This window comes from Haloferax sp. S2CR25 (assembly GCF_031624535.1).
GTDB lineage: Archaea > Halobacteriota > Halobacteria > Halobacteriales > Haloferacaceae > Haloferax > Haloferax massiliensis.
Window position 1 is genome coordinate 166728 of the sequence record NZ_JAMQOO010000002.1, and the last position, 54523, is coordinate 221250.

At 68.3% G+C, this 54523-nt stretch carries 60 protein-coding genes and 3 tRNA genes (2 of these 63 only partly in view); 34 read left to right on the forward strand and 29 right to left on the reverse strand.

Annotated features, from left to right (window positions below; translation table 11 throughout):
* Positions 1-837, reverse strand: partial view of an anthranilate phosphoribosyltransferase gene (trpD, locus tag NDI65_RS06110; protein ID WP_089781476.1) — the 5' portion only. It extends 159 nt beyond the left edge of the window; only the first 837 of its 996 coding nucleotides appear in the window; it begins with the start codon at positions 835-837; its stop codon lies beyond the left edge, outside the window.
* Positions 838-1077: 240 nt separating this feature from the next.
* Here trpD and NDI65_RS06115 point away from each other — a divergent pair.
* The 3 genes from NDI65_RS06115 to NDI65_RS06125 all read left to right on the forward strand — a co-directional run bounded on the left by NDI65_RS06115 (position 1078) and on the right by NDI65_RS06125 (position 1666).
* Positions 1078-1152: transfer RNA gene (locus NDI65_RS06115), tRNA-Val, on the forward strand.
* Positions 1153-1197: 45 nt separating this feature from the next.
* Positions 1198-1272, forward strand: a tRNA-Val gene (locus NDI65_RS06120).
* A 244-nt stretch (positions 1273-1516) separates the two neighbouring features.
* The gene (locus tag NDI65_RS06125) at positions 1517-1666 is read left to right on the forward strand and encodes a hypothetical protein (protein ID WP_167344172.1); all 150 of its coding nucleotides are present in this window, start codon (positions 1517-1519) and stop codon (positions 1664-1666) included.
* Here the strand turns inward: NDI65_RS06125 and NDI65_RS06130 are convergent, their stop codons facing one another.
* The 3 genes from NDI65_RS06130 to NDI65_RS06140 all read right to left on the reverse strand — a co-directional run bounded on the left by NDI65_RS06130 (position 1667) and on the right by NDI65_RS06140 (position 5004).
* On the reverse strand, positions 1667-2176 hold the full coding sequence (locus NDI65_RS06130; protein ID WP_089781475.1) for a DUF2062 domain-containing protein: 510 nt from the start codon (positions 2174-2176) through the stop codon (positions 1667-1669).
* A gap of 91 nt (positions 2177-2267) precedes the next feature.
* Positions 2268-2705, reverse strand: coding sequence for a CBS domain-containing protein (locus NDI65_RS06135; RefSeq protein ID WP_310893484.1), 438 nt, complete (start codon positions 2703-2705; stop codon positions 2268-2270).
* Between the two features lies 1 nt (position 2706).
* Positions 2707-5004 (reverse strand): methyl-accepting chemotaxis protein, encoded by a 2298-nt coding sequence (locus NDI65_RS06140; RefSeq protein WP_089781471.1) that lies wholly within the window; start codon positions 5002-5004, stop codon positions 2707-2709.
* 161 nt (positions 5005-5165) lie between these two features.
* On the opposite strand from NDI65_RS06140, the gene NDI65_RS06145 reads away from it, so the two are divergent.
* On the forward strand, positions 5166-5459 hold the full coding sequence (locus NDI65_RS06145) for a hypothetical protein (protein WP_089781469.1): 294 nt from the start codon (positions 5166-5168) through the stop codon (positions 5457-5459).
* A 53-nt stretch (positions 5460-5512) separates the two neighbouring features.
* Here the strand turns inward: NDI65_RS06145 and sucD are convergent, their stop codons facing one another.
* The 3 genes from sucD to NDI65_RS06160 all read right to left on the reverse strand — a co-directional run bounded on the left by sucD (position 5513) and on the right by NDI65_RS06160 (position 8689).
* On the reverse strand, positions 5513-6382 hold the full coding sequence (gene sucD, locus NDI65_RS06150; protein ID WP_089781467.1) for a succinate--CoA ligase subunit alpha: 870 nt from the start codon (positions 6380-6382) through the stop codon (positions 5513-5515).
* Positions 6379-7524 carry an ADP-forming succinate--CoA ligase subunit beta gene (gene sucC, locus NDI65_RS06155; protein WP_089781465.1) on the reverse strand — a complete coding sequence of 382 codons (1146 nt, stop codon included), beginning with the start codon at positions 7522-7524 and terminating at the stop codon, positions 6379-6381. Before sucC ends, sucD begins: the two co-directional genes overlap by 4 nt.
* A gap of 310 nt (positions 7525-7834) precedes the next feature.
* Positions 7835-8689 (reverse strand): hypothetical protein, encoded by an 855-nt coding sequence (locus NDI65_RS06160; protein WP_226908795.1) that lies wholly within the window; start codon positions 8687-8689, stop codon positions 7835-7837.
* 44 nt (positions 8690-8733) lie between these two features.
* Here NDI65_RS06160 and NDI65_RS06165 point away from each other — a divergent pair, with 44 nt between their 5' ends.
* The 7 genes from NDI65_RS06165 to NDI65_RS06195 all read left to right on the forward strand — a co-directional run bounded on the left by NDI65_RS06165 (position 8734) and on the right by NDI65_RS06195 (position 16121).
* Positions 8734-9699 carry an NADPH:quinone reductase gene (locus NDI65_RS06165; protein WP_089781463.1) on the forward strand — a complete coding sequence of 322 codons (966 nt, stop codon included), beginning with the start codon at positions 8734-8736 and terminating at the stop codon, positions 9697-9699.
* Between the two features lie 132 nt (positions 9700-9831).
* On the forward strand, positions 9832-10539 hold the full coding sequence (locus NDI65_RS06170; RefSeq protein ID WP_089781460.1) for an SDR family oxidoreductase: 708 nt from the start codon (positions 9832-9834) through the stop codon (positions 10537-10539).
* Positions 10540-10790: 251 nt separating this feature from the next.
* Entirely contained in the window at positions 10791-12128 is a 1338-nt protein-coding gene (locus NDI65_RS06175) for a sodium-dependent transporter (protein ID WP_089781458.1), read from the forward strand.
* A gap of 172 nt (positions 12129-12300) precedes the next feature.
* Positions 12301-13719, forward strand: coding sequence for a sodium-dependent transporter (locus tag NDI65_RS06180; RefSeq protein ID WP_007274608.1), 1419 nt, complete (start codon positions 12301-12303; stop codon positions 13717-13719).
* Between the two features lie 225 nt (positions 13720-13944).
* Positions 13945-15489 (forward strand): acyl-CoA carboxylase subunit beta, encoded by a 1545-nt coding sequence (locus NDI65_RS06185; RefSeq protein WP_089781738.1) that lies wholly within the window; start codon positions 13945-13947, stop codon positions 15487-15489.
* The gene (locus NDI65_RS06190) at positions 15486-15755 is read left to right on the forward strand and encodes an acc operon protein (protein WP_089781455.1); all 270 of its coding nucleotides are present in this window, start codon (positions 15486-15488) and stop codon (positions 15753-15755) included. Before NDI65_RS06185 ends, NDI65_RS06190 begins: the two co-directional genes overlap by 4 nt.
* A gap of 63 nt (positions 15756-15818) precedes the next feature.
* Positions 15819-16121, forward strand: coding sequence for a hypothetical protein (locus NDI65_RS06195; protein WP_089781453.1), 303 nt, complete (start codon positions 15819-15821; stop codon positions 16119-16121).
* A 36-nt stretch (positions 16122-16157) separates the two neighbouring features.
* On the opposite strand, the gene NDI65_RS06200 is transcribed toward NDI65_RS06195, so the two are convergent.
* The 7 genes from NDI65_RS06200 to NDI65_RS06230 all read right to left on the reverse strand — a co-directional run bounded on the left by NDI65_RS06200 (position 16158) and on the right by NDI65_RS06230 (position 20933).
* Positions 16158-16814 carry a glycerophosphodiester phosphodiesterase family protein gene (locus NDI65_RS06200; protein ID WP_089781451.1) on the reverse strand — a complete coding sequence of 219 codons (657 nt, stop codon included), beginning with the start codon at positions 16812-16814 and terminating at the stop codon, positions 16158-16160.
* Positions 16815-17022: 208 nt separating this feature from the next.
* Positions 17023-17211, reverse strand: a complete 189-nt coding sequence (locus NDI65_RS06205) for a 30S ribosomal protein S17e (protein ID WP_004042417.1) — start codon at positions 17209-17211, stop codon at positions 17023-17025.
* 24 nt (positions 17212-17235) lie between these two features.
* Positions 17236-17916, reverse strand: a complete 681-nt coding sequence (locus tag NDI65_RS06210; protein ID WP_089781449.1) for a DUF447 domain-containing protein — start codon at positions 17914-17916, stop codon at positions 17236-17238.
* Positions 17913-18773, reverse strand: coding sequence for a triphosphoribosyl-dephospho-CoA synthase (locus tag NDI65_RS06215; RefSeq protein WP_310893485.1), 861 nt, complete (start codon positions 18771-18773; stop codon positions 17913-17915). The genes NDI65_RS06210 and NDI65_RS06215 overlap by 4 nt, the downstream gene beginning before the upstream one ends.
* Complete coding sequence (locus NDI65_RS06220; protein WP_089781445.1) at positions 18773-19564, reverse strand: tRNA-dihydrouridine synthase; 792 nt, start codon at positions 19562-19564, stop codon at positions 18773-18775. The genes NDI65_RS06215 and NDI65_RS06220 overlap by 1 nt, the downstream gene beginning before the upstream one ends.
* Positions 19564-20556, reverse strand: a complete 993-nt coding sequence (gene cofD / locus NDI65_RS06225; RefSeq protein WP_089781443.1) for a 2-phospho-L-lactate transferase — start codon at positions 20554-20556, stop codon at positions 19564-19566. The genes NDI65_RS06220 and cofD overlap by 1 nt, the downstream gene beginning before the upstream one ends.
* Before the next feature lie 116 nt (positions 20557-20672).
* Positions 20673-20933, reverse strand: coding sequence for a hypothetical protein (locus NDI65_RS06230; protein WP_089781441.1), 261 nt, complete (start codon positions 20931-20933; stop codon positions 20673-20675).
* A gap of 126 nt (positions 20934-21059) precedes the next feature.
* Between NDI65_RS06230 and NDI65_RS06235 the strand changes: the two genes are divergently transcribed.
* The 4 genes from NDI65_RS06235 (at position 21060) to NDI65_RS06250 (ending at position 25279) form a co-directional block, all read left to right on the forward strand.
* A complete protein-coding gene (locus NDI65_RS06235; protein ID WP_089781439.1) occupies positions 21060-22232 on the forward strand; it encodes an HD domain-containing protein in 1173 nt (390 codons plus the stop codon).
* Positions 22233-22301: 69 nt separating this feature from the next.
* Positions 22302-23525, forward strand: a complete 1224-nt coding sequence (locus NDI65_RS06240) for an HD domain-containing protein (RefSeq protein WP_089781438.1) — start codon at positions 22302-22304, stop codon at positions 23523-23525.
* A 52-nt stretch (positions 23526-23577) separates the two neighbouring features.
* The gene (locus NDI65_RS06245) at positions 23578-24591 is read left to right on the forward strand and encodes an amidohydrolase family protein (RefSeq protein ID WP_089781436.1); all 1014 of its coding nucleotides are present in this window, start codon (positions 23578-23580) and stop codon (positions 24589-24591) included.
* Between the two features lie 133 nt (positions 24592-24724).
* Entirely contained in the window at positions 24725-25279 is a 555-nt protein-coding gene (locus NDI65_RS06250; RefSeq protein ID WP_089781434.1) for a universal stress protein, read from the forward strand.
* A 46-nt stretch (positions 25280-25325) separates the two neighbouring features.
* Here NDI65_RS06250 and NDI65_RS06255 read toward each other — a convergent pair whose 3' ends face one another.
* Together NDI65_RS06255 and pccA are read right to left on the reverse strand one after the other, a co-directional pair.
* A complete protein-coding gene (locus NDI65_RS06255) occupies positions 25326-26432 on the reverse strand; it encodes a biotin--[acetyl-CoA-carboxylase] ligase (RefSeq protein ID WP_089781432.1) in 1107 nt (368 codons plus the stop codon).
* A gap of 66 nt (positions 26433-26498) precedes the next feature.
* Positions 26499-28307, reverse strand: a complete 1809-nt coding sequence (pccA, locus tag NDI65_RS06260) for a propionyl-CoA carboxylase biotin carboxylase/biotin-carboxyl carrier subunit (protein WP_089781430.1) — start codon at positions 28305-28307, stop codon at positions 26499-26501.
* A 197-nt stretch (positions 28308-28504) separates the two neighbouring features.
* Between pccA and asd the strand changes: the two genes are divergently transcribed.
* The 5 genes from asd (at position 28505) to NDI65_RS06285 (ending at position 31997) form a co-directional block, all read left to right on the forward strand.
* A complete protein-coding gene (gene asd / locus NDI65_RS06265; RefSeq protein WP_089781429.1) occupies positions 28505-29539 on the forward strand; it encodes an aspartate-semialdehyde dehydrogenase in 1035 nt (344 codons plus the stop codon).
* A 112-nt stretch (positions 29540-29651) separates the two neighbouring features.
* Positions 29652-30173 carry an HPP family protein gene (locus NDI65_RS06270; protein ID WP_089781427.1) on the forward strand — a complete coding sequence of 174 codons (522 nt, stop codon included), beginning with the start codon at positions 29652-29654 and terminating at the stop codon, positions 30171-30173.
* Positions 30174-30495: 322 nt separating this feature from the next.
* Positions 30496-30765 (forward strand): hypothetical protein, encoded by a 270-nt coding sequence (locus NDI65_RS06275; protein ID WP_004969854.1) that lies wholly within the window; start codon positions 30496-30498, stop codon positions 30763-30765.
* Positions 30766-30878: 113 nt separating this feature from the next.
* Positions 30879-31079 (forward strand): hypothetical protein, encoded by a 201-nt coding sequence (locus tag NDI65_RS06280; protein ID WP_089781425.1) that lies wholly within the window; start codon positions 30879-30881, stop codon positions 31077-31079.
* Positions 31080-31265: 186 nt separating this feature from the next.
* The gene (locus tag NDI65_RS06285) at positions 31266-31997 is read left to right on the forward strand and encodes a hypothetical protein (RefSeq protein WP_089781423.1); all 732 of its coding nucleotides are present in this window, start codon (positions 31266-31268) and stop codon (positions 31995-31997) included.
* Between the two features lie 370 nt (positions 31998-32367).
* Here NDI65_RS06285 and NDI65_RS06290 read toward each other — a convergent pair.
* Positions 32368-32438 (reverse strand) — tRNA-Pro (locus NDI65_RS06290).
* Positions 32439-32611: 173 nt separating this feature from the next.
* On the opposite strand from NDI65_RS06290, the gene NDI65_RS06295 reads away from it, so the two are divergent.
* Positions 32612-32896, forward strand: a complete 285-nt coding sequence (locus tag NDI65_RS06295) for a hypothetical protein (protein ID WP_089781421.1) — start codon at positions 32612-32614, stop codon at positions 32894-32896.
* Positions 32897-32905: 9 nt separating this feature from the next.
* Here the strand turns inward: NDI65_RS06295 and NDI65_RS06300 are convergent, their stop codons facing one another.
* The 4 genes from NDI65_RS06300 to NDI65_RS06315 form a co-directional block, all read right to left on the reverse strand.
* The gene (locus tag NDI65_RS06300; protein ID WP_089781419.1) at positions 32906-33769 is read right to left on the reverse strand and encodes an RNA-guided pseudouridylation complex pseudouridine synthase subunit Cbf5; all 864 of its coding nucleotides are present in this window, start codon (positions 33767-33769) and stop codon (positions 32906-32908) included.
* A gap of 2 nt (positions 33770-33771) precedes the next feature.
* Positions 33772-34350, reverse strand: a complete 579-nt coding sequence (gene cmk / locus NDI65_RS06305; protein ID WP_089781416.1) for a (d)CMP kinase — start codon at positions 34348-34350, stop codon at positions 33772-33774.
* A 208-nt stretch (positions 34351-34558) separates the two neighbouring features.
* A complete protein-coding gene (locus tag NDI65_RS06310; protein ID WP_089781414.1) occupies positions 34559-35479 on the reverse strand; it encodes a DUF106 domain-containing protein in 921 nt (306 codons plus the stop codon).
* Between the two features lie 151 nt (positions 35480-35630).
* On the reverse strand, positions 35631-36257 hold the full coding sequence (locus NDI65_RS06315; RefSeq protein ID WP_089781412.1) for an adenylate kinase: 627 nt from the start codon (positions 36255-36257) through the stop codon (positions 35631-35633).
* Positions 36258-36465: 208 nt separating this feature from the next.
* On the opposite strand from NDI65_RS06315, the gene NDI65_RS06320 reads away from it, so the two are divergent.
* The 8 genes from NDI65_RS06320 to kynU all read left to right on the forward strand — a co-directional run bounded on the left by NDI65_RS06320 (position 36466) and on the right by kynU (position 44791).
* Entirely contained in the window at positions 36466-36612 is a 147-nt protein-coding gene (locus NDI65_RS06320) for a hypothetical protein (protein ID WP_167344170.1), read from the forward strand.
* Positions 36609-37637, forward strand: a complete 1029-nt coding sequence (locus NDI65_RS06325) for a putative sulfate exporter family transporter (RefSeq protein ID WP_089781410.1) — start codon at positions 36609-36611, stop codon at positions 37635-37637. Before NDI65_RS06320 ends, NDI65_RS06325 begins: the two co-directional genes overlap by 4 nt.
* 39 nt (positions 37638-37676) lie before the next feature.
* Entirely contained in the window at positions 37677-38072 is a 396-nt protein-coding gene (locus NDI65_RS06330) for a hypothetical protein (RefSeq protein WP_089781408.1), read from the forward strand.
* Positions 38073-38265: 193 nt separating this feature from the next.
* Complete coding sequence (locus tag NDI65_RS06335; protein ID WP_089781405.1) at positions 38266-38754, forward strand: universal stress protein; 489 nt, start codon at positions 38266-38268, stop codon at positions 38752-38754.
* On the forward strand, positions 38751-40970 hold the full coding sequence (locus tag NDI65_RS06340; protein WP_089781403.1) for an amino acid permease: 2220 nt from the start codon (positions 38751-38753) through the stop codon (positions 40968-40970). The genes NDI65_RS06335 and NDI65_RS06340 overlap by 4 nt, the downstream gene beginning before the upstream one ends.
* Positions 40971-41063: 93 nt before the next feature.
* Entirely contained in the window at positions 41064-42014 is a 951-nt protein-coding gene (locus NDI65_RS06345) for an alpha/beta fold hydrolase (protein WP_089781401.1), read from the forward strand.
* A 359-nt stretch (positions 42015-42373) separates the two neighbouring features.
* Positions 42374-43417: an AIR synthase family protein gene (locus tag NDI65_RS06350; protein ID WP_089781400.1), complete on the forward strand. Its 1044-nt coding sequence runs from the start codon at positions 42374-42376 to the stop codon at positions 43415-43417.
* 69 nt (positions 43418-43486) lie between these two features.
* Positions 43487-44791, forward strand: coding sequence for a kynureninase (gene kynU, locus NDI65_RS06355; protein WP_310893486.1), 1305 nt, complete (start codon positions 43487-43489; stop codon positions 44789-44791).
* A 24-nt stretch (positions 44792-44815) separates the two neighbouring features.
* On the opposite strand, the gene NDI65_RS06360 is transcribed toward kynU, so the two are convergent.
* The 4 genes from NDI65_RS06360 to NDI65_RS06375 form a co-directional block, all read right to left on the reverse strand.
* The gene (locus NDI65_RS06360) at positions 44816-45514 is read right to left on the reverse strand and encodes an SDR family NAD(P)-dependent oxidoreductase (RefSeq protein WP_310893487.1); all 699 of its coding nucleotides are present in this window, start codon (positions 45512-45514) and stop codon (positions 44816-44818) included.
* Between the two features lie 88 nt (positions 45515-45602).
* A complete protein-coding gene (locus NDI65_RS06365; protein ID WP_089781396.1) occupies positions 45603-46022 on the reverse strand; it encodes a desampylase in 420 nt (139 codons plus the stop codon).
* Positions 46009-46578, reverse strand: a complete 570-nt coding sequence (locus NDI65_RS06370; RefSeq protein WP_089781394.1) for an NUDIX domain-containing protein — start codon at positions 46576-46578, stop codon at positions 46009-46011. Before NDI65_RS06370 ends, NDI65_RS06365 begins: the two co-directional genes overlap by 14 nt.
* Positions 46579-46655: 77 nt before the next feature.
* On the reverse strand, positions 46656-47069 hold the full coding sequence (locus NDI65_RS06375) for an Lrp/AsnC family transcriptional regulator (RefSeq protein WP_148416751.1): 414 nt from the start codon (positions 47067-47069) through the stop codon (positions 46656-46658).
* Between the two features lie 97 nt (positions 47070-47166).
* Here NDI65_RS06375 and carA point away from each other — a divergent pair, with 97 nt between their 5' ends.
* A complete protein-coding gene (gene carA / locus NDI65_RS06380; protein WP_089781390.1) occupies positions 47167-48249 on the forward strand; it encodes a glutamine-hydrolyzing carbamoyl-phosphate synthase small subunit in 1083 nt (360 codons plus the stop codon).
* A 171-nt stretch (positions 48250-48420) separates the two neighbouring features.
* Positions 48421-49458, forward strand: a complete 1038-nt coding sequence (locus NDI65_RS06385) for a PAS domain-containing protein (protein ID WP_310893488.1) — start codon at positions 48421-48423, stop codon at positions 49456-49458.
* Positions 49459-49491: 33 nt separating this feature from the next.
* Here NDI65_RS06385 and NDI65_RS06390 read toward each other — a convergent pair whose 3' ends face one another.
* Together NDI65_RS06390 and gatD are read right to left on the reverse strand one after the other, a co-directional pair.
* Positions 49492-50400 carry a GNAT family N-acetyltransferase gene (locus tag NDI65_RS06390; protein WP_089781386.1) on the reverse strand — a complete coding sequence of 303 codons (909 nt, stop codon included), beginning with the start codon at positions 50398-50400 and terminating at the stop codon, positions 49492-49494.
* Positions 50401-50404: 4 nt separating this feature from the next.
* A complete protein-coding gene (gatD, locus tag NDI65_RS06395) occupies positions 50405-51652 on the reverse strand; it encodes a Glu-tRNA(Gln) amidotransferase subunit GatD (RefSeq protein ID WP_089781384.1) in 1248 nt (415 codons plus the stop codon).
* 241 nt (positions 51653-51893) lie between these two features.
* Here gatD and NDI65_RS06400 point away from each other — a divergent pair, with 241 nt between their 5' ends.
* Together NDI65_RS06400 and NDI65_RS06405 are read left to right on the forward strand one after the other, a co-directional pair.
* On the forward strand, positions 51894-52103 hold the full coding sequence (locus tag NDI65_RS06400) for a PLDc N-terminal domain-containing protein (protein ID WP_089781383.1): 210 nt from the start codon (positions 51894-51896) through the stop codon (positions 52101-52103).
* Positions 52104-52184: 81 nt separating this feature from the next.
* A complete protein-coding gene (locus NDI65_RS06405) occupies positions 52185-52679 on the forward strand; it encodes a hypothetical protein (RefSeq protein ID WP_089781381.1) in 495 nt (164 codons plus the stop codon).
* Positions 52680-52682: 3 nt separating this feature from the next.
* Here the strand turns inward: NDI65_RS06405 and NDI65_RS06410 are convergent, their stop codons facing one another.
* Positions 52683-53336: a metalloregulator ArsR/SmtB family transcription factor gene (locus NDI65_RS06410; protein ID WP_089781379.1), complete on the reverse strand. Its 654-nt coding sequence runs from the start codon at positions 53334-53336 to the stop codon at positions 52683-52685.
* A 112-nt stretch (positions 53337-53448) separates the two neighbouring features.
* The gene (locus tag NDI65_RS06415; protein ID WP_089781377.1) at positions 53449-54126 is read right to left on the reverse strand and encodes a DUF1405 domain-containing protein; all 678 of its coding nucleotides are present in this window, start codon (positions 54124-54126) and stop codon (positions 53449-53451) included.
* 162 nt (positions 54127-54288) lie between these two features.
* On the opposite strand from NDI65_RS06415, the gene gpmI reads away from it, so the two are divergent.
* On the forward strand, positions 54289-54523 hold the 5' end (the start) of the coding sequence (gene gpmI, locus NDI65_RS06420; protein ID WP_089781375.1) for a 2,3-bisphosphoglycerate-independent phosphoglycerate mutase. Its footprint extends 1340 nt past the window's final position; only the first 235 of its 1575 coding nucleotides appear in the window; its start codon is at positions 54289-54291; its stop codon lies beyond the right edge, outside the window.

Consider the following 54523-nt stretch of genomic DNA (forward strand, 5'->3'; position numbering starts at 1 on the left):
GTCGCCGGTGAGGATGCCTTCGAGGTCGGCGGCGTTCTCCTGCGGGGTGCCGCCGGCGACGTCCTCGATGGGGGCCCGTTCGAGGCCGAGGTCGGCGGGCGTGAGGGTGTACTCGGTGATTTCGTCGCCGTCGATTTCGGCGACCGTGGTCGCGTCGTGGAGCGCGATTTCGTCCATGCCGGAGCCGTGGACGACGAGCGCGCGCTCGACGGGCATGTGCGACAGCGACTCGGCGATGACGGGGACGAGGTCGGCGTCGTAGACGCCGAGAACCTGCGCGTCGGCCCCGGCGGGGTTCGTCAGCGGCCCGAGGACGTTGAAGACGGTCCGCATGCCGAGTTCCTTCCGCGGGCCGATGACGGCCTTCATCGCGGGGTGGAACACGGGCGCGAGCATGAAGCCGACGCCGTTGTCATCGATGCACGCCTCGACGGACTCGGGGTCGGCCTCGACGTTCACGCCGGCGACCTCCAGCACGTCGGCGCTCCCAGAAGACGAAGAGACGGAGTAGTTGCCGTGCTTGGCCACCGCCGCGCCCGCGCCGGCCGCGACGAGCGCGCTCGTGGTCGAGACGTTGATGGTGTTGTAGTCGTCGCCGCCGGTGCCGCAGGTGTCGACGAGCGGCCCGCGGTCGGGCTCGATGGTCAGGGCGGCGTCGCGCATCCCCTGCGCGAACCCCGCGATTTCGGCCTCGGTCTCGCCCTTCGCCCGGAGCGCGGCGAGGAGCGCGCCGATTTGCGCCTCGGTCGCGCCCTCGAAGACCGCCCGCGCGGCGTCGCGCGCCTCCTCGACAGTCAGGTCCGCACCGCCGGTCACACGTTCGATATAATCCTGCATTGGTAATCACCGATGTACTTCTTCGGGTTACGATGTACAAATTCGTACATCGGCTTAAGCGTGTCGGGCTGGCGAAAATCGCCGGCACCGAACGGTCGCCGCTCGGGGCGAATCGACCGCGACGGACGGCGGGACCGCGCTGTGACCCGAATCGCCGCACGTAGTCCGATTCGAAAGCTTAAATTGTAACCCCGGACAACGGAGAGATACGTCCGAACGGACGCGGGAAGCACCGTAACCGGGTTGGTGGTCTAGTCTGGTTATGACACCTCCTTGACATGGAGGAGGCCGGCAGTTCAAATCTGCCCCAACCCACTCCTCTTCCCGCGTTTCGGCGTTCGGCGATGTTCGCAACACACCGGGTTGGTGGTCTAGTCTGGTTATGACACCTCCTTGACATGGAGGAGGCCGGCAGTTCAAATCTGCCCCAACCCACTTCTCTCCGACGCCACGACCGCGAGAGACCTCTGTGTCTCTCGCGTCGACGTCGTGTACGTGGTTCCGGGCAGATTTGAACCAGCGAGCGACGTGCGACACGCAGTGTCGCAGTAAAACGAACGGCGGAGCCGTGAGTCGCGGAGCGTTGCGAGTGAGGTTCACGCGAGCGGAGCGAGCGTGTCACCCGACACAACACCACGTCCCACCCAACTACTATCCTCACGGCCCGCGAATTCCGCCCATGACCCTCCTGCAGATTCCCGGCGGTCCCGAACTCGTCATCCTCGGCCTGTTGCTCCTCATCCCGCTCGCGGTCGTCTATCTGGGCTACAAGCTCATCCAGTCGCTCCGGGCGTTCGAGGAGGGCAGAAACGAGCGGACACAGCGGTAGTCACGACGGCACGTCGGGTCGGGCGTCGTCGCTTCGACTCTCGGCGGTTCCCGCCGGCGACGCAGACGGCTGTCGCCGGTGGTGCAGACGCGCCAGTTGGAGCGTCACCGCGTAGCCGACGACGGCGAGGACGGCCGCGAGAATCGTGTTGCCGACGAGCTGTCGGAACAGGATGTCGACGCCGGAACTGAGCGACACGTCGGCGACGGACGTTCCCGGAACCGGGCCGAGCAGGTGCGAGCCGAGCCAGAAGCTCGCGCCGTAGACCGCCCACTTGACGGGCGGGTTGAACACGACGAGCGTGGCGACGAGCGCGAGTCGGCTCGCCCGCTCGACGAAGTAGCCGATGAGGGCGAACAGCGCGAGGGCGGTCCCCGCGGTGGGCATGGCCACGAAGAAGACGCCGAACGCGAAGCTGGCGGCCACCTCGTGAGGTGTGTGGTCCGCCGCGAACGCTCGTTCGAGGCCGGACCGGACGCGGGGACGAATCGACGCGAGACGGTCGTACACTCGTCGCGACTAGACGCGAGACGGCGTAATCAACGCTTCGCCGGTGACTGTTCGATGCTACCAGTCACCGCGGGACAGCGGCCAGCGACGGTCAGCGGAACCGCCGGTCCGACTCCCACTTGTCCTTGAGTTCTATCATCTGGCCGACGCCGCGGGCCACGTCAGAGAGGTGGAAGGCGATGTCCATGGCGGTCACGATGCCGACCATCTCCGAGCCGTCGACGACGACGAGCTTTTTCACCTTCGTTTCGCGCATTTTCTCGGCGGCCACGCGCGTCGTGGAGTCCGGTCGAATCCACTTGATGGGACTCGACATGACCGCGCGGGCCGGGACCGCCGAAAGCGGCTTCCCGCTCGCCACGCCGGCGCGGAGCGCGTCCGACTCGGTGACGATGCCCGCGGGACCGCCGTCGGCCATCACGACGACGCTCCCCGCGCCCTCGCGGAGCATGGTTCGCGCGCAGTCGGCGACGCTCGACCCCAGTTCGACGGTCGCAACCTCCTCGGTCATGATGTCGTCGACGCGCATCTCAGTCGTCCGCGGGCGAGGGTTCTCGGTCGGGGCGCGACTCGGATGCGGCGGGGGTCTGGTCCGGGTCGGGACCGCCCGTCGCGTCCTCGCCGAGCACGTCGTCGACGGTCGCGGCCACGTCGTCGCCGTCGTCGACCTCGAACGCGTCCAAGAGGTCGTCGAGGTGGCTCACGTGCGACGAGAGCTCGCGCACGTCACCGTTGACGTCGACGAGCGCGGCGCTCTGTTCTTCCGCGGTCGCGGAGACGTTCTCGGCCTCGGCGGCGGTCTCCTCGGAGATGCCCGCGATTTCGTCGGTCATCGAGAGCACCTCTTGGGAGGAGTCGGCCTGACTGCCCGTGGCGTCCGAAATCTCGTGGACGCTCGCGGTCGTCTCCTCGACGCGCTCGACGATGCCGTCGAAGGAGGACAGCGCCTCGTCGACCGAGGTGGCGCTCTCTTCGACCTGCGCCTGCATGCGTTCGATGCGGGAGACGACGGCGTCGCGCTGGGTCTCGATTTCGGCGACGAGCGACTCGATGTCGCCCGCCGAGGACTTCGTCTCCTGTGCGAGCTGTTTGACCTCGTTGGAGACGACGGCGAACCCCTCGCCGGCCTCGCCCGCGCGGGCGGCCTCGATGTTCGCGTTGAGCGCGAGGATGTCGGTCTGTTCGGCGATGTCGGTGATGACCTCGACGATTTCCTCGATTCGGGCGAGGCGGTCGTCGAGTTCGCGGACCTCGCCCACGGTCGCCTCCGTCTCGGCGCGCACGGCGTCGATGTCGTCGAGGGCGTCGGTGGCGGCGGTCTGACCGTCGAGCGAGCGCGCCTCGGCCTCCTCGGTGAGCCGGACGAGTTCGTCGGCCGACGAGGCAATCTGCTGGATGGACGCAGAAAGGTCGTTTATCTCGTCGGCGGCGGCGACGAGGCTGTCGGTCTGCTCGCTCGCGCCCTCGGAAATCTGCTGGACCGACGCCGACACCTCCTCGCTCGCGGCGGACACGTCGTCGGCGCGGTCGGCCACGCGGTCGGCGAGCGTCGCCACGTCCTCGCCGAACGTCTTGACCGTGCCGACGGTCTGTTCGATGTCGTCCATCATCTCGTTGTACGCGGCGGCGACGGTCGCCATGTCGCGGCTCTCGGAGTCGGTCGGGAGGCGCACGCGGAGGTCGCCGTCGGCCGCGCGGGTCATCGCCTCGCTGTAGGTCCGGGCGTCGGTCCGCTGGTCGCGGAGGTCGTCCCGGAGGTTGCCGATGCCGCGGACGACCTGTCCGAACTCGTCTTTCCGGTCGGTTTCGAGGTCGACGCCGAGGTCGCCGTCGCGGAGCGCGGCGACGGTCGACGCGAGGTCGACGAGCGGGCGCGCGGTGTTCCCGCGGACGATGAGCGCGAAGACGACGAAGCCGAGTATCGAGAGCGCCAGCAGCGTCGCAATCTGGAGGCCGACGCTGCGGGAGAGGGCAAAGACGCTGCTCGCGGGGGCGTGCAGGAGGAGCACGCCGCCGGAGACGGGAACGTGCGCGACGACGTGCGGCGAGGAGACGAAGCCCTCGACCGGGGCGAGGCGGGTGACGCCCGTCTCGCCGGCGAAGGCGTCGTCGAGTTCGGACGCCTCGGCCGCGGGATAGGCGACGTTCGACCGGCCGCCGCCGCCGTCGTAGAGGACGTTCCCGTCGGTCGTCACGAGCTGGGTGAAGCCGCCGTCGATGCGGTTGCCGTCGAGCGCGGCCCCGAGCGAGGACGCCTCGGCGACGAGGACGATTGCGCGCGGCTCGATGGACGGGAGCGGCGCGACGAAGCCCATGTAGGCGACGCCGTCTTCGACGTAGACCGTGGTTCGCTCGACGCCGTCGTCCGAGAGGTCGGCGCTCGCGGGGAGCGGGAGCGATCCGCCTTCGAACAGCGTCGTCCCGACCGCGCCCTCCTCGGACGACCCGATGACGGTCGTCGTCTCGGTGTCGACGAAGTGGAGCGCGGCCACGTCCGCGGGCATCTCCGCTTTCGCGGCCGTCAGGGTCGCCGAGGACCGCCCGTCGAGCGTGCTCCCGGCGGCGGGGTCGTCGGCGACGATGGTCGCGAGGCGTTCGCGCTCGTCGAACCACGTGTCCACCTGCAGGGCCTCGCGTTCGGCCTCGGTGAGCAGGTCGGCGCGGGCGTTCTCGTCTATCGTGGATGCCGTCTGTTGATACTGGACGGCTCCGACGCCGGCGACGAGGACTGAAACGAGCAGCATCGCGGCGACGAGCCGCCGCGTGTAGCTCTCCGTAATCGCATCAGGAAGCCGTGATTCGGCCTCCAAAACGAGATTTTCGGCCATTACCGTACCGAACCGAATGCGAGGCATAAATCCGCGCGTCCGAATATCAAACGAGATAATATAGCGTCGCGGCGACGGCCGAACAGGCTCCGGCGGCCGCGGACCACGAGCCGGTCCGACCCGAGCGTCAACCATACGTCTGTCGGAAGCTAGCAAGCCACATGGAAACCGAGTTCCGCCTGCTCGTGGCGGGCTTTTGCATCGTCGCGCCGTCGCTCCTGTTCGTCGGGTTCGTCAGGTTGCTCGACGCCATGCGCGAGGACGCCCTCGTCGAGCGCGTCCTCGACAGAGTCGACGAGGGCGGCGGGACGACCGGGACGTCGCTCGACCCGACGACGTTCCTGCGGTCCGCGCGGGAGAAGTCGCGGCGGCGGACGACTGTCTGCCGAGAGTGCGGCGTACCGAACGCGGCCGACGGCGGGCGCTGTGGACTGTGCGGGGCGGCGTTGCGATGAGGAAAAAGAACCGAGAAGAATCGACGCGGGAGAACCCCGCGCTCGAAGCGGGCTTAGAGGAAGTCTTCGATGTGGTCGGCGACCTCGTTAGGGGTGTCGCCGACGGGGACGCCCGCGTCGTTGAGGGCGGAAATCTTGGACTCGGCGGTGCCCGTTCCCGACCCGGAGACGATAGCGCCGGCGTGACCCATGCGCTTGCCCGGCGGGGCCGTGCGGCCGGCGATGAAGCCGGCGACGGGCGTGTCCATGTTCTCCGCGATGAACTTCGCGGCCTGCTCTTCGTCCTCGCCGCCGATTTCGCCGCACATGACGACGGCGTGCGTGTCGGGGTCGTTCTCGAACGCTTCGAGGGCGTCGACGAACGACGTGCCGATGATGGGGTCGCCGCCGATGCCGATGGCGGTGGTCTGGCCGATGCCGCGCTCGGTCAGGTTCGAGACGACCTGATAGGTGAGCGTGCCGGAGCGGGAGACGAGGCCGACGTTCCCCTCCTCGAAGATGTTGCCGGGGAGGATGCCGAGCTTGGCCTCGCCGGGCGTGATGATGCCCGGACAGTTGGGGCCGATGAGGCGCGTGTCGGTCTCAGACAGGCGCTTGTTCACCTTGGCCATGTCCTGCGTCGGGACGCCCTCGGTGATGGCGACGACGAGGTCGAGGTCCGTGTCGAGCGCCTCGAAGATGGCGTCGCCGGCGAACGCCGGCGGGACGAACACGACGGAGGCGTTGGCGTCTTCCTCGTCGACCGCCTCTTCGACGGTGTCGTAGACGGGGATGCCGTCGACGTCCTGACCGCCCTTTCCGGGGGAGGTCCCGGCGACGACGTTCGTGCCGTACTCCACCATCTGGCGGGTGTGGAACTTGCCTTCGCCGCCCGTGATACCCTGTACAACTACTCGCGTGTCGTCGTCGACGAAAATGCTCATTGGGACACCTCCTGTGCGTTCCCGACGGCACGCTGGACGGCGTCCTCCAGCGTCCCCTCGACCTGTACGAGGTCCGTGTTCAGAATCTCCATTCCCTCCTCGGCGTTCGTGCCCGCGAGGCGGACGACGACCGGCTTGGGAATCTCGTCGAAGCTCTCCAGCGCCTCGTTGATACCCTTGGCGACCTCGTCGCCGCGGGTGATGCCGCCGAAGATGTTGAACACGACGGAGTCGACGTTCTCGTCGGAGAAGACCATGTCCAGCGCGTTCGCCACGCGCTCGGCCTTCGCGCCGCCGCCGATGTCGAGGAAGTTGGCGGGTTCGCCGCCGAAGTAGTCCACGAGGTCGAGCGTCGTCATGACGAGACCGGCACCGTTGCCGATGATGCCGACGTTACCCGAGAGACGGACGTAGTCGAAGCCGTACTCGCCGGCCTTGGCTTCGAGTTCGTCCTCGTAGGAGTCCTCTTCCATCGCCGCGAGGTCGTCGTGACGGAACAGGGCGTCGTCGTCGATGTTCATGACGGCGTCCGCGGCGACGATGTCGCGGTCCGAGGTGATCATGACGGGGTTGATTTCGATGTCCGACGCGTCGTTCGACTCGTAGAGGTCGTACAGCGTCGTGAGGAACGAGGCGACGTCGAAGGCGACGTCGCGGGGGATACCCGCCTCGAAGACGACCTTGCGGGCCTGATAGGGGTGCAGGCCGAACGCGGGGTCGATGTGCTCGCGGGCGATTGCCTCGGGGGTCTCTTCCGCGACTTCCTCGATGTTGACGCCGCCCTCCGTCGAGACCATCGCGACGGGCTTGCCCTCGCTGCGGTCCATCGTGATGCCGACGTACAGTTCGTTCTCGAAGTCGACGCCCGCCTCGACGAGCACCCGCTCGACGGTGTAGCCCTTGAGGTCCATCCCGAGGATGTCCTCTGCGGCCTGCCGAGCCTCGTCTTCGTTCATAGCGATTTTGATGCCACCGGCCTTGCCACGCCCACCGACGTGTACCTGCGCCTTGATGGCGGCGGGGTATCCGATCTCCTCGACCGCCTCCATGACTTCCTCTACCGACGACGCGAGACGGGACTCTGGCACCGGAATCCCAGCCTCTGCGAAGATATCCTTCGCCTGGTATTCGTGAAGCTTCATTACCATGCGTGGGAGGGAAAGGCACGCGCTTAAATCCCATTCATCTACGTTCAGGGTTGACCGTATCAGATTCTCTTGATAAAGAACTCTCTTTTCAGATATGCTTTCTATGAGGTCTGTGCGGTACGCCTACGGGCAGATGACTCCCGAAGCTCTGGATAGGAAAACACTTTTGCGTACATGCAATCTAAATCGCATACAGAGATGAACCCAGATACGCTGGATCTAATCAGCAAGAACATCGAGAAGAACCACGATAAGTACGTGGCGATGGGTTCTCCCGGCGAGGTCGCCGAGGACCGAGTCTAAGCTAAAATCCGTTTTCCCGGCCGTGATTGATTACGCTTCGTAACTGTTCGAGCGTCGGCTTCATCGGCAGGCGGTTCTCGCAGTCCAAGAGGAAATTTCGGAAGTAGCGATGCCAGCTAACGTATAGTTCGTCTTTCAGCCACAGGGAATTGTATTTCACATCCGAGTGGAGGCCGCGGATTATTTTCGAATGGAGTACGGCACGCTCGATGTGGTCGCCCGGCCACTCTTCGTCGGGAAACTCGACGTCGTTCTGCTTCAGTAAACCGTACAAGGAGGCCATGCCTGTTCGGTGGTTCGCATCCGGAAACGTGTGAATCCCAGCGAACGCACGCATCCAATGCGCGCACTGCTGTGAGAGTGATTCTGTCCGTGGGAACTCGCGGAGCAAGCGGTTTAGTTTCCAATCGGTAGCTCCGAGAATCTTTTGTTGGGTATATGTTGGCGACTCGTCGAGGATTCGATAGTCGTTCTCCGGATCTTCGAAGAATTGGAGGTTAATCTGCTTGATGTCTGTCGGGTCCAACTTAGAGAAGTCGGTGAGACGCCAGTCAGAGACACAGAGTTCCTCACCGATGACGAGATCCTCCCCAGAGAACCAGGGAGAGCAACCCTCCTCGGAGAAAATGGCCTCACCAGATGCGGTCGCTTCGAACGTATCTTCAGCGACTTCCACGACTGCCCCTACGCGGGCGAGCAAGCGGCATTGAAGCCGAATTACGTTCTCTCGAAACCGGTCCTCCGCGAGGTCCTCGGGCGTGGAAACCCCATGCTCTACTAGCCGGTTCAAGAGTTGTTTCTCGGAGAGATACATTGGACCGTCTCGTTTCTGCCACGGCGCGAGGTTTCGGTCCATAGTGTAGGGAAAATACGTAATAGGATAAGAACTCCTGTGTAACTATGCGCGCTGTCAGATTCCACGACCACGGCGGACGCGACGTGCTTCAGGTAGACGACATCGACACGCCCGAACCGGCGGCGGGCGAGGTCCTCGTCGAAGTCGCGGCCGCGGGCGTCAATCCGGTGGATACGTACTTCCGAGAAGGCTCGTACCAACCCTTCGCGATGCCGATGATTCCCGGCGTTGACGTGGCCGGAACGGTCGCGGCGGTCGGGGCCAACGTGACGGGATTCGCGGAGGGCGACCGCGTCGTCGGCACCGGCATCGGCAAGGACCACTACGGCGGCTACGCCGAGTTCGCGGCCGTCCCGACCGACCGGCTGGCCGTCCTCTCGGACGACGTGGACCTCGTTGCGGCCGGCGGCGCGGGCGTCGCCGGCGTCACCGCGTGGCGCGCCCTCGTCGACCACGGTCGGATGCAACTGGGCGACACGGTCCTGATTCACGGCGGCTCTGGCGGCGTCGGCCACGCCGCGGTCCAACTCGCCGCCGCGTCCGGTGCCCGCGTCATCGTCACCGCCGCGCCCGACTACCACGACCGGGTATCCGAACTCGGCGCGGACGTGGTCCTCGACTACGCCCGCGACGACCTCGCCGAGGCCGTCGTGGACGCCGCGACGGGCGACGGCGTGGACCTGACGCTCGACCACCGGATGGACGACTACCTCCAGTTCGACGCCGACGTGGCCGCCGTCGGCGGTCGCATCGTCGGCATCGGCGAGAACGACCCCGAAGTCGGCTTCGACCTGTCGTCGTCGGCCCGCGGCAAGGACCTCTCGCTGACGATGATGAGCATGTTCAACACGCCCGACCTCTCTGCGCCCCTGCGCGAACTCGCCGGCCAGATGGGCGCGGGCGAGTTCGAAATCGACGTGGCGCGGACCTACGACCTCGACGAGGCCGCCGAGGCCCACCGCGCCGTCATGGAAGACAGCTTCCTCGGCAAGTTGGTCATCACGCCCTGACGGGACCGCCTCGTCGTGCCCGCCGCAATCCGAGCCGGTGGTCACCGACGCGGGAGGGTGACGGCGCGGCCGGTCGCCGACGGGCGCACAGCCGCGACCGAATTATGTTCCGTGCGCACGTATTGCACGGACATGGACGTGGTATTCGATTTCGACGGAACCGTGGCTCTCGTGACCGGTGCGAGCGGCGCGCTCGGCGGCGCAGTCGCCCGCGCGTTCTACGAGGCGGGCGCGTCGGTCGCGGCCGCGGACGTGGTCGAACCCGACGACGAGGACGGCTTCTTCGAGTCCGAGGAGGTTCGGTTCTACGAGGGCGACTTCACCGACGAGGGCGACGTGGCGCGTATCGTCGACGCGGTCGTCTCCGACTTCGGCCGCCTCGACCACCTCGCCAACATCGCCGGGACGTGGCGCGGCGGGACGCCCGTCGACGAGACGGACGCGGACACCTTCGACTTCCTGTTCGACGTGAACCTCAAGACGATGTTCCTCGCGTCGAAACACGCGGTACCGCACCTCCGCGAGACCGAGGGCTCCGTCGTGAGCGTCTCGGCCCGCTCGTCGCTGGAGGGCGGCGAGGGCGACGGCGTCTACCGGGCGTCGAAGGCCGGCGTCCGCCTGCTCACCGAGACCATCGCCGAGGAGAACCGCGGCGTCGTGCGCGCGAACGCGGTCATGCCGAGCGTCATCGACACGCCGATGAACCGCGAGATGATGTCGGACGCCGACTTCGAGAAGTGGGTGAAACCCGAGGAAATCGCCCGGACCGTCCTCGCGCTCTGTTCGGACGCGACCCCCGTGACGAGCGGCGCGGCAGTGCCGGTGTACGGCGAGGCCTGAGCCGCCCGTCTCGTGGCAACATCCGCCACGAGATGGTATGACATTCGTTTCGGTGCGCACGAATTTTTACGCGGTACGCAAGGGATTCACGAACACGACACTCGTTAGAAAAATGAGGAGATACGGGGCCTGAATTCGGACGAACGTTCCACGAGGTATAGTTGCTTGGAGAATTATGTTGATTTTCGCTCCGATATGCGACGGCATACCGCGTCATTTATCACACCCACATCGGCAACAGGGTGATAGACATGACCGAACGTGAAACGTGGGCAACCAGGGCAGGGTTCATCCTCGCGGCCGTCGGCAGCGCGGTCGGCCTCGGGAACATCTGGCAGTTCCCGTTCAAGACCGCCGAATTCGGCGGTGCCTCCTTCCTGATCGTCTACCTCGTCGCGGCGCTCGGCATCGGCCTCCCGGCCATCCTCGCCGAGTTCGTCATCGGACGCAAAGCCAACCTCAACACCATCAGCGCCTTCGAGAAACTCGGGTACAAGGAGTGGCGCGTCGTCGGCGCTATCGGCCTGTTCACCGGCTTCTGGATTCTGTCGTACTACAGCGTCGTCGGCGGCTGGGTCCTCCGGTACATCGGCGGCAGCCTGACCGGCGCGTACTTCGCCGCCCCCGCGGAGTACTTCGGTCAGGTGTCCGCCGGGATGGACGCGCTCGCGCTCCACGCCGTGTTCATGGCGCTCGTCGTCGGCATCGTCGCCGCCGGCATCGAAGACGGCATCGAGAAGGCGACGAAGCTGATGGTGCCGAGCATCGTCGTCATCCTCGGCGCGCTCGCCGTCTTCGCCTTCACGCTCCCCGGCGCGTCGGCGGGCTACGCGTACTTCCTCTCGCCCGACTTCAACGCGCTCTCGGAGAACCTCGCCGAAATCGTCCCCTTCGCGGTCGGGCAGGCGTTCTTCTCGCTGTCGCTCGGCATGGGCGCGATGATCACCTACGCCTCCTACATCGACGGCGACCAGAGCCTGTTCGGCGACGGCATCACCATCGTCTTCCTGAACAGCTTCGTCGGCATCCTCGCCGGGCTCGTCGTCCTCCCGCTGCTGTTCGCGCAGGGCATCGACCCCAACACGAGCGGCGCGGGCGCGGTGTTCATCAGCGTCGCCGGCGCGTTCGGCGACATCCCCGGCGGTCAGATAATCGGCCTCGTCTTCTTCGCGGTCGTGCTCATCGCGGCGCTCTCGTCGGCGATTAGCCTGCTCGAAGTCGTCGTCTCGTGGGCCATCGACAACTACGACGTGTCCCGCCCGCAGATGGCCGTCGGCCTCGGCGGCGCCATCTTCCTGCTCGGCGTCCCCTCGGCCATCGACACCGCGTGGCTCGGCTGGTTCGACACGCTGGCCTACCAGCTTCTCCTCCCGCTTTCGGTGCTCGGCATCCTCGTCTTCGCGGCGTGGGTCTACGGCGCGCCCGCCATCGACGAGCTGATGAAAGGGAGCGGGCTCGGCGAGGGCGTCGGTCTGACGTGGCTCTGGCTCGCCCGCACCCTCGTCATCGTCGCCGTCGTGGCGACGCTCGCCCTCGGCCTCCAGACGCTGTTCCTCGCCGAGAGCCCGGCCATCGTCCCGCCGCTCTGAGGCGGCGACCGGTCCCGGGTTCCGGCCGGCTAGGAATCGTCGGTAGCGACGCGTTCTTCCCGACTATCTGACGGCGAATTTCACGCGTAGACCACTCAAAGCCGTTAAATTTCTCCGATGACGTATCGTCGGTTCGAAAGCCCTTTTACCGGTGGACTGGCAATGGGTGGCAATGACACGAGAAACATGGGCAACACGGCTCGGGTTCATCCTCGCGGCCGTCGGCAGCGCGGTCGGTCTCGGGAACATCTGGCGGTTCCCGTGGCAGACCGCCGAAAACGGCGGCAGCGCGTTCCTCGTCGTGTACCTCGGCATCGTTCTCCTGGTCGGCGTCCCCGGACTGCTCGGCGAGTTCGTCATCGGCCGCCGCGCGAAGAAGTCGCCGGTCGGCGCGCTCCGGGACCTCTCGGGGTCGAACAAGTGGGGTATCGTCGGCGCGTTCTCGGTCGTCACCGGCATCTCGTTGCTCTCGTTCTACAGCGTCGTCGGCGGGTGGATTCTCCGCTATCTCCTCGAAAGCGGGGCCGCGGTCGTCGGCGGGAGTCCCGCGTACTTCACGAATCCGGGCCAGTACTTCGGCGGCGTCTCCGCCGGCGTCGACGCGGCGCTCTACCATCTCCTGTTTCTCGGCCTGACCGCGCTCATCGTCTTCGCGGGCGTCCGCAAGGGCATCGAACTCGGCACGAAGGTCATGATGCCCGCCGTGCTCGTGCTCCTCGTCGGGCTCGCCGGCTGGGCCGCGACCCAGCCCAACGCGGCCGCGGGCTACGCCTTCTTCCTCCGGTTCGACCCCTCGGTCATCTCCGAGAACTTCTTCGCCATCCTCGGTCCCGCCGCCGGGCAGGCGCTTTTCACCCTCTCGCTCGGCGCGGGCACGATGATAACGTACTCCTCGTACCTCGGCGAGGACCGCTCGCTTCCCTTCGACGGGAGCGCCATCGCCATCCTCAACACGGCGGTCGGGGTCATCACCGGCCTCGTCGTCTTCCCGCTTCTGTTCTCGCAGGGCATCAACCCGACCGAGACCGGCACCGGGCCGGGCGCGCTGTTCGTCGGCCTCGCCGGAGCGTTCTCGCAACTCCCCGCGGGGACGCTCATCGCCACCGCGTTCTTCGCCGTCGTGACGCTCGCGGCGCTGTCGAGTTCCATCAGCATGCTCGAAATCCCCGTCGCGTTCCTCGTCGACGAGTACGGCGTCTCCCGCGGACGCGCCGTGTCCGGGATGACCGCGTTCGTCGCCGTCACCGGGACCGTCTGCGCGTTCAACCCGGCCGTCTTCGGCTTCGTCGCCGGGCCGCTCGTGAACGTCCTCCTGACCGCCGGCCTCGCCGCGTTCCTCCTGTTCGTCGGCTGGGTCATGGGCCGCGAGGCGCTCGAAGAGTTCGCCGCGGGCGCGGGCGACTTCGGGAAGTCCCTCGGCACGCCGTGGCTCTTCGCCGTCGGCGTCGTCCTCCCGCTGTTCCTCGTGTTCACGCTCCTCACGCACTTCGGCGTGGACACGACCATCGGCTTCTGGCCGACCGTCGCCGTCGCCGTCGTCGCGTCCGCCGCCGCCTTCTTCGGGCTTCGACAGCCCGACTCGGTCGTCTGAGCGGCGACCCCCCGCGTTCGGGCGGTGACTCGACGCCGTTTCCGCTGTTTCCTCCGTTTTCGACTGACGCGACCGCGAGGAGTGACCCGCACCGCGGCGTAACTGTGATGATTGTTCCATCTATTATTCGACAACTGTCGAAGTAAGGGTTGTCGGATTGCGGAACTCCTTTGACCGAGGACTGCGGACCGTTGCTCCAATGAGCGAAGGTGGTCTGGCATGACGATGGAAGACCGGATCGACGAACTCCGCGAGAAGCGCGAGGAAGCCCTGAAGGGCGGCGGCGAGGACCGAATCGCCTCCCAGCACGACAAGGGCAAGATGACCGCCCGCGAGCGCATCGACTACTTCCTCGACGACGGCACCTTCCGCGAGTTCGACCAGTTCCGGACCCACCGCAACCACAAGTTCGGCATGGAGGAGACGAAGCTCCCGGGCGACGGCGTCATCACCGGCTACGGCGAGGTCGACGGCCGAACCGTCTTCGTCTTCGCCCACGACTTCACCGTCTTCGGCGGCTCGCTCGGCGAGGTGTTCGCCGAGAAGGTCTGTAAGGTGATGGACAAGGCGATGGAGGTCGGCGCGCCCGTCGTCGGCCTCAACGACTCCGCCGGCGCGCGGATTCAGGAGGGCGTCCAGTCGCTCGGCGGCTTCGGAGAGATCTTCCGCCGCAACACCGAGGCCTCGGGCGTCATCCCGCAGATTTCGGCCATCATGGGCCCCTGCGCGGGCGGCGCGGTGTACTCCCCCGCGCTGACGGACTTCACGTTCATGGTCCGCGACACGAGCCACATGTTCATCACCGGCCCGGACGTCATCAAGACGGTCACGGGCGAGGAGGTCACCTTCGACGAACTCGGCGGCGCGACGACCCACACCTCGACCAGCGGGGTCGCCCACTTCGCCACCGACACCGAAGAGCAGGCGCTCGACGACATCCGCCACCTGCTTTCGTACCTCCCGCAGAACAACGTCGAGGACCCGCCCCGGGTCGAACCGTGGGACGACCCCGAGCGCGTCGACGACGACCTCGCCGAGGTCGTTCCCGATCAGCCCCGCAAGCCCTACGACATCCACGACGTGCTCGACGGCGTCCTCGACGAGGGCTCGTTCTTCGGCGTCCAAGAGGACTTCGCGAAGAACATCGTCGTCGGCTTCGGCCGCCTCGACGGCCGCTCGGTCGGCATCGTCGCCAACCAGCCCCGCGTGAACGCCGGCACCCTCAACATCGAGGCCTCCGAGAAGGGCGCGCGCTTCATCCGCTTTTGCGACTCCTTCAACATCCCCATCCTCTCGTTCGTGGACGTGCCCGGCTTCCTCCCCGGTACGGACCAAGAGCACAACGGCATCATCCGCCACGGCGCGAAGCTCCTCTATGCCTACTCCGAGGCGACGGTCCCCCTCATGACCGTCATCACGCGCAAGGCCTACGGCGGCGCGTACGACGTCATGGCCTCAAAGCATCTCGGCGCGGACGTGAACTACGCGTGGCCGACCGCCGAAATCGCCGTGATGGGCCCGCAGGGCGCGGTCAACATCCTCTACCGCGACGAACTCGACGCCGCGGACGACCCCGACGCCCGCCGCGACGAACTCATCGAGGAGTACCGCGAGGAGTTCGCCAACCCCTACACCGCCGCGGACCGCGGCTTCATCGACGACGTCATCGAACCCGGTGAGACCCGCGAGCGACTCATCTCGGACCTCCAGATGCTGAACTCCAAGCGCAAGTCCCAGCCCGACAAGAAACACGGCAACATCCCGCTATGAGCGGCGAACTGCTGTCTGGGCTGTTGATTCCGGACGACGCCGACGCCGAGGAGGCCGCGGCCATCGCCGCCGCCGTCGGCGCGCACCTCCACGACCAGTCGGTCGCCGCGGCCGCCGCGGCCGCAGACGACGGCGAGGAGACGTGGAACGAAAAGCGCTGGCGCTACGCCGGCCGCCTCGAATCGGTCACGGGCTGTGGCCGCCGCGTCCCCGCCGGCGCGCCGACCGACGCGTGGGCCGCCTCGGGCCGCGTCGACCGGTTCTAAATCGGAGGTCTGCGGTTTCACGACAGAACGCTTACATTCTCGCCCGGCGTCAGTCGGTCCAATATGGTCCAATCCGCGCTCGTCTGGCTGTTTCTCAACGCCGTCCTCGCCGGGTTCGCCGCCGTCGCGGTCGCAGTACACTACGCCGACGAGCGCGAACCCGACTTCGTCTCCGCGGCGCTCGCCGCCGTCTTCGTCGGGTCCTGCGTCGAACTCGGGATGGCAAACGGCTACCTCCCCGACGGCGTCCTCCCGACCGCCGTCGTCGGAGTCTGCATCGTCGTCGGCCTCGTCTCGCTCGCGCTCGGTGTGAAACGGGACCAATCGGCGTTTCAAGCGTTTCGCGGGGGCGCTCGGTCTCGGTAGTTGGCAGTCAGTAGCCGGCAGTCGGTGGCCCGTCGTTCACCCCGCGACTCCCGGGTCGTCGACGACGACGCCGTCCACGCCGTACTCCCGGAGTCGCCGCGCGACTTCGCGGTCGGGGACCGTCCACGCGTTGACCTCGAAGCCGCGGTCGTGCGCCTCCTCGACCCGCGCCGACGAGAGCAGGTCGTAGTGCGGGTGGACGGCCGCGCAGTTGAGAGCGGTGGCGACCGAGAGCGCGCTTTCCCAGTCGGCGGCGAAGAGGAACGCGACCGGGAGCGCGCTCGCCTCGCGCACCTCGCGGAGCGCCTCGGCGTCGAACGACGAGACGAGTATCTCGTTTCCCGCGTCGGCGACGACGGCCGCGAGGTCGGCGGCGAGGCCGCTTTCTTTCAGTTCGACGTTGACCGCGACGCGGTCCGGGAGGACGTCGAACACCGCGGCGAGCGTCGGAACCGACTCGTCGGAATCGCCGACGGTGAGTGCCTGCAACTCCGCGAGACTCGTGTCGGCGACGCGACCGCGCGCGTCGGTCAGGCGGTCAAGCGTCTCGTCGTGGAAGACGACGAGTTCGCCGGAGCCGCAGCGTCGGACGTCGAGTTCGACCCAGTCGAGTCGCGTTGCGGCCGCCTCGAAGGCGGCGAGCGTGTTTTCGGGGGCGAGGGCGGGACAGCCGCGGTGACCGATGACGCGCATGTCGGTGCATCTCGGGAGGGCGGACTAAACGCTTCCTCCGGTCGGCTCACGAGCGATGGAGGGCGATGGAGAGCGATGGGGATGGCTCGGGAGCGGTACGTACGGGAATCGTTTACTGGGGACGGCGCGACGACGCGCGCGGACCGGCGCGGCCGCTCCGCGCGGGCCGGAGAAGATGTGTTCGCAGAGAGAATCGACTGACTCGAACTTACGCGCCCTGTCCGCCCTTCTTGCGCGTGATGTAGCCGGCGATGCGGTTGCGGACGCCCTTCGACTCGACCGTGGTCAGTTCCTCGACGCTGTCCTTGTTCGTCTCGAAGTCCGTGTTGAACGCCTGCGGGTATCGCTCCAGCAGGATGTTACCAAGCTGCTTGACGTACTTGGGCTTGATTGCCATGTCGGAAGATTCCCCGGACGAACACTAAAACGATTCGTTCCGTCTCGCGGCCGCCCGCTCGCGCCAGCCCGTCAACTCGTCGATTCGCGCGAACGCTTCTCGCTCTCTGTCGCCGCCGCATTTCTCGACCGTCTCGGCGAAGTAGTCGAGCCGGTCAAGCAGGTCGCCGGTGTCGAACGCCGGCACGTCGAGGCGCGAGGCCGCGACCGTCGCGTCGACGACCGCGCCGAAGCCGCGGTTGATGGTGAACGGCCGGGTCCGCTCGACCGCGGCATCGACGGGTCGGAGCTCCCACGTCTCCCACTCGGTCCCGCCGTCCGCGCCGGAATCGACCGGCGTCGCCTCGACTTCGGCCCACGCGTCGGCCGAGTCGAGGACCGGCGACTCCCGCTCGTAAATGGTCATCGCGGCCTCGACGAACGCCCGCGGGTCGGAAACGAACTGGACGACGCCGCCCCCCCGTCGATGGAAGTTCCGGCGCGTTCGGGTGTTGCCCCACGTCGTCGCGGTCGCGGGCGGGTTCGCGGGCCTGCCGGCGGAGGCGTCGCCGTCGCCGCGGTCGGTCTCGGGCGCGTGGACGCCGAGCGCCGCGAAATTCCACCGGTCGTTCGGCCCGAGCGTGGCGACGACCGTCTCGGTGACGCCGCGGAGTTCCACGGGCCAGTCGGCCGCGGGTTCGGTTCCCGAGTCGCCCTCGTCGCTCACAGCGGGACCCCCCGCTCCAGCGCGACGAACGTCGCCGCGCAGGCGATGTCGGCGGTCGTCCCGGGGTTGATACCCTCGGCGACGAACGCCTCGGCCAGTTCCTCGGCCTCGTCGAGGACCGAAACGTCGGCCGCGCGGGCCATCACGTCGCGGGCGACGGCCTCGCCGTGGTTCGTCGCCACGAGCGTATCCGGTTCCTCGGTGAGCAGGTCCAGAAACGCGCGAGCGACGCGGTCGGTGACGGGGCCGTCGTCGGCGAGGATGGCCTCGGCCGCGCGGAAGGTCCGGGCGAAGCCGCCGGTCCACTCGCGGGCGTTGGCGTCGCGGTCGGCGCTCAGGTCCATCACGTCGGAGAGCGTGACTCCGCGCTCTCGGAGCGCCTCGGCGGCGTCGCCGCCGCGCCGAACGTCGAGGTCCGGGGCGTCCTCGGGAACCTCGCCGACGGCCACGTCGACGTGTTCGAACGCGCGGTAGAACCCGACCGCGTCGGCGACGGTGGTCGATTCGGCCACGTCGGTCGCGCCCGCGGGAGTGAGGTCGCGGTCGTCGTCCGCGGCGGCCCGGACGAGCGGCACGAGAAGCAGGAGACAGCCGAACTGGGTGTTGCCGCCGCCCTGTCGGCTCATCCCGGCGACCGCCGCCTCGAACGCCTCGCCGACCGACGCGCCCGATTCGGCCAGTTCGAGACCGGCCGCGGAGCCGACCGCCCCGGTCAGGAAGTGTTCGAAATGTAGGTCCGAGAGGTCGCGTCGGCGGTCGACGTTGCCCGGTTTGGGCGTGCCGGCGACTTCGAGCAGGAGCGCGAGTTCGGCGTGTCGCGCGGGGCCGAATCCGCGGTCTGAGACTGGTGCGACCATCAGGCCGACACCCCGCTGTCGTCGCCCGACTCGGCGGCGTTCTCGCGTTCGGCGAACCAGTCGTCCACGGCGGTTCGGACCCGGCGGAGGACCGTCGGGTTGTCGCTCGGCCGCCCGACGCTCACCGCGTCGGCCCCGTAGTCGAGGTACTCGGTCGCCGTCGCGCGGTCGCGGACGCCGTTGTTGGCGACGAGAAAGAGGTCGGGCGCGGCGGCGGCCACGTCGGCAATCACGGCCTCGGAGTCCATCGCGTCGACGTGGAGCCAGTCGGCCCCCGCGTCGGCGAGCGCGGCCGCGAGGCTCGGGAGGTCGACGCCGTCGATTTCGGCGCGGACTTTCGCGCCGACCGGCGCGTTCGACTCGGCGGCCGCGGCGACGTAGTCGGCCAGTCGGTCGCCGTCGCGCAGGAGCGTCTCGCCGCAACCGACGGCGCGGAGTTCGTCCTGTCGGCAGTGGGCGTTTATCTCCACGCCCGCGCCGCGGTCGGCGCAGACGGCCGCGACCGCCCGAACCGGGACGGGCGAGGTCGCTCTGACGTTGACGGCGACGAAGCGGTCTTCGCCGTCGAACCCGGCGAGCGAATCGAGCTGGTCGGCGACGAAGGCGACCGGGTCGTCGGCGAGGAACTCCGAGCGCCCGCGGGCGACGAGGTCGCGGGCCGCCGCCTGCGAGGGCTCATCGAGGGCGACGCCGCCGAGGAACGCCGCGCCGACGTGCGGTGCCGCGGCGTCCGCCCACGCGGCGTCGGACTCGCCGCTGAGGCTCGCGACGGCGACCCGCGGGTCGAACATCACGACACCTCCGCGAGCGCCTCGGAAACGGCCCGGGCGACGCGCTCGGCGTCTTCCGGGCCGTCGATTCGGGTGTCGGTTCGAACGACCGGGCGGTCGAGGTCGGTGCCGTCGTCCGCGTCGAGGACGAACGCGTCGGCGAAGGGGTAGGCCTCGGCGACGCCAGCGGTCGAGGGGTCGTAGCCGACGCCTTCCATGAGGTCGGCGGCGGGGCCGGAGAACACGGTGTCTTCGACGAACGGCGAGACGGCGACGACCGGCGTGTCGGCGAGGGCGTCCGCGAAGCCGTCGATGGCGAGCATCGGGCCGATGCTCGTGACGGGGTTCGAGGGACCGACGACGACGGGCTCTTCGAGGGCGTCGGCGACTTCGCCGGTGATGGCGGCGTCGTCAGCACCGCGGAACTCCACGTCGCGGACGGCGGGGTCGGCGCGGCGGTGGACCCAGTACTCCTGGAAGTGCATCGTCCCCTCGTCGGTGTGAATCAGCGTCGCCACGGGGTCGTCGCTCATCGGGCGGAGCGACACGTCGAGGTCGAAGGCGTCGGCGAGCGTCCGGGTGACCTCGGTGAGCGTGTTCCCCTCGTCGAGAAGCGAGGTGCGGGTGATGTGGACCGCGCGGTCGCGGTCGCCGATTTCCATGAACTCCGCGACGCCCGAAAAGCGCCGCCAGCGGACGATGTCGCGGCCGGCGGTCTGGGCCGACTCGGGGAGGTAGCGCGGGCCGGATTCGAGGCCGGCCGCGTCGGCGAGGCGGTGGAGCTCGTCGTCGGTCGCGGTGGTGTCGTCGGCGACGCCCCACCAGCGGTCGGTGTCGAGGACGCCGCCGCCGGCGAAGAGGACGGTGTCCACGTCGGGACAGACGAGGTGGCCGCCGAGTTCCACGTCGTCGCCGGTGTTGGCGACGACGGTCGTCTCGGCGGGGTCGAACACCCCGGCGGCCCCGTCGAGGAGTTTGGGGGTGCCCGTACCCCCGGCGAGGAAGGTGACCATGGTGCGCCGTACGGCGAGTGTCCGTTTGAAAGTTCCTTCACCGGAGACGCCGGCCGGTCGCAGTCAGGGTGTTGTGGGCGCGTTAGGGGCGGGGCAGGGGGCCCGTGGGGCGCTCGTCAGCGACCGCCGCGATAGGCCACCGACACGTCGAACTCCGACGGCATCACCTGTCCGGCGACCGCCTTCCTGACGAAGTAGCCCGAAAAGCCGGTCGTCACGGCCGCCCCGAGGCCGGACATGACGAACATCGCACGACCGGCTGTCACGCCGGTCAGGGCGCTCATCGCGGCCCAGTAGCCCGCGAAGACCACGGAGAGACACGCGAAGCCGAGGAGGGCGTAGCCGACGGCGTTTCCGAAGGCCGACCGGAGAGTCATATCGGCGTCTCGTCGCCCCCGCGTGAAACGGTTTGTGGGCGCAGCGGCTTCCGAGTCGTCCCCGCCTTTCGACCCTCCGCCGACCCGAATGCTCGGCTATTTGATGCCTCTCGCACAACACCCGCTATGACCGCCGTCAAGGACAGCGTCCACGACTACATCTCGCTCGACCCCGTGGCCGCCGAACTGGTCGATACGCCCGCCTTCCAGCGGCTTCGACACATCAAACAGCTCTCGACGGTCCGGCTCGTCTACCCCTCGGCGAGCCACACGCGGTTCGAACACAGCCTCGGCGTCTACCACCTCGCCTCCCGCGCCCTCTCGCACCTCGGCGTCGACGGCGACCGCGCCGCCCACGTCCGCGCCGCCGCGCTCCTCCACGACATCGGTCACGGCCCCTACGGCCACCAGACCGAGGACCTCATCCGCCGGCGGACCGGCCGCGACCACGACGAGATTCACCACCTGCTCGACGGGACCGCGGTCGGCGACGTCCTGACCGGCCACGGTCTCGACCCCGACCGCGTCGCCGACATGGTCGACGGCGCGGGCGGCCTCGGTCAGTTGGTCTCCGGGGAGTTGGACGTGGACCGGATGGACTACCTCGTGCGCGACGCCCACCACACCGGCGTCCCCTACGGCACTATCGACCACGGCCGCCTCGTCCGCGAACTCCGGTACCGGGACGGCGAACTCGTGTTGGCCGAGGGGAACGTCCAGACCGCCGAATCGCTCCTTCTCGCGCGGGCGCTCATGAACGCGACCGTCTATCGCCATCACGTCTCCCGCATCGCGGGCGCGATGCTCGAACGCGCCTCCGAGCGCCTCGTCGACGACGGCGTGCCAATCGAGGAGTTCGTCCGCATGGCCGACCACGACCTGCTCGTCGCCCTCGGCGAGCGCGTGCCCGACCTCGGCCGCCGAATCGAGCGCCGCGACCTCTACAAACGGGCCGTCTGGGCCCCCATCGACGCCGTGCCGGCCGACGTGGTCGAACTCGACTTCGAGGCGACGCGGGCGGCCGAACGCGACATCGCCGACGCCGCCGACGTGTCGCCCGACTCGGTCATCGTGGACGCGCCGTCGCGGCCGCGAATCAAGGAGTCCCGGTCGCGCGTCGTCGTCAACGGCGTCGTCCGACGGCTCGAAGACGCCTCCGAACTCGTGGGCGCGCTCCGGTCGACTGAGCGGACGCAGTGGCGACTCGGCGTCTACGCGCCCGAAGCCGTCCGCGACGAGGTGGCCGCGGCCGCCGTGGACGTGCTCGGGCTCCCGGTTCGCGTGACGACCCCCGTCTGAAGCGCGCGGAGAGTCGGCGAGACGCGGCCGTCCGACCCTTTTTCACCGATGGCGGTCGACTCACCCACGATGACGACCATCAAGGACAGCGTCCACGACCACATCGAGGTCGAGGGCGCGGCCGAAGCCCTCCTCGATACGCCGGAGATGCAGCGGCTCCGGCACATCAAACAGTTGGGGACGGTCCAACTGGTCTACCCCTCCGCGAACCACACGCGGTTCGAACACAGCCTCGGCGTCTACCACCTCGCCTCCCGCGCCCTCTCGCATCTCGGCATCGAGGGCGACGCCGCCGCCCACGTCGAGGCCGCGGCGCTCCTCCACGACGTGGGCCACGGTCCCTACAGCCACAACATCGAGGACGTGACCCACCGCCACACCGGCAAGTACCACGACGACGTGGAGGAACTCGTCGCCCGCGGAACCGTCGGTGAGACGCTTGCGGACGAGGGGTTAGACCCCGAGCGCGTGGCCGCCCTGGTCGAGGGCGACGGCGAGTTCGGCCAGTTGGTCTCCGGGGAGTTGGACGTGGACCGGATGGACTACCTCGTGCGCGACGCCCACCACACCGGCGTCCCCTACGGCACCATCGACCACGAGCGCCTGATTCGAGAGCTGACGTTCGTCGACGGCGAGTTGGTCCTCGCGGAGGGGAACGTCCAGACCGCCGAATCCCTGCTTCTCGCCCGGGCGCTCATGAACCCGACCGTCTACCAGCACCACGTCGCGCGCATCTCGAAGGCGATGCTTCGGCGCGCGTCGGAGCGACTGCTCGGCGAGCCCGACATCGACGCCGAGGAGCTTCGCCGGATGGACGACCCCGACCTGCTCGTCGCGCTCAGACTCACCGACTCGACGAAGGGGTTCGCCGAGCGACTGGCCACCCGCGACCTCTACAAGCGGGCCGTCTGGGCGGAGTTGCCGAACGTCCCCGACTCGATTATCGACGCCGAACACGACGCGCTCGCGGCGTTCGAGCGGGACATCGCCGACGCGGCCGACGTCTCGTCCGAGTCCGTCATCCTCGACGTGCCCTCGCGCCCGTCGATGACCGAGTCGTCGTCGCGGGTGATGGTCAACGGCGAGATTCGGCAGTTGGAGCGGGAGTCGCCGCTCGTGCAGGCGCTCCGGACCGCACAGGAACAGCAGTGGCGACTCGGCGTCTACGCCCCGCGCGAGGAGACGGAGCGGGTCGGCCGCGCGGCCGCGGACGTGCTCGGTCTCGACGTGGACGGCGCGCTCGTCGCCGAGGTCAGAAGCGGCCTCAACGCGACGCTCGACGAGTTCGAGTAGCCGCCGTCCCGAGACGGGAGGTTCAAGCACCGCCGAGACGCAGTCGAGAGCGATGCAATTAGAGGGTACGATACTCCGCGGCCGCGACTTCGACCCGGTCGAGGGGCGGGTCGTCGTCGAGGACGGCACGATAACCGCAGTCGAGGAGACGGCGACCGATTCGACGGATATCATCCTCCCGGCGTTCGTCAACGCCCACACCCACCTCGGCGACTCCATCGCCAAGGAGGCCGGCGAGGGGCTGTCGCTCGACGACCTCGTCGCACCGCCGGACGGGCTGAAACACCGACTGCTCCGCGCGGCCAGCACCGAGGAGAAGGCCGCCGCGATGCACCGGTCGCTCCGGATGATGGAGGCCGGCGGCACGGCGGCCTGTCTTGAGTTCCGCGAGGGCGGCGTCGAGGGCGTCGACGTCATCCGGCGGGCGCTCGACGGCCGCGACATCGAGGCGGTCGTCCTCGGCCGCGAGACGGCCGACGCGATGGAAATCGCCGACGGCTTCGGCGCGTCGGGCGCGCGGGACGGCGAGTTCGGGGCGCTCCGGAACGCCACTGAGGCCGCCGGAAAACTGTTCGGTATCCACGCCGGCGAGCGCGACGCCCACGACATCAACGCCGCGTTGGACCTCGAACCGGACTTCCTCGTCCACATGGTCCACCCCGAGGCGCTCCACCTCGAACGCGTCGAGGACAGCGAGATACCCATCGTCATCTGCCCGCGGTCGAACCTCGTCACCGACGCGGGCGTCGCGCCGATTCGCGAACTGGTCGACCGCACGACCGTCGCGCTCGGCACGGACAACGTGATGCTCAACAGCCCCTCGATGTTCCGCGAGATGGAGTTCACCTCCAAGCTGGCGGACGTGTCGGCCGCCGAAGTCCTCCGCATGGCGACCGTCAACGGGGCCGACATCGCCGGGCTGAACTACGGCCTCGTCGAGGAGGGCCGCGACGCCAAGCTTCTGGTCCTCGACGGCGACACGGACAACCTCGCGGGCGTCGAAGACGTGGTCCGCGCCGTCGTCCGCCGCGCCGGGCAGGCGGACGTGAAAGACGTGTACCTCTGAGTTCGGACGACCCCCCGCTTCCGGAATCCGCTCCCGGCGGGCCGCAGAGCGCGTACGGGGCAGACCTATTCTCGCAGTACTCCTCCCGTAGCAAAGGGTTATTACCGACCCCGAGAAAATGTTATCAAGTGTCATGGTGTTGTACGACCGAATCATCGTTCCCATCGACGGCTCAGCCGGCTCCGAGCGCGTCGCGGTCCACGCGGCGGCCTTAGCGGCCGTCCACGATGCGGAACTCCACGGGGTGTACGTGGTGAACGCGGGGAGCTTCGCGGGGCTCCCGATGGAATCGTCGTGGGAGGGGCTCGACGACATGTTGCGCGCCGACGCCGAGTCGGCCCTCGACCAAGTCGAGCGCGCGGCCGAGTCGCAGGGCGTCCCCGTCGAGACGCACGTCCTCGAAGGGACGCCGAGCCGCGAAATCGTCGAGTTCGCCGAGCGCGGCGGGTGCGACCTCATCGTGATGGGAACCCACGGTCGCGGCGGCATCGACCGCCTTCTCCTCGGGTCGGTCGCCGAAAAAGTCGTCCGCGCGTCGAAAGTGCCCGTCCTGACCGTTCGCATCGAGGGCGGCGACGACGACGCGGACGAGCACGCCGTCGAGGTGCCGGGCGAGGCCGCGCCCGAGTCGCCCGCGGAGGCAGACGCGGCCGCCGACTCGACGGCGACTGCCGACGGCGGAGAGTAGCGGAATAGCGAACTAGCCGACCGGCGGCGCGGGTCCGGTCGCGGTCTCAGCGCCCGACGTCGGCCGGGCGCAGGTGCTCGCAGTCGCCGGCGTGAACTCGTTTTTCGCCCTCGTCGGTTCGGACGACGAGCGTGCCGGGGTGTTCGATATCGACTGCTTCTCCTTCGATGACGCCGCTCGCGGTGTGGACGCGGACCCGCCTGCCGAGCGTGTCCGCCCGCTCGCGCCACGCCGGAAGAACGGCGTCGAGGTCGCCGCGCAGTTCGTCGAAGCGTTCGAGCACCCGCTGGACGAACACGCGGCGCTCGACGGGACCCGCTTCCGCGGCGACACTCGTCGCGCCCTCGGGGAGGTCCGCGGGGTCGAGGTTGACGTTGATTCCGGGACCGATGACGAGCCACGAGACGCGGTCGGCCTCGCCTTCCATCTCGGTGAGGACGCCGCAGAGCTTCCGGTAGCCGCGGCTGTTTGGCGGGTCGGCGTCGTTCGAACTGTCACCGGCGTGAGCCGGTGCGCCCCCGCTCGCTTCGCTCGCGGAAATACCGTCTGCGTTCGCAGACGAACTGCCACTCGCTTCGCTCGTGGCAACTACATCTGACTCTGACGAGTCAGATGAGTTATCGTTCGCTTCGCTCACGATAACGTCGTTCGGCCACTTGATGCTCGCGTCAACCCCGGCCTCGCGCGCCGCGTCACAGACGGCGACGGCCATCGCCAGCGTGTACAGCGGGGCGTACGCCGGCGGTTCGTCGGGACGGACGAGGAGACTCATCCAGACGCCGCCGTCCGGTGCGGACCACTCCCGGCTTTTCCTGCCTCGGCTCGCGGTCTGCTCGCGGGCGACGACGACCACGTCGCTCGCGCCCTCGGCGGCGAGTTCGCGGGCGCGGTCGTTCGAGGAGTCGAGCGTCTCGTGGAACTCCACGTCGTAGTCGACGCCGAGGCCGTACTCGATTGCCGGGCCGCCGTACTCCGGGACGTCGGTGACGACGTAACCGTCGTCGGCGCTCTCGACGCCGAACCCCTCGTTGCGGAGTGCTTCGACGTGTTTCCAGACCGCGGCGCGGGAGACGCCAAGTCGGTCGGCGAGGTCGGGCCCGGAGACGGGGCCCGCGGCGAGTGCGTCGAGGAGGGCGCGTCGCGTGTCGCTCATGGTGGTCGGTACCGCCGCGCGGGAAAAGAGGTTCGCGGTTCGAGCGTCGGTCCCGAGGCCCCGAGACTATTCGAGGACGAGCAGCACGTCGCCCATGTCGACGCTGTCGCCCTCGGAGACGAGAACCTGCGAGACGGTGCCGCCGCGCTCGGCGACCACGTCGTTTTCCATCTTCATGGCTTCGAGGATGCAGACGGTGTCGCCGGGTTCGACCTCGTCGCCCTCCTCGACTTCGACCGAGAGGATGGTCCCCTGCATCTCGGCGGTGACGGACTCGCCGTCGCCCTCGATAATCTGCTGGGCGTCGTCGCCGCCGTCGCCGCCGTCGTCGCGGCGCTTGCGCGGGCCGGACGAGTTGGAACCGCTCGCCGAGGCGTCGCCGACCGGGATGGCGGGCGCGCCGCGCTCTTCGAGGCTGACCTCGAAGCGCTTGCCGTTGACCTCGACGGTGAAGGTCCGTTCCGTGACCTCGTCGTCGTCGTCATCGTCGGCGACGGCCTCGGGCGACCAGCGCTCGACGGCGGCCTGGATGCGGTCGGGGTCGAGCACCTCGTCGAGGTACTTCGTCGTGTGGCTCCCCTCGCGGAACGCCTCGTCGGTGAGCATGAGGCGGTGGAACGGGATGACCGTGCGAAGCCCCTCGATGTCGAACTCGGCGAGCGCGCGCTCGGCGCGGGCGAGGACCTCCTCGCGGTCCGAGGCGGTGACGATGAGCTTGGCTATCATCGAGTCGTAGTCGCCGCCGATTTCGTCGCCCTGACGCACGGCGTCGTCCATGCGGACGCCGATGCCGCCCGGCGGGTCGTAGGTCGCGAGCGTGCCGGTCGCGGGCGCGAACTCCTTTTCCGGGGCCTCCGCGTTGATGCGGAACTCCATCGAGTGGCCCTCGATGTCCACGTCGTCCTGCGAGAAGTCGAGTTCCTCGCCGGCGGCGACGCGCAGCTGCCACTTCACCACGTCGAGCCCCGTCACTTCCTCGGTGACGGTGTGTTCGACCTGAATGCGCGTGTTGACCTCCATGAAGTAGAACTCGCCGTCCTCGACGAGGAACTCCACGGTGCCGGCGTTGGTGTAGTCGGCGGCGCGGACGCCGCGACGGGCGGCCTCGCCGATGCGCTCGCGGAGGTCGTCGGACAGCGCCGGCGACGGGGCCTCCTCGATGACCTTCTGGTGGCGGCGCTGGAGCGAGCAGTCGCGCTCGCCGAGGTGGCGGACGTTGCCGTGCTCGTCGGCGAGAATCTGAACCTCGATGTGCCGCGGCGCTTCGAGGTACTTCTCGACGTAGACGGAGGCGTTGTCGAAGTACGCCTCGCCCTCGCGTTTGGCCGTCTCGAACTGCTCGTCGACCTCGTCCTCGGTGTGGACGACCTTCAGGCCGCGGCCGCCGCCGCCGCCCTCGGCCTTGATTGCGACCGGGTAGCCGAACTCGTCGGCGACGGCCTTCACGTCCTCCGCGGAGTCGGCGGGTTCGGTCGTGCCGGGGACGACCGGCACGTCGGCGTCCTGCATGAGCGAGCGGGCCTTCGTCTTCTCGCCGAGGCGCTCCATGGCGTCGGCCGACGGGCCGACCCACTTGAACTCGGACTCCTCGACCTTCCGGGCGAACGCGGCGTTCTCCGCGAGGAAGCCGTAGCCGGGGTGGATGGCGTCGGCGTCGGCCTTCCGCGCGGCCTCGATGACCGACTCGTGGTCGAGGTAGGAATCGGCCGCGCGGGCGGGACCGATGTTGTACGCCTCGTCGGCGTACCGCACGTGTCCGCCGTGTTTGTCCGCCTCGCTGTAGACGGCGACGGTCCGGACTCCTAACTCCTCGCAGGCGCGCATGACGCGCACCGCGATCTCGCCTCGGTTGGCGACGAGAACCTTGCTGAACATTTGCGGTAGTCTTTCAGGGAACCGCACGTTATTCTATCGATTTTCCCAACGCACGTCGGTGGTCGATTCGACAGACGACGATTTACGTGTTCGACCGTGATAGAACGCCCGAGCTTACACTTCTCTGGCACTATACGCCGCGAATACTGGTTCAAATCCAAACGGCCTTATGCGTGTGCCACACTACGACACGGGTAATGGCAGTACGAGTCGGCATCCTCGGTGCAACCGGCGCAGTCGGACAGCGATTCATCCAACTCCTCGACGACCACCCGACGTTCGAACTCGCGGCGCTGACCGCGAGCGAACAGAGCGCGGGCAAGCGGTACGACGAGGCCGCGAAGTGGCGCGTCAACACGCCCATCCCTGACGACGTGGCCGCGATGGAAGTCGGCAGCACCGACCCCGCGGACGTGCCCGACGACATCGACCTCCTGTTTTCGTCGCTCCCGTCGTCGGTCGCCGCCGAGGTCGAACCCGCGTTCCTCGAAGCGGGCTACGTCGTCTCCTCGAACTCCTCGAACGACCGTATGGCTCCCGACGTGCCGCTCACGATTCCGGAAATCAATCCGGAGCACCTCGACCTCATCGAGGTCCAGCGCGACCAGCGCGGCTGGGACGGCGCGCTCGTGAAGAACCCGAACTGCTCGACCATCACGATGGTCCCGACGCTCGCCGCGCTCGACCAGTTCGGCCTCGAACGCGTCGACGTCACGACCCTGCAGGCGGTTTCGGGCGCGGGCTACGACGGCGTCACCTCGATGGAGATTATCGACAACGCCATCCCGCACATCGGCGGCGAAGACGAGAAGATGGAGACGGAGTCCCGCAAGCTTCTGGGCTCGTTCGACGGCGCGGAGGTCGCGCTCCACGGCGCGGAGGTCAACGCCTCGTGTAACCGCATCCCGACGCTCGACGGCCACCTCGAAAGCGTCTTCGCCGACCTCGCCGACGACGCCTCCCCCGAGGACGTCGCCGCCGCGATGCGCGAGTACCCCGGCGTCGACCTCCCGAGCGCGCCCGAACAGCTCATCCACGTCTTCGAGGACGAGTTCCGCCCGCAGCCCCGTCTCGACCGCGACCGCGGCGACGGGATGCAGATCTCGGCCGGCGGCATCCAGGCCACCGAACACGGTGTGAAGTACAACTGCCTCGCGCACAACACGATTCGCGGCGCGGCCGGTGCCTCCGTTCTCAACGGCGAACTGCTCGCTCAAGAGGGCTGGATTTAGGCTTTCCTCGCCCGTCGGCGTCGCTTCCGGGCGGCTCTTGGCGTCGTCGGCGTTCCCTTCGGCTCGACCGAATCAGACAACGTTTTCACGCGACACCGACAGAGCGTGTCGCATGTCTCGACGCGGCCTCGAAACGGGGCTCTCCGCCGGGCTGCTCGTCGCCGCGCTCGGCGGCATCGCGTGGGCCACCGGGGAGCCGTTCGTCTTCCCGAGCCTCGGCCCCACGGCGTTCGTCCTCGCGTTCCGGCGGCGCAGCGGACGCGCTCGTTCGACCCGCATCGTCGTCGGCCACGCCGTCGGTGCCGTCGTCGGCTTCGCCGCCTACGCGCTCGTCGCCTCCGGCGCGACGCTCGACCCGTCGCTCTCGGCCGCGTCGACTGACACGCTTCGGCTCGTCGCGAGCGCGGCGCTCTCGGTCGCCGCGACGAGTTGGGGGATGGTGGAACTCGACGCGGTCCACCCGCCGGCCTGCGCGACGACGCTCATCGTCTCGCTCGGCCTGCTCTCGACGCCGCGGTCGGTCGCGACTATCGTCGCGAGCGTGGTCGTTCTCGTGGGAGTTCATCGGGCGGCGGACGCGATGCTCTCAGGGGGATACGGAGACGCCCGCACCGACGCGGGCGCGCGGCGTTGAGAGTCGCTCTCGGACGCCGCCCGGTGCCGAGTCGACGTGGATACCGCTCGAACCGAGAGACGCGGGAGAATGGGTGGTGTGGAGGCGAACGAATCCGTTCGTCACCCCGATGTGCCTCTGACAGCAGCAAATAGTAACTCGTCACCGAGTTACTTATGTATTCTGTGACTCACGTTCGCATCGGGCGCGCTAGCGCCTATCGCGCCCATCCGTGGCAGTTCCCGTCCTCGGAAGGGGTCTCCTCCGACTGAAATTCCGCGACAAGAGACTCCTCCGACGACAGGTATATGAGTCATGGTCTCAATTGACACGCTGTATCGCTATGAAGCCGTGCCACAGTTGTCAGGCGGTTATCGACGAGTACATCCTGGACAAAAAGCTCGAAGTGCTGCGCGACCTCACGGTTGACGACTTCAACCTGTGTGCGGACTGCACGACAGTCGTCGCCGATGCGTGCGTGGAATGCGGCGGCGGCGTCTATGTCCCGCGGGGCGAATCGACGGTCCCCGACTACTGTCCGGCGTGCCGCGCGGACCTCATCCGCCGGACGGGCACCGACCCCGGCTGGACCTGCGATGCCGTCTCGACCTGAATAGCGGTTCTCGGCTGTTTTTTGCGTCGTTGCATGGGTTGTGGAGAGGAATCTCACCGCGCCGGTCTCGGCGTCGCCACGAGGCTTTTGTCCGCCGCCGCGAAAGCTGTTGCATGGCTGAACGGACGATGGTCGAATTCGTCGAAGAGTGGCAACGCGGCGCGTTCCTCCTGTTCGGGTCGGCGCTCGCCGGCGGCGTCTCTGCGGTGTTCGTTGGATCGTTGCGACCGGGGACGCCGCTGGGACTGATTACGTTCTTCGTCGGGTCGGTGTTGGCGTTTCTGGCGTTCTCGTATCTGTTTTACGGGGAGTGAACGCCGTGGGTCATCGATGTCCGGTGGCTTCCTCTTCGAGTCCCCACCCTCTCGCCGTCTGCGAGGCGGTCGGCGAATAGCTGGCCGGTCAGTCCGGCGGTGGCGGTGTTCGATGAACGCGGCTGTCGTTCTCAACTCTCGTAAATTCACACATAGTACTATACCGAACAGGGTCTGAATCGTCCCATGAACGCCGACATACCCGCGATTATATACCAACAGTTGACAGCCCCGTTCCGACCACTCGGTCGGAACGCGACGTTAAACGGCGTCCGTGTCGAGTCGAGGACGATCTGGACCGACGAGGTGCTCCCGGACGCTGTTACGAAGTTCGTCGTCAACGACGAACCCGCGTATGAATACCAGTACGTCAGGGGCCTCTCGGACGTTTGTTCCGCTGGTTCCGAAGTCACGCTTATCGGTGGTGGCGAGGGCGTCTCGACGGTGAGCGCGGCGGAGATGGTCGGGCCGGACGGTTTCGTGACCACGTACGAAGGCGGCGAAGACCAGGTCCGAGCGGGGCGCAGAACGCTCCAACTGAACGACGTGCAGAACGCGCGGATTCGACACGCAGTCGTCGGCGACGACGTCTCTTTACGCTCGAACAAAGGAAACGCGGACGTCGTTCCGGTCTCCGACGTTGCGGAGTCGGACGTCCTCGGTATCGACGCGGACGGGGCGGAGTTCTCCATCCTTCGTTCCCTCGCTGGCACCGGTCAACCGCCGGAGAGACTCGTCGTCGAGCATCACGCGGTGCGCAACGACGGAGAGGTCGTCGTTGAGTTCGATCGGGACGAGGTCGTGTCCCTGCTCGAAACCGCGGGCTACGAGGTGACGAAAGAGTACTGCGACGCTCGGGGCGCAAACTACGGAAAAGACGCGGAGATTATCCTCGTTTGTGAGCATAATACGGTTTGAAGCGACACCCGCCAGTCGGCTCTCGGTCGCAGTTCCACCCGCGGGCGAGCGCGACTGCCCCGGTCTCGAAACTCGTCTGGGCGTTCCGACAGGCGGCGACGAACGCCTGTAGTCCGAATTCGGTGTCTCTCCGTCGTCTCCGACGGGAGATACGAGGTCGTACGTCCTTCGACCGCGGAGGCGACGGTGTCGCCATCGTCCGAGGTGACGTCTCTCTCTGAGTCGTGACCGCAAGTCGGACGCTCGCGGGCCACACCTCCCCCTCAGAGTTGCTTTTTTAAGCAGAGGGTTGTTTCCAGACAATATTTAAGTGCAAAATGTACAGAGAGGGCTTGTACTCCCAGTAATTTTAATCCACGAAAGTAAGAAGTGGGACCGCTGAGAGTCGAACTCAGGTCCTACCGACCCCATCGGCAGAGGATACCACTACCCCACGGTCCCGGGGTGCATTCGAACCGATGCGTGTCTCGCGGTTAAGCCCTTCGTTTCGTCGCGGCGGCGCGAGGGTCTGTCGTGCCACGGTTTGGCATCGGCGTCGTGCGGTTCGGACGGCTCCGAGTCGGTGGCACCGGCCTGCGGGTACGCTTTTGTCGCTCCGCGGACAACGTCGACGTATGGCCCTGCCCCTCCAGAGCCTCCCGCTCGCCCTCCTCCCGTTCGTCGTGTTGCTCCTCGTCCTCATCGCGCTGAGCGTCGCGGCCGCCCGATGGTGGTCGATTCGTCGCGGCGGCGGGTCCGAACCGGCCGCGGACCGAGACGAGGAGTCGCACGGCTACCCGCTGGCGTCGTGGCGCTACGTCTACGACCTCGACAAATCGGACGCGAAGCGAGAGGTCGCCTCGGTCAACGAGCAGGCGGAAACGCTCGCGGACGCGGACAGAAAGCGCCGGAGAAAATAGACTCCCGCTTCAGACCAACACGGCTTCCAGCGAGACGACCGTCCCCGAGTCGGCGTCGGCGTCGCCGACCAGTTCGCCCAGACAGACCGCGGAGCCGTCGTCGGTGAAGCAGGCGACGAGGTCGCCGCGGGCGGCGTCGACGTCGAAGACGCCGGGCGCGTAGACGGGCGCGCCGTTGGCGACTTCGCGGGCCGCGCTGTTGGCGATGGTCACCGACGGGAGATGCGACAGCGCCCGCTCGGCGGGCGCGACCACGTCGCGGAGCCACGATTCGTCGCCCTCCGCGGCGAACGCGAGAGCGTCTTTGAGGTCGTGGAGCGTCACGAGGTCGGCGTCGTCGAAGGGGTCGGTCGCGGTCCGGCGGAGGTGGCCCATGTGGCCGCCGGTGCCGAGCGCGAGGCCGAGGTCGTGACACAGCTTTCGGATGTACGTCCCCGACTCACAGCGAATGCGTAGGAGCGCCTGTCTGTCTTTCACTTCGAGGAGGTCGAGGTCGTAGATTTCGCGGACGCGGAGGCGACGCGAGACGGCGGATTTCCGCGGGGGCTTCTGGTAGAGCTTCGACTCGAACTCGGCGACGGTCGAGTCGATGTCGGCCGGCGCGGGTCCGTGGAGTTCGAGCACGGAGACGTACTCCTTCGAGCCTTCGAGGAACACCTGCGCCATACGGGTCGCGTTGCCGAGGAGCGTGGGGAGACAGCCGGTCACCTTCGGGTCGAGCGTCCCCGAGTGGGCGGCGCGGTCGACGTCGGCCATGTCGCGGACCCAGCCGGTGACCTGGTGGGCCGACGGCCCCGGCGGCTTGTCGAGGTTGACGACGCCGAACGAGAGCAGGTCGTCGACGCTCCGGCGTTCGGGCGGGTCTCGGAGCATGGTCAGAAGTCGTAGCGGACGCCTTCGACCGGGTACTTGCCCTCGTCGGCCTCGTGGTCGTAGGAGTCGACCGCGGCGACGCAGACGGCCGTGACCTCGTCGGGGCCCCAGCGGGCGGTGTTGAGCGCGATATCGTAGATAGAGAGGTCCGTGATGTCGATGTCGTAGTACGCGTCGTACCGCTTGGCCTCGCTCGCCTCGCGGGTCGTGGTCTCCTCGCGGGCGACGTCCACGGGCTTGCCCTCGCGGTCGGCGATGCGCTCGGCGCGGACGTCCACGGGGGCGTCGAGCCAGAAGCGGAGGTCGGCGGCGTCGCCGGCGAGCCAGCCGGCGAGTCGGGATTCGAGGAGCACGTCGTCGCGGTCGAGAGCGATGTCGCGGAGGCGGCGGTCGAGGTCGCGGTCGATCTGGTCGTCTTCCTCGGCGAGTTTGTTGAACTCGACGGCGGTCATGTCGCGCTCGGCGGCGAGCTCGCGGAAGATGTCCCCGCCGCTTATGTGTTCGAGGTCGAACGCCTCGGCGAGCGCGGCGGCGGTCGTACTCTTTCCGCTGCCCGGTGGTCCGGAGACGGTCAGTAACATATCCATGCTGGGTGCGGTCGGCTAAAAGGTGTTATCGTTGCCGACGGCCCCTGCGGAGGCTTCTCACGGGTATCGTGGCGGACGCCTCGCGGCGGCTTTGAGGGAGAGCCTCGCGGCCGGCGAGCGTCGGAAACGGAGAGAAAGCGAGTTACTTCGCGTCGATTTGATTCGAGCCGAACCGACCGGGTCGACTGTCGCCCGAACCGGCTTACGACGCCGACGGCGACATGTCGATGTTGAGCGACTTGCGGATGATCTGGGTGAAGCCCATCGAGCAGAGGAAGTACCAGACAATCCACGCCTGCATGGGGCCGAGAACGCCCTGCGTCCACTCCGCGGTGCCGACGAGCGGGAGCACGATGGTCCCGGCGTCGATGTGTGGCTGGGCGTTGCCGCCGACGCCGATGGCCCAGTACATCCAGAGGAACACCGGGATGGTGAGGAACATAATCCAGACCATCGGGCGGAACTGCTCTTTGAACATGCCCATCTGGTCGCCCATCGCCTCCATCTGCTCTTCTTGAATCTTTTCGAGCTCCGCGTCGTCGCCGCGCTCCTTGGCGTCCTTCTGCCGCTGTTGGATGTCCTTCATCCGCTCTTGATACATGCCCATCTTCTCCATGTCCATGAGGTTCGCCTGCAGGAGCGTGGAGTAGAGGCCGGTGGCGAGCGCGAGAACCATCACGACGGCGTAGAACGGGAGCATCCCCGCGACCGGGCCGAGGACGACGTCCATCACGCCGCCGATGACGTTTCGGACCTCGGAGACGGAGTAGCCGAGGAACAGGCCGACCGTGACGACGGCCGCGCCCTTGTCGTACTTCGACCACGAGGAGTCGCCGGTGTCGACGTCGGTCGACGAGGACGACGACGACCCGCCGGAGCCGGACGTGTCGTCTTCGAGGCCGGCGCGGGTCTCCCCCACGTCGGCGAGCCGGAACCCTTCGTCGCCGTCGACGAGGATACCCTTCTCGATGAGGCGACCCCACTGGCCGCTCGTGAGCTCGTCGCGAACGTCGGCCCACTCGACTTCTCCGTCGTCCGCCCGGTCGAGGACGGTCTCGACGGCGGCGCGCATGTCGGCGTCGGAGCCGACGAGGTCGCGCACCCGAGATTCGATTCGTGCCATTACCGGCTCTTTAGCAACCGGCTGTTATCAAGGTTTTACTCTGCGGACGACAGCGAGCGCGCCGTCGGCGGTGCGGACGGTCGCGTCTCGGTCGGTGAAAAACGCCGCGTCGGACTGCGTCGACGAGGCGGTTCGCGCGTCGAACCCGTGCTCAGGCGTCGTCGACGACGGACCGGATGTCCTCGAAGACCTCGTCGGGGGTCTGTTCGCCGTCGATTTCGACGAGGACGCCCTCGTCGCGGTAGTGCTCGATGACGGGTTCGGTGTTCTCCTCGAACACCGACAGGCGCTCGCGGACGGTCTCTTCGGTGTCGTCGTCGCGCTGGACGAGTTCGCCGCCGCAGTCGTCGCAGACGCCCTCCTCTTCTGGCTGGTTGAACTTCACGTGGAAGTTCGTGCCGCAGTCGTCGCAGACGCGGCGGCCGGTGAGGCGCTCGACGAGCTCTGACTCGGCGACGTTCAGGTAGACGACCGCGTCGAGGTCGGTGATCTCGGTGAGGTACTCCGCCTGCGAGAGGTTCCGCGGGTAGCCGTCGAGGACGTAGCCGTCGGCGTCTTCCAGCGCGGCCTCGACGATTTCGTTGACGACCGCGTCGGGGACGAGTTCGCCCTTCTCCATGAACGAGCGGGGCGTCCCGTACTCGGTCTCCATGTCCTTGTTCGCGCGCAGCGCGTCGCCGGTGGTGACGTGTTCGACGCCGTAGGTCTCGGCGAGTCGCTTCGACTGTGTGCCCTTACCTGCGCCCGGCGCTCCGAGCAGGAGGATGCGCTTTCCCATATCTGACCCCATCCGGCGAGAGCATATAGTGTTGAAGATACGTACTGAGTTCTGCGACGGCGACGGTCAGAGGAACGAGAAAATGTTGCTCCTTGTTTGCCGGCTTACAGCTCAATCGACCGGGCCACCGCCGATTTAGCGGATATTGTTGCTGTTTTCACAGACGGAAGCGACACGTTCAACGGCCCGGCTCTCGTGGCACCGACAAATGCGCGATTCGTCTCCCATGCGCGACGCGCTCGGCGCGGCCACCGTCGAGCGCGCGTACGAACTGTGGTGTACGCTCGAACGCGGCTGGCGCGCGACCGCCCTCGGACTCGTCGTCGTGACCGTCCTCGCGGCGCTCGGGCCGTGAGCACCGGGGGGAACTCGGACGCCGAGAACGCCGGCATCAGTCGGCTCGCGCGACTCGCTCCCGGCGTCGGCCTCCTCGTCGTCCTCGCGGGGGCGGCGACGCTCGTCGCCGGCTTCGTCCCCGGTGTCAACGCGCTCCTGCTCGGCGTCTTCTTCGGGGCCGTCGTCGCCAACACGGTCGGCGTCCCCGACTGGGCGCGCCCCGGCGTCGACACGCAGAAACTCCTCCTCGAAACGGGCATCGTCCTGCTCGGCGCTCGCATCGCCGTCGACGAACTCGTCGCCTCCGGGCCGGTGTTGGTCGCGCTCGTCGTCGTCACGGTCACCGCGGGCGTCCTCCTCGTCGAGGCCGTCGCCAGCCGCGTGTTCGGCCTCGCCGACAAGACCGGGTCGCTCCTCGCGGCGGGCGCGAGCGTCTGCGGCGTCTCCGCGGCCACCGCCATCGCCGGCACCATCGACGCCGACGGCGAGTCGCTCGCCCACGTCGTCGCCGCGGTCCTCCTGTTCGACGCGCTCACGCTCGCCGTGTTCCCCATCGCCGGCGACCTGCTCCCGCTGTCCGGCCGCCAGTTCGGCATCTGGGCCGGCCTGAGCATGTTCAGCACCGGCCCCGTCACCGCGGCCGGCTTCGCCCACTCCGAGGTCGCCGGTCGCTGGGCGACCGTGACCAAACTCGCGCGCAACTCCATGCTCGGCTTCGTCGCCGTCGCCTACGCGGTCCGCTACGCCGGTCGCGCCGAGGAGGCCGCCACCGGCCTGCGAGCCGTCTTCGACGGCGTCCCGCGGTTCCTCGTCGGCTTCGTCGCCGTCGCCGCCGTCGCCAACCTCGGCCTGCTCTCGGAGGCGACGCTCGCCACCGTCGGCACCGCCAGCGACGCCCTGTTCGCGCTCGCGTTCGTCGGTCTCGGTCTCGACGTCCGCCTCGACGCGATGCGGCGGACGGGCGCGGCCCCGCTGGGCGTCCTCGGACTGCAACTGCTCACCGTCAGCGCGCTCGCGCTCGCCGCCGTCATCGCGCTGTTCTGACGCGGGTCGCTTTTGTACCGCGCGGCTGTACCGTTCCACATGACCCGATTCGAGGCCGACACGCCCCGCGAGCGCCGGAAGCTGTTCGCCGACGCCGTGTCGGCGCACCGCGACCGCGGCAGCGCCTTTCTCACCATCGAGGCCGAGCGCCTCGACGACCTCGACGGCGAGGGTCCCGGCCCGTGGATTCAGTTCGCCGACCAGACGTTCAACATGGACGTGACAGAGGCGGAACTCGACCGCCTCAAGACGCTCCTCTCGGAGTTCCCCGAGTTCCGTATCGACAAACTGGAGAGCCCCGAGGAGGCCGAGGGGACGAACGTCCGCATCACCGCCCGCTCGGACGCCAACCGTCTCGCCGGCTTCGCCGACCGCGTCTTTCAGGCGGTCTACGGCCGCGACGAGGCGTATCGAGCGTGGGTCACCGCGGTCTGAGGTGGGGCCGCCGCCCCGGAATCGGCCCGGCCGACACCGTACCCCGGTTTGCGAACTTCTAAACCGATTGCCGCACAACCCCGGCGTATGAATTCCCGACGGTCACGTTGTGAATCGGGTGTAGTCGTCCCGGCACAATCCCGTTCCGCCGGGCGGAACCGCTTTCCTCACACCGCGCTCGCGGGCTCGACACATGACTGAACACGTCGAACCGCTGTTCTCGCGTCCCCTGCTTCCGATTGCGAACGCGGACGACGCCGAACTCACCTGCGCCGCCGCGTTCCCGCGCATCGCCGCGGCCGGCGGTCGGGCCTCGGTCGTCCACGTTATCGAGAAGGCGGGCGGCGCGCCGGACAAGGCCGGCGTCGAACAGCGCGAGGAGGTCGCAGACGAGCTATTCGACGTCGCCCGCCGCGCCGCGGACGACGCCGGCATCGACATCCACACCGACCTCCGGTTCGCCACGGACGTCGGCGACGCCATCCTCGACGCCGCCGAGGACGCCGACGCGACGGCCATCGTTTTCACCCCGCGCGGCGGTCGCTCGTGGTGGGACCTGTTTTCGGGCGCGGTCCGCGACCAACTGGTCCGGCACAGCGACCGGCCCGTGGTCGTCCTGCCGGCAGCGGACGCTGCGGACGTCGACACCGACGACGCGGACGACGCCGGTGGTGAAACATGACCGACGAGGAACTCGCAAAGGACCTCGGGCCGCTCGCGGCGTTGACCATCGGTATCGGAACGATGATCGGCGCGGGCATCTTCGTGCTTCCCGGCGCTGCGGTCAAAGCGGCCGGACCGCTCTCGGCCGGCGCGTTCGTCCTCGGCGGCGTCATCGCGCTCTTGACCGCCGCGTCCGCCAGCGAACTCGGCACCGCGATGCCGAAGTCCGGCGGCGCGTACTACTACATCAACCACGCGCTCGGGCCGCTGTTCGGGAGCGTCGCCGGGTGGGGCAACTGGATGGGGCTCGCGTTCGCCTCCGCGTTCTACATGACCGGCTTCGGTCAGTACGTGGTGACGTTCCTCCCCGTTCCGAGCCTCGTACTCGGCGGTGTCACGGTCTCCGCCGTGAAGCTCGTCGCCCTCGCGGGCGGCCTCCTCTTCGTGTTCATTAACTACGTCGGCGCGAAGGAGACGGGGAAGCTACAGAACGCCATCGTGCTCATCCTGCTGGCCATCCTCGCCGTGTTCACGCTCTTCGGACTCCTGAACGCGGACCTCGCCAAACTCCGCCCGTTCGTCCCGCCGGACAGGGGCTTGTCGCCGCTCCTGCCGGTGACCGGCCTCATCTTCGTCTCGTACCTCGGGTTCGTCCAGATAACCTCCGTCGCGGAGGAAATCAAGAACCCCGGAAAGAACCTCCCGCGGGCCGTCCTCGGCAGCGTCGTCATCGTGACGCTGGTGTACGCGCTCGTTCTCCTGACCGTGCTGGCCGCGGTGGACAACAGCCTCGTCGCCGGGAACGAGACCGCCGTCGTCGACGTCGCCCGACTCCTCATCGGTCCGGTCGGCGCGGGCGCGATGCTGTTCGGCGGCCTCCTCGCCACGGCCTCGTCCGCGAACGCCTCGATTCTCGCCTCCTCGCGCATCAACTTCGCCATGGGGCGCGACCGAATCGTCTCCGAGGAACTCAACGAGATTCACCCCCGGTTCGGCACGCCGTACCGATCTATCGCCATCACCGGCGGGTTCATCCTCCTGTTCATCCTGCTGGCCAACGTCAACACCCTCGCGAACGCCGGGAGCGTCCTCCACCTCATCATCTACGGGCTGCTCAACGTCGCGCTCGTCGTGATGCGCGTGGCCGACCCCGAGGACTACCAGCCGGACTACCGGGTTCCGCTGTACCCAATCACCCCCATCCTCGGGGCGATCACGTCGTTCGCCCTCATCGCCTTCTTCGCCGACACCATCATCCTCCTCGCCGCCGGCTTCGTCGTGTTCGCCATGCTGTGGTACGCGGCCTACGCCCGCACCAGGGCGACGAAGCAGGGCATCCTCGGGAAGTACCTGCTTCAGCAGTCGGAACAGCTCCCCGACGCCGCGGTCTCGGCCGCCACGTCGGTCCAGCCCGACGGCGGCTACCGCGTCATGGTCCCGCTCGCGAACCCCGAAAGCGAGCGCGACCTCGTGTCGCTCGCCGGGTCGGTCGCCAAGGCCAACGACGGGACGCTCGTCGGCGTCCACATCGTGAAGGTACCGGACCAGACCGCCCTCGAATCGGCCCGCGAGGAGTACGACTTCGCCGAGGCCGACCGCCTGCTCGAACAGGCCCGCGCCGACGCCGACGAACTCGACGTGGACATCGAGACTCACACCGTCCTCTCCCACCGGTCGTTCGAGGAGGTGTTCGACGCGGCTGAGACCTACAACGCCGACCTCGTCGTCATGGGCTGGGGTCCCGACAGCCACGGGTCCCCCGGCCGCGCCGAGAGCGCGTTCGAGGAGATGACCCACTCGCTCCCCTACGACGTGCTGGTGCTGAAGGACCGCGGCTTCGACCCCTCGCACGTGCTCGTACCGACCGCCGGCGGCCCGGACTCCGACCTCTCGGCGTCCATCGCCTCGGTCCTCCGGGAGTTCTGTGACGCGGAGGTCGAACTCCTCCACGTCGCCGACGACGCGGCGGAGGGCGAGCGCTTCCTGCAGGAGTGGGCCGACGAACGCGGCCTCGGCGACGCCACGCTCACCGTCGAGACCGGAGACGTCGAGGCGGCCATCGAGTCCCACGCGACCGACGCCTCGCTCCTCGTCATCGGCGCGACGGAACGCGGCCTCCTCTCGCGGCTGGTCCGCGGCACCGTCGTCATGGACGTCGTCGAAGACGTGGAGTGTTCGGTTCTCATGGCCGAACAGAGCCGCACGCGGAGCATCAGAAAGCGCCTGTTCGGGTAGGTTCGACTCCCGCCGCGACACCGACGCATTTCTCGCAGACGACGGCCGCTCGCCGCCGCGGCACATTTGTCCCTCGCCGCCGTAGCGGTGAGTATGGCGAAGCAATCGGGGCTGTCGCGCGACGACGTGGAACTCCCCGTCGAGGCGGCGAGCCGTCGTATCGAGGTGGGCGAGGTCACGCTCCACGCGGTCGAAGCCGGACCGGAAGACGGCGACCTCGCCGTGCTCCTCCACGGCTTCCCGGAGTGTTGGTACGCGTGGGCGGACTACCTCCGCCCGCTGACCGAGGCGGGCTATCGGGTCGTCGCGCTCGACCAGCGCGGCTACAACCTGAGCGACCGCCCCTCGGGCGTCGAGTGGTACAGCATCGACGAACTCGCCGGCGACGTCGTCGGCGTCGCGGACGCGCTCGGCCACGAGAAGGCGCACGTCGTCGGTCACGACTGGGGCGGCGCGGTGGCGTGGTGGACCGCGCTCCACCACCCGGAGCGGGTGCGCTCGCTCACCGCGATGAACCTCCCGCATCCCGCGGTGTTCGCCCGCCACCTCCGCCGCGACCCGGCCCAACAGCTCCGGAGCTGGTACGTCCTGTTCTTCCAACTCCCGAAGCTCCCCGAACTCGTCGCGCCCGTGGGCGATTGGGCCGTCCTGGAGCGGGCGATGACCGGCTCCGCGCTTCCCGGCACGTTCTCGGCGACCGACCTCGACTACTACCGCGCCGCGTGGTCGGTGCCGGGTGCCTACGGGTCGATGGTGGACTGGTATCGCGCGGTCGTCCGCGAGCGCCCGCGTCCCCGCGCCGAGACGGTCGAACCGCCGACGCTCGTCGTCTGGGGGAGCAAAGACAGGTTCCTCCGACCGAAGATGGCGCGCGAGAGCCTCGCGTTCTGCGAGGACGGCCACCTCAGGACGTTCGACGAGGCGACCCACTGGGTCCACCACGAGGAGCCGGTCGCCGTCGCCCGCGCGCTCGTCGAACACCTCGACGACGCGTGGCGGACGCCGAACAACACCCCCGACGAAGCGGGGCACCGGCCGGTCTGAGCGGCGGGGGCGATTTCCCCGATGCGGCAGTATTTGCTGACGCCTCGTTGGAGATATATAGGTCCATCGAGGGAACTTAGCGAGGTTCTTGTAGGTCCGGCGTTCACGTTGAATCGACGCGGGAGCAGTCCGGTGGTGGGACTTTCCATGCCCCTTCGAACCGTCTCCGCGTCTCTTCATGAGCAGGGACGGGGGACCGTCCCGCCTTTCGACCGGCGAGCGGCCGCGTCGGCGAGTCAGTCGAGCGCGACCCGCGCCGAGACCGAGACCGAATCCGGGATTCTCCGGTCCCGGGCCCGGCTCCGACCCCGCCGGCGGCGGATGAGTACGTTCTTACTGGCGGCCCCCCGAGGTCGCGTATGACCGACCTCGGAAAGGTCGACCGCGAGTTCTTCGACGAGTACATCTACCCGCGGCTGGGCGCGGCCCGCGACGACGTGGCGCTCGGCCCGACCCACGGCGTCGACTTCGGCCTCCTCGACGTCGACGGCACCGCCGTCGCCATCGCGACCGACCCCGTCTCCGTGCTCCCCGCGCTCGGCTTCGAGCGCGCGGGCCGCTTCGCCATCGACATCGTCCTCTCGGACATCGCCGTCTCGGGGCTGGACCCCTCGCACCTCGCCGTCTCCTTTACGCTGCCGCCCGAGATGACCGACGAGCAGTTCGCGGAGCTCTGGGGCGCGATGCACGACGAGGCCGACGACCTCGGCGTCAGCATTGTCACCGGCCACACCGCCCGCTACGCCGGCTGTTCGTACCCGTGGGTCGGCGGCGCGACCGCCCTCGCCGTCGGCGACCACGACGACGTGGTCCGCCCGGACGGCGCGCGACCCGGCGACGACGTGCTCGTGACGAAGGGACCGGGCGTCGAGGCGACCGGCCTCCTGACGACGCTGTTCCCCGACGCCTTCGCCGACCTCGACGCCGACGTGCTCGCGGCCGCGCAGGACCGACTCGACGAGACCGACGCCGTCCGCGACGCGATGACCGTCTCGGCCGCCGGCGGCCGCGGCGTCCACGCCATGCACGACGCCACCGAGTGCGGCGTCCACGGCGCGCTCAACGAAATCGCCGAGAGCGCGGGCGTCCAACTCGAAATCGACGAGTCGAGCGTCCCGCTCCGTCCCGGCGTCCGCGAGACCTGCGAGTTCCTCGGCATCGACCCGTGGCGCTCGACTACCGCCGGCTCGCTCATCATCGCCACGGACCCCTCTGTCACGGACGACGTGGTCGCCGCGCTCGACGCCCGCGGCACCCCCGTCGGCGTCGCCGGCACCGTCGTCGCGGGCGAGGGCGTCGTCGTCGACGGCGAGCGCATCGAACACCCCGACGTGGACCCCTCGTGGGCCGCCTACGAGCGACTCGCCCGCGAGGCCGAGTCGTCGGCGACCGACGCCGAATAAGCGGACCCGCCACTCGGGTTCCAGCGCGGGCCGCGCACCTACTTGTCGCGCGGGCGCTTCGAGGCGCGTATGGCCGAACCCGACGACCCCGGCGACTCCGACGAATCCGACGTGCTCACCGTCGACACCGCCCGCGAGATGGACGCGACGGACCCGCTTTCGGACCTCCGCGACCGCTTTTTCGTCCCCGAGGGCGAACTGTATCTGGACGGCAACTCGCTCGGCCCGCTCTCTGTCGACGCCGAAGCCGCGCTCGACCGCGTCGTCGACGAGTGGCGCGACCTCGCCATCCGCGGGTGGACCGACGCCGACCCCGAGTGGTTCAGCTACGGCGAGCGACTGGGCGACCGACTCGCGCCGCTCGTCGGCGCGAAGCCCGAGGAGGTCGTCGTCGCCAACTCCACGACGGTCAACATCCACGCGCTCGTCGGGACGTTCTACGACCCCGCCCGCGGCGAGAAAATCGTCGTCGACGACCTCGACTTCCCGACGGACCACTACGCGATTCGCGCGCAACTCCGGGCGGCCGGCCGCGACCCCGACGAGGCGCTTCGCGTGGTCGAGAGCCGCGACGGGCGGACCATCGAGACCGAGGACGTGCTCGCCGCCATCGACGACGACGTGGGGATGGTGTTTCTCCCGTCGGTCCTCTATCGGAGCGGCCAACTGTTCGACATCGAGACCATCACCGAGGCGGCTCACGAGGCCGGCGCGCTGGCCGGCTTCGACCTCGCGCACTCGGTCGGCGCGGTCCCGCACCGCCTCTCCGAGGTGGGCGCGGACTTCGCCGTCTGGTGTCACTACAAGTATCTCAACGCCGGCCCCGGCTCCGTCGCCGGCCTCTACGTCAACGAGCGCCACTTCGGCGTCACGCCCGCGCTCGCCGGCTGGTGGGGCAACGACAAGGGGACGCAGTTCGACATGGCGATGACCTACGAACCGGCGCAGTCCGCCGGCGCGTTCCAGTCCGGGACGGTCCCGGTGCTGTCGGCGGCCCCTCTCGACGGCGCGCTCGATATCGTCGAGGACGCCGGCGGCGTGGGGGCGCTCCGCGAGAAGTCGCTGGCGCTCACGGACTTCCTCATCGACCTCGTGGACGACAGACTGCCGGAGTGCGAGGTCGGCACCCCGCGAGATCCCGCGGCCCGCGGCGGCCACGTCGCGGTCGAACACCCCGAGGCCGACCGCGTCAGCCTCGCGCTCAAGGAGCGGGGCGTCGTCGTGGACTTCCGCCAGCCGAACGTCGTCCGCATGGCCCCCGCGCCGGCCTACGTCGGCTTCGAGGACGTGTACCGGGCGGTCGAGCACTCCCGCGAGATTCTGGACAGTGGCGAGTACGAGGCGTTCGAGAAACGGAGCGGCGGCGTGACGTGATGACCCGGTGAAATCGTCGGTCGCTTACCAGTCGATGACTTCCTTGTCGCGCCAGAACTTCCCCGCGGGCGCGCCGGGCTTGAACGTGGCGAGCCACGTCGGCGTCTCCGCGCCCTTCTCGACCGGCCGGTTGGCCTCCTCGCCGCCCATGTCGGTGCGGACCCAGCCGGGACACACCGAGTTGGCGATGAGACCGTCGTTTCCGTACTGGCCGTCGAGGTAGACCGTGAGGCCGTTGAGGCCGGTCTTCGAGATTCGATACGCGGGCGACCCGCCGGACTGTTCTTCGCCGAGTGCGCCCATCCCCGAGGAGACGTTGACGACGCGGCCGCCGTCGGACTGGAGGAGGAGCGGAACGGCGTGCTTGCACATGAGCATCGGCCCGCGGAGGTTGACGCCGAGGGTGCGGTCGATTCGCTCGGTCGGTTCGGCGACTATGTCCTCGCCGTCCTCGGCGATACCGGCGTTGTTGACGAGGATGTCGAGTCGGCTCTGGTCGGCGAAGACGCCGTCGACGACCTCCTCGATGTCGCCTTCTTGGGTCACGTCGAGGAGGACGCGCTCGGTTCCCTCGGGCGTCTCGTTCGTGACGCTTCGGGACCCCGCGTACACCGTCGCGCCGCGGTCGCGGAGGTTCTCGGCTATCTGGCGGCCGATGCCTCGGTTCGCGCCGGTGACGAGCGCGACCTGTCCGTCGAGGTCGTCGTAGCGGTCGGGTTCCATGGATGCGTCTGCGGACTCGGAAAGGATATTCTCACCGAAGCGCGCCGGCGGGCGCGGCGTACCGGCGAGGGTCCGGGAGGCCGACGAGTCACTCGACCGCGACGGCGAGTTCGCGGAGCTCGTCGCCGGTCCACTCGTGGGCGGTCAGCCGGCCGTCGGGCGAGCAGATGAGATAGACGTAGCCCGGCCACGAGGCCTGTTCGCGGTCGGTCGCGCTCGGCACGGGGTCGGACTCGGGATGCGAGTGGTAGAAGCCGACCGCGTCGTCGCCGGCCGCCTCGACGGTTTCGAGAATCGAAACCGTCTCCTCGGGGTCGAGTTCGTAGGCGACCCGCGGCTCGTCGGCGACGTTCGAAACGGGGTGGGCGGCGGTGACGGTGCGCGCGTCGCCGTCGCCGGCGAGGACGCCGCAGACCTCCGCGGGTGGGTCGCGGGCGGCACCCTCGCGGGCGTGCGAGAGAATCACAGCTCGCGCGTCGTCTGCGAGGGTGAGCCTACTCGAAGTCACGGCGCATGGCGATTTCGAACCACGGGCAGAGGCGCAGTTGGCGGTACCACTCGGGGTTGTCGTGGAGGTGCTCGTAGTCCGCCCAGAGCATGCCCGCAATCTCGTCTTCGTCGGGGTCGAGCGAGGTGTCTTCGAGCGTGACCTTCAGGACGGCACAGACCTCCCATTCGAGGCCGGCGTTCTCGTAGTAGCGCTTGTACTCGAACTTGTCCGTGACGCGGAGGTCCGAGTACTGGTCGGGGCTAATGCCGAGTTCCTCTTCGAGGCGCTCTTCGGTGGCCTCCTCTTGGGTCTGGCCCTCGACGGGGTGGGAGGCGACGGTGCCGTCCCACGAGGTGTCCCACAGGCGCTTGTTGGGCGCGCGCTGGGCGAGGAGTATCTGGCCCTCCTCGTTGAACACGAGGCAGGTAAAGGCGCGGTGGCGGATGCCGTCGCCCGTGTGGGCGTCGAGTCGGTTGACCGTCCCCTCCGCGTTGTCGTCGGAGTCGACGGCGATGACGTCCTGCGCTGCGTTCTCGTGGAGTTCAGTAGCCTCGTCGGCCGCTGCGTTGCTCATGTGCCTTCCGTCGGAGTCGGGGGTCAACTAAGCTTCGATGCGAATCGCGGACCACGCGGCGGCGCGGCGGCGCGGCGTCAGCCGAGGCGCTCGTCGAGAATCAGGCGGGTCTTGGTACTCTTGACGTCGTCGTGCTCGCGGGCGCGGGTGATGAGCTCGTTGACGGCGCGGGTGTCGGCGGCGTCGACGACGAGGACGATGTCCTCCTCGCCGGAGACCTGCCAGACGAAGTCCACGTCCTTCCAGTCGGCCATCAGCTCGGAGACGTCGTTGGTGTCGACGTCGACCGCGACGGTCACCTCTATCATCGCCTTCAGGTTCCCCGTGCGGGTCGAGATGGTAAAGCGCTCGATGACGCCCTCCTCGACCAACCGCTCGACGCGGTTCCTGACTGTCCCCTCGGAGGTCCCGACCTCGGCCGCAATCTCCGTGTTGGGGGTCCGAGCGTCCCGTCGAAGGATATCGAGGATGCGCCGGTCAAGCTCGTCCATACCCCACGTGTCCACCCCAGCGACTTACCGATTACGAATTTCGTAACTCACCTTCGAAAGCAACACTTATGCACCCGTGTTCCGTTCGTTTCTCGTAATGTCGGACGCCTATCTGGCGCTGGAAGACGGACGCGTGGTCGAAGCGCGTGGCCGTGTTCCGGGGCGCACACGCGGTGAACTGGTGTTCACAACCGCATATACGGGATACGAAGAGAGTCTGACCGACCCTTCGTACGAAGAGCAAGTCCTCACCTTCTCGTACCCCCTCATCGGGAACTACGGCGTCCGAGCCGAGCGATTCGAGTCCGACCGGGTCCACCCTCGGGCGGCCGTCGCACGCGAGTTCACGGAGGAGGTCGTCGAGTGGCTCGCAGACGAGGGCGTTCCGGCGGTCGACCACCTCGACACGCGCGACCTCGTCACGTCCATCCGCGAGGAGGGCGCGATGAAGGTCGGAATCGCCGTCGGCGAGGACGTGACCCCGGAGGACGCGAAGGAGGAACTCGCGCAGTGTAAGGGCATGAGCGAGCACGTCGACATCGGCGCGCAGGTCACCACGACCGAACTGACGACGTTCGAGGGCGACGGCGACACCACCGTCGCGCTCGTCGACTGCGGCGCGAAGGGCTCCATCGTGGACTCCCTCGTCGACCGCGGCGCGACGGTCCACGTGCTCCCCTACGACGCGGCCGCCGAGGACGTGTCCGCGCTCGACCCCGACGTGCTTTTCATCTCGAACGGTCCCGGCGACCCCGAGAACTACACCGCGACGCGCGACCTCGTCGAGGAGTTCGCCGGCGAGGTCCCGCTGGCGGGCATCTGCCTCGGCCAGCAGATCGTCGCCAGCGCGCTCGGCGGTACCACCGAGAAGATGGCCTTCGGCCACCGCGGCGTCAACCAGCCGGTCCGCGACCTCCGGAGCGGAAAAGTCGTCATGACGACCCAGAACCACGGCTACACCGTCGCCGACCCCGGCGACCAACTCGACGTGACGCAGGTCAACGTCAACGACGACACCGCGGAAGGCCTCGCCAGCGAGGAACTGAGCGTCATCACGCGCCAGTACCACCCCGAAGCCCACCCCGGTCCCCACGACTCGCTCGGCTTCTTCGACGACGTGCTCGCCATGGCGGGTACGGAGGGAAACGAGCGTAAGCCCCGAGTCGCCGCCTCGGACTGACCACCACCACCACGACCCCGACCACCGAACGCCCGACGCCGCGGTCGATTGCACCCCGACCGTGGCGGTCGAACACCGTTTTTCGCACTCTCAGGCCGCGAACGACGCGACGCGTATTTCGGACCCAATCTGGTAGAAACTGACAAACGGGTTCCCGGCGTACGCTCTGTGATGGACGACGTATCGCTCATCGAACGCGGCTTCGAGGAGTTCCCGGCGACGATTGCGCTCCTCGACAGGCGCGGTGACATCGTCTACACGAACCGGGCGTGGCGGGCGTTCGCCGACGCGAACGACTACGCCGGCGACCCCGATTCGACGGGCGTCAACTACCTCGACGTGTGCGACGCGGCCCGCGAGACCGACGAAATCGCGGGCGTCGTCGCCGACGGCATCCGCGCGGTGCTCCGCGGCGACCGCGATCTCTTTACCGCCGAGTACCCGTGTCACTCGCCAACGGTGTATCGGTGGTTCGCGCTCCGCGTCGTCCCGATAGACACGCCGAGACACGGGAGCTTCGCGCTCGTCACCCATTTCGACATCACCGACAGGCGGCTCGCCGAGCTGCAGGTCAACGAGAAAAACGAGCACCTCGCGGCGCTCGTCAGCGTGCTCGCCTCGGAGCTCAAAGCCCAGCTCGCGTCGGCCACCGCGTCCGCCGAGCGACTCGCCGCCGTCGACGGCGACGACGCGGTGCAGCTCTCCGAGAGCCTCTCGCGCATCGACTCGCTCGTCGACTGGGGCATCGCCGTCGCCGGGCAACCGAGCACGCTCGACCTCGCGCCGGTGGATTTCCGCTCGCACGTCGCGCAAGCGCGGGCCGTCGCGTCGCCCGACGGCGCGGACGACGCCTCGCTCCGGGTCGTCGGCGACGGGTCGCTCTTGGCCGACACCCACCTGTTCGGGCTGTTTCTGGTCGCGGTGCTCACGACCTGCTACGAGCGGAACGCGTCGCTCGGTCTGCCGTCCAGCGTCGTCGTGGGGACGACCGCCGACGGGTTCTACGTCGACGACGACGGCCCCCTCCCGTCCCCGGAGGAGCGCGCGGCGGTCGGTGCGGGCTCGAACCAGTTGCTCGGCGTCGATTACGATGTCACACATCTCTCGACGGCGCGGCGAATCGCCGACCTGCACGGCTGGCAGTTCGACGTGGTGGACTCGGAACTCGGCGGGGCACGCTTCGAAGTCCGCGGCGTCGACTGGCGGTAATCGGCGCTCGGCGGGCGCGGCACCCCCGCGGCGTCAGGAGACGTCGGCTTCCATGACGAACGTCGGCTCCTCGGCGAGGTCGCTCCGGGCGAGCGACGCGTCGGAAATCCAATCGATTCGCTCGGGGAGGAGAACCCGCGTCCGGTCCGCACCGACCGCGGCGGCGTCGCGTCGAACCGCGTCCAAAAGCGACTCGCAGGCCGGCGCGTCGTCCCACGCGGCGACCGCGTACTCGGCCCACGTCACCTCGCCCTCGCCGTCGCGTTCGCGCGAGTAGGTCCGGTTCCGATAGGTGAAGCCGGTCGTGCGGTCGTCGCCGACGACGAACAGGCGGTCGTCGGCCGCGGCGTCGTGGAGGCGGTCGCGGGTCAGCTCGGAGAGCGCCCACGACTCGCGGGGGTCGAGCGCGAGCCCCGTGAGCTCGGTCCGCGCCTCGCACCCGGTCCAGTAGGCCCACGCGGCGTCGGCGTCGTGGCCGACGGCCGCTTCCGGGTCGGCGGTCGGGTCGGGGTCGGGCGTCGCCCAGCGGAACTCGATGCCGGGGTCGAAGCCGACCGTGCGGGCGTTGGCGAGGCTCGGGACGTTCCACGAGTGAATCATGTTTCGGACGCGGCGCGCTCCCCGGTCGCGCGCCCAGTCGAGCAGCGCGTGCGACAGCCGGGTCGCCAGCCCCTGTTCGCGGTAGTCGGGGGCGACGCGCATGCCCTGCGCCCAGCCCTCGTACTCCGAGAGCATGACGACCTGCGCGATTGCGGCCACGTCGTCGGACGGCGTCTCCTCGCCCATGTCGACGACGAGCGTCGCCCGCTCCGACTCGCCGGGCGCGATCCAGTCGTGGTAGATGTCGGGGATGTAGTCCGACCCGCCGCGGTCGGCCCACGTGTCGCGGGTGAACGCGGCGACCGCGTCGTAGTCCTCGGGTCGGGCGGGTCGAATCTCCATCAGGTCACTCCCACGGGACCGAGCGCTGGGTCAGTTCGCCTTCGAGGTTGCGGCCCATCGCGCCCGTCGGGTCAGAGACGTTGGCGAGCGCCCACATCAGCTTCACCTTCGCCGTGCCGGGGAGCGTGTCGCCCGCCTCGACGACGCCCGCGTCGAGCAGGTCGCGGCCGGTGTCGTAGACGCGGTCGCAGACGCGGCCTTCGAGACACTGCGAGGTCATTGCGACGACCGTGCCGTCCTCGATGAGTTCCTCTAACCGCGGGATGAGGTCGGTGTGGACGTGGCCGAGGCCCGTCCCCTCGATGACGACGCCGGCCTTCCTGTCGAGGTAGTCGAGCGCCGCGGGGTCCATCCCCGGCGTGAACTTCACGAGTTCCACCTCGGATTCGAGGTCGGCGCGGAGCGCGAGGTCGGCCTCGCCGCGGGGGGCGTAGTCGCGGCGGAACGTGACCTCCTCGGCCTCGTAGTCGACTTCGCCGAGCGGCTTCGCACCGACGGTCTCGAAGGCGTCGCGGCGGGAGGTGTGGTTCTTGCGGACGCGCGTCCCCTCGTGGAGCGCGCAGACGTCGTCGGACTCCGAGGCGTGCATGCAGATCATGACCTCGGCGGCGTCGGCCTTCGCGGCCTCGACGGCGCAGACGGCGTTCATCACGTTGTCGGAGGAGGGGCGGTCCGCCGAGCGCTGACTCCCCGTGAAGACGATGGGCACGGGCGTGTCGAGCATGAACGACATCGCCGACGCGGAGAACTGCATCGTGTCGGTGCCGTGCATGACGACGACGCCGTCGGCTCCGGCCTCGATTTCCTCGGCGATGGCCTCCGCGAGGTCGACCCACACGTCAGTCGTCATGTTCTCCGAGAGGATGTTGGCGACGACGCGGCCGCGGTAGTTCGCCCGCCCCGCGAGGTCGGGGACGGCCCGGAGCACGTCCTCGGCGTCGAACTGCGCGGTCACCGCGCCCGTGCGGTAGTCGACCGTCGAGGCGATGGTCCCGCCGGTCGAGATGAGCGAGACGGTCGGCAGGTCGTCGTCGAACTCGATTTCGGAGGTGCCGTCGCCCTCGGACTGCGCGTCTTCGATGTCGTACACGTCGGTTTCGAGCACGTCCACGTCGGCTCCCTCGCGGGCGATACCGACGTTGTACCCGCCGTCGAGCTTGACGACGAGGTGGTCCTCGGTGGAAGACGGCATGAGCACGCCTTCGTTCGTGACGTCCGCGCGGGTGACGCGGACGCGGTCCCCTGCGTTCATATCGCGGGATACCGCGGGGGCAGACTTCAAACCCACCATTCCACCTTTTTCCTCCTCGGGGTCGCGTAGCGACCCGCTCGGAGCAAAAATCTGGACCAAAAATGCCGAACGGCTCGCTTCGCTCGCCGCTCGGTACGACAACTGGGGTGGAGCCGCCCCGCCCGAGTGCAACGAGCGAGATGTCCGTGTCGCCGACATAACGGGCACAAGACATTTTATCCGACCGACCGTCGGCCAGCGTATGCTCCCCACGATACTCCTCCAGTCGCGCGGCGCAGGCGCGTTCGTAATCGGCCTGCTGTTTTTCCTCCTGTACCTCGGGATGGTGGTGTGGACGTACCGAGACGCGAAGCGAAACAGCAGTCATCCGGCGTTCCTCTGGGCCGTCGTCGTCTTCCTCGCGCCGCTTCTGGGTCTCGTCCTGTACCTCATCTTGGGTCGGGGGTCGTAACGACCGCGTCGCGCCTCCTTTTCGACGGGGACCTGACGCACCGGCACAAGAGCCATCAGGCTCGCCCGCGACCCTGTACACATGCAACGGTCGGACCAAAAGGAGTCTGAGCAGTCCGTCGACGACGTGCTCTCCGGGATGAGCCGCGAGCGCGACGGCGCGACGCCGACCAGTTCGTCGGGGTCGTCCGGCGGCGGTCGCCTCAGCGGGCTGTTCTCCCCGCGCGCGTTCCTCGCGGCGCTCCTGCTCTCCATCGGGGGACTGCTCGTCGGCGGCGCGATTCCCCTCGTCGGCTTCCTCGGCCGGTTCGCCGGCATCGCCGCCGCCGGCTTCCTCCTCGGCCTCGTCGGGTCGAAGCGACACTACACGGAGGTCGTCCTCGCCGGCGCAATCGCCGCCGGCCTCGCGTTCGTCCTCTCGACGCTGTTCGCCGTGTTCGCGCCCTTCGCGGTGCAGTTGCTCGCGGACTACGGCGTCGCCATCGCGGGCGTCGGCGCGGCGAGCGGCGGGCTCGCGGCGCTCGTCGGGCACTACTTCGGCCGCGACCTCAGAAACGGCCTGACACAGGAGCTGTAGCCGTCAGTCGATTCGCCAGCGGTCGCCGTTGTGGGCGACGAGGCCGCCCTCGGCGAGGTGGTGGAGCGCGCTGTCGACGACCGCGGGGTCCGCGTTGAGGTCCTTCGCGATGCCGCGGACGGTGTTCGACCCGTTGGCGAGCGCGGCCAGAATCTCCGCGTAAAAGCGGCTGTCGGCGTCGACGCCGAGGCGGTCGTTGAGGCGGTCGAGCACGTCGGTGATGCGGCCCTGCACCCACCGCTGGGCCAAGGAGAGTTCGTTGTCGAGTTCCTCCAGTTTGCCGAGTTCGCGCGCTAACTCCGAGACGTCGTCGGTGCCGGCGCTCTCGACTTCGAGCGTCACGTGCGGACAGCGCCCGGCCATGTCGAGGCTCGGACTCGGCGGGTAGGCGCTCTTCGCGCCGAACCCGTACGGCGAGACGTTCACCTCCAGTCGGAGGTTCCGGGAGATGTGGAAGTACTTGCGCCGTTGGTCGTCGGTGCGCGACTCGATGAGCCCCGCGTCCTCCAGCTTTCGGAGGTGGTCGATGACGGCCTTGGGGCTGACGCCGAGGTACTCGCTGATCTCGGTGACGTAGCACGGTTTGTGCGAGAGCAACCGCAGGATGCGCCGGCGGTTTTCGTTCCCGAGTAGGTCGAGCAGTACCGCGGAGTCCATTACGAGGTCATAGACTGCCGGTGGGGAAAAGCCTGACTCATGTGAGTCACAGCGCCGTCGTGCGATTAGCGATTGTGACTCACGGGGCGCTGTCGGGGCGGGACCGGGGCGTTCAGGGGGTCGGCTCCGGCGTCTCTGAGAGGTGGTCGAACGCCCGGGAGGCAAGGAACACCGCGAGGAACGAGAGGGCGACGGTGATGCCCGCGAGGAGCGCCCCCGCCTCGTACTTCAGCGGTGGGTAGTAGCCGAGGCCGTAGTCGAACACGTCGTTGACGAGCGCGAGGACGAGGGCGAATCCGAGCGCGCCCTTCGTGGTCGCGCCGTAGCGCGGGACGAGGAGCGCGAGCGCGAGAAAGCCCGCGTGGGTGAGCATGATGCCCCAGTAGTCCCACAGCGCGGCTCCGGAGAAGCCGACGTAGAGGTCGGGACGGAGGTTGAGCGCGACGACCGTCCAGACGCCGTACTTGACGAGCCAGACGAACGCGAGGGTGTGGAGGTACGCGAGCGGTCGGTTGACGGGCGCGTCGGCGACGCGGCGACCGAGGTTCGGAAGCAGCGTCGCGGCCGACAGCGTCATCAGCGCGAGGGCGGTCGGCGAGTCGCCGAAAAGCGGGTAGAGAAACGTCGGCAGGTCCGAGAGCGCGGGGTCGGAGTGGACGTAGAAGCTCACGCCGACGAGGAACGCGGCGGCGTTGAGGACGAGAAAGACGACGAGGCTCGGGCCGTTTCCGAGGTAGTACTCCGCCCAGTCGTCGACCGCCGCGTCGAGGTCGAAATCGCGCAGACCCATCGCCGAGTCCGACGGCGCGCCGAAAGAAAAGGCCGTCGGGGCGGGCGCGTCGAAACCCCGCCGTCGGGGCTCGAACGCCGACCTCTCATCTCCGTACGCGATACGTTGTCATCCCATGTCGGGAGCAAAGGACAGTTACCCCGGCGCGCCGAACGGCGACGTATGGACGCAGCACTCATCATCCTCGACGGGTGGGGACTCGGCGACCACGACCGCCGCGACGCCATCAAGGCGGCGGACACGCCGAACTTCGACCGCTACCGCGACGCGGGAGCCTTCGGGACGCTCATCGTCGACGGGCGGCGCGTCGGCCTCCCGGACGGCCAGATGGGCAACAGCGAGGTCGGCCACCTCAACATCGGGGCCGGCCGCGTCGTCAAGCAGGCGTACACCCGCA

Bases quoted from the DNA above. Each gene is read 5' to 3' on its own strand.
- NDI65_RS06125 (WP_167344172.1), top strand. From the start codon at position 1,517: ATGACCCTCCTGCAGATTCCCGGCGGTCCCGAACTCGTCATCCTCGGC.
- NDI65_RS06135 (WP_310893484.1), bottom strand. From the start codon at position 2,705: ATGCGCGTCGACGACATCATGACCGAGGAGGTTGCGACCGTCGAACTG.
- NDI65_RS06140 (WP_089781471.1), bottom strand. From the start codon at position 5,004: ATGGCCGAAAATCTCGTTTTGGAGGCCGAATCACGGCTTCCTGATGCG.
- NDI65_RS06145 (WP_089781469.1), top strand. From the start codon at position 5,166: ATGGAAACCGAGTTCCGCCTGCTCGTGGCGGGCTTTTGCATCGTCGCG.
- sucD (WP_089781467.1), bottom strand. From the start codon at position 6,382: ATGAGCATTTTCGTCGACGACGACACGCGAGTAGTTGTACAGGGTATC.
- sucC (WP_089781465.1), bottom strand. From the start codon at position 7,524: ATGAAGCTTCACGAATACCAGGCGAAGGATATCTTCGCAGAGGCTGGG.
- NDI65_RS06160 (WP_226908795.1), bottom strand. From the start codon at position 8,689: ATGGACCGAAACCTCGCGCCGTGGCAGAAACGAGACGGTCCAATGTAT.
- NDI65_RS06165 (WP_089781463.1), top strand. From the start codon at position 8,734: ATGCGCGCTGTCAGATTCCACGACCACGGCGGACGCGACGTGCTTCAG.
- NDI65_RS06170 (WP_089781460.1), top strand. From the start codon at position 9,832: ATGGACGTGGTATTCGATTTCGACGGAACCGTGGCTCTCGTGACCGGT.
- NDI65_RS06175 (WP_089781458.1), top strand. From the start codon at position 10,791: ATGACCGAACGTGAAACGTGGGCAACCAGGGCAGGGTTCATCCTCGCG.
- NDI65_RS06180 (WP_007274608.1), top strand. From the start codon at position 12,301: ATGACACGAGAAACATGGGCAACACGGCTCGGGTTCATCCTCGCGGCC.
- NDI65_RS06185 (WP_089781738.1), top strand. From the start codon at position 13,945: ATGGAAGACCGGATCGACGAACTCCGCGAGAAGCGCGAGGAAGCCCTG.
- NDI65_RS06190 (WP_089781455.1), top strand. From the start codon at position 15,486: ATGAGCGGCGAACTGCTGTCTGGGCTGTTGATTCCGGACGACGCCGAC.
- NDI65_RS06195 (WP_089781453.1), top strand. From the start codon at position 15,819: ATGGTCCAATCCGCGCTCGTCTGGCTGTTTCTCAACGCCGTCCTCGCC.
- NDI65_RS06200 (WP_089781451.1), bottom strand. From the start codon at position 16,814: ATGCGCGTCATCGGTCACCGCGGCTGTCCCGCCCTCGCCCCCGAAAAC.
- NDI65_RS06205 (WP_004042417.1), bottom strand. From the start codon at position 17,211: ATGGCAATCAAGCCCAAGTACGTCAAGCAGCTTGGTAACATCCTGCTG.
- NDI65_RS06215 (WP_310893485.1), bottom strand. From the start codon at position 18,773: ATGGTCGCACCAGTCTCAGACCGCGGATTCGGCCCCGCGCGACACGCC.
- NDI65_RS06220 (WP_089781445.1), bottom strand. From the start codon at position 19,564: ATGTTCGACCCGCGGGTCGCCGTCGCGAGCCTCAGCGGCGAGTCCGAC.
- cofD (WP_089781443.1), bottom strand. From the start codon at position 20,556: ATGGTCACCTTCCTCGCCGGGGGTACGGGCACCCCCAAACTCCTCGAC.
- NDI65_RS06230 (WP_089781441.1), bottom strand. From the start codon at position 20,933: ATGACTCTCCGGTCGGCCTTCGGAAACGCCGTCGGCTACGCCCTCCTC.
- NDI65_RS06235 (WP_089781439.1), top strand. From the start codon at position 21,060: ATGACCGCCGTCAAGGACAGCGTCCACGACTACATCTCGCTCGACCCC.
- NDI65_RS06240 (WP_089781438.1), top strand. From the start codon at position 22,302: ATGACGACCATCAAGGACAGCGTCCACGACCACATCGAGGTCGAGGGC.
- NDI65_RS06245 (WP_089781436.1), top strand. From the start codon at position 23,578: ATGCAATTAGAGGGTACGATACTCCGCGGCCGCGACTTCGACCCGGTC.
- NDI65_RS06250 (WP_089781434.1), top strand. From the start codon at position 24,725: ATGGTGTTGTACGACCGAATCATCGTTCCCATCGACGGCTCAGCCGGC.
- NDI65_RS06255 (WP_089781432.1), bottom strand. From the start codon at position 26,432: ATGAGCGACACGCGACGCGCCCTCCTCGACGCACTCGCCGCGGGCCCC.
- pccA (WP_089781430.1), bottom strand. From the start codon at position 28,307: ATGTTCAGCAAGGTTCTCGTCGCCAACCGAGGCGAGATCGCGGTGCGC.
- asd (WP_089781429.1), top strand. From the start codon at position 28,505: ATGGCAGTACGAGTCGGCATCCTCGGTGCAACCGGCGCAGTCGGACAG.
- NDI65_RS06270 (WP_089781427.1), top strand. From the start codon at position 29,652: ATGTCTCGACGCGGCCTCGAAACGGGGCTCTCCGCCGGGCTGCTCGTC.
- NDI65_RS06275 (WP_004969854.1), top strand. From the start codon at position 30,496: ATGAAGCCGTGCCACAGTTGTCAGGCGGTTATCGACGAGTACATCCTG.
- NDI65_RS06280 (WP_089781425.1), top strand. From the start codon at position 30,879: ATGGCTGAACGGACGATGGTCGAATTCGTCGAAGAGTGGCAACGCGGC.
- NDI65_RS06285 (WP_089781423.1), top strand. From the start codon at position 31,266: ATGAACGCCGACATACCCGCGATTATATACCAACAGTTGACAGCCCCG.
- NDI65_RS06295 (WP_089781421.1), top strand. From the start codon at position 32,612: ATGGCCCTGCCCCTCCAGAGCCTCCCGCTCGCCCTCCTCCCGTTCGTC.
- NDI65_RS06300 (WP_089781419.1), bottom strand. From the start codon at position 33,769: ATGCTCCGAGACCCGCCCGAACGCCGGAGCGTCGACGACCTGCTCTCG.
- cmk (WP_089781416.1), bottom strand. From the start codon at position 34,350: ATGTTACTGACCGTCTCCGGACCACCGGGCAGCGGAAAGAGTACGACC.
- NDI65_RS06310 (WP_089781414.1), bottom strand. From the start codon at position 35,479: ATGGCACGAATCGAATCTCGGGTGCGCGACCTCGTCGGCTCCGACGCC.
- NDI65_RS06315 (WP_089781412.1), bottom strand. From the start codon at position 36,257: ATGGGAAAGCGCATCCTCCTGCTCGGAGCGCCGGGCGCAGGTAAGGGC.
- NDI65_RS06320 (WP_167344170.1), top strand. From the start codon at position 36,466: ATGCGCGATTCGTCTCCCATGCGCGACGCGCTCGGCGCGGCCACCGTC.
- NDI65_RS06330 (WP_089781408.1), top strand. From the start codon at position 37,677: ATGACCCGATTCGAGGCCGACACGCCCCGCGAGCGCCGGAAGCTGTTC.
- NDI65_RS06335 (WP_089781405.1), top strand. From the start codon at position 38,266: ATGACTGAACACGTCGAACCGCTGTTCTCGCGTCCCCTGCTTCCGATT.
- NDI65_RS06340 (WP_089781403.1), top strand. From the start codon at position 38,751: ATGACCGACGAGGAACTCGCAAAGGACCTCGGGCCGCTCGCGGCGTTG.
- NDI65_RS06345 (WP_089781401.1), top strand. From the start codon at position 41,064: ATGGCGAAGCAATCGGGGCTGTCGCGCGACGACGTGGAACTCCCCGTC.
- NDI65_RS06350 (WP_089781400.1), top strand. From the start codon at position 42,374: ATGACCGACCTCGGAAAGGTCGACCGCGAGTTCTTCGACGAGTACATC.
- kynU (WP_310893486.1), top strand. From the start codon at position 43,487: ATGGCCGAACCCGACGACCCCGGCGACTCCGACGAATCCGACGTGCTC.
- NDI65_RS06360 (WP_310893487.1), bottom strand. From the start codon at position 45,514: ATGGAACCCGACCGCTACGACGACCTCGACGGACAGGTCGCGCTCGTC.
- NDI65_RS06370 (WP_089781394.1), bottom strand. From the start codon at position 46,578: ATGAGCAACGCAGCGGCCGACGAGGCTACTGAACTCCACGAGAACGCA.
- NDI65_RS06375 (WP_148416751.1), bottom strand. From the start codon at position 47,069: ATGGACGAGCTTGACCGGCGCATCCTCGATATCCTTCGACGGGACGCT.
- carA (WP_089781390.1), top strand. From the start codon at position 47,167: ATGTCGGACGCCTATCTGGCGCTGGAAGACGGACGCGTGGTCGAAGCG.
- NDI65_RS06385 (WP_310893488.1), top strand. From the start codon at position 48,421: ATGGACGACGTATCGCTCATCGAACGCGGCTTCGAGGAGTTCCCGGCG.
- NDI65_RS06390 (WP_089781386.1), bottom strand. From the start codon at position 50,400: ATGGAGATTCGACCCGCCCGACCCGAGGACTACGACGCGGTCGCCGCG.
- gatD (WP_089781384.1), bottom strand. From the start codon at position 51,652: ATGAACGCAGGGGACCGCGTCCGCGTCACCCGCGCGGACGTCACGAAC.
- NDI65_RS06400 (WP_089781383.1), top strand. From the start codon at position 51,894: ATGCTCCCCACGATACTCCTCCAGTCGCGCGGCGCAGGCGCGTTCGTA.
- NDI65_RS06405 (WP_089781381.1), top strand. From the start codon at position 52,185: ATGCAACGGTCGGACCAAAAGGAGTCTGAGCAGTCCGTCGACGACGTG.
- NDI65_RS06410 (WP_089781379.1), bottom strand. From the start codon at position 53,336: ATGGACTCCGCGGTACTGCTCGACCTACTCGGGAACGAAAACCGCCGG.
- NDI65_RS06415 (WP_089781377.1), bottom strand. From the start codon at position 54,126: ATGGGTCTGCGCGATTTCGACCTCGACGCGGCGGTCGACGACTGGGCG.